The organism is Streptomyces sp. NPDC002573, from assembly GCF_042889625.1.
Taxonomy (GTDB): domain Bacteria; phylum Actinomycetota; class Actinomycetes; order Streptomycetales; family Streptomycetaceae; genus Streptomyces; species Streptomyces gibsoniae.
The window spans coordinates 1-46,103 of the sequence record NZ_JBIARC010000059.1 but is presented as its reverse complement, the minus strand read 5'-3'; the positions used below and the strand labels follow the sequence as shown (position 1 = coordinate 46,103).

The window sequence follows — 46,103 nt, the reverse complement described above, 5'->3', positions numbered from 1 at the left end:
GGGGGTTGTGGTTTTTTTTTTGTCGGCGCCCCCCCCCCCAGCGCCCGGGGGGGGGGCGCGGGGGGGGGCTTTGCCCAAACCCCGCGGCGCAGGCGGGACTTTCGCAACACGCCCCAGGCGATGCCGTGGGCGGTCAGCAGGTCCTCGACCGCCGCGCGCACGGATCCGCGTAGCGGCCGGTGAGCAGGGTGTAGTCGGCTGCCCCGGTGTGCAGCACGACGCGCTGCTCCGCGAGCACCTTCCTGGTGGGTGCATGCCATTGCATGCCTGACACCGGTCGCGGCTGGTCGTTGAACCCCTGAGCCGTGATCACACCCGCACCGGGGCCCTGGGTCGCCGGGGCCCCGCTGCGGGTTCAGCCGCGGAGCTGGCCGAACAGGCAACTGGCGCGGCGTTCGCGTTCTCACGCGGTTACGGCGAGGCAAGTCCCCTCGCCCGCCTTCTGGCGGGTGAGGGTGTCAGACTCGCACCGTCCTGAGGGCGCGGGCCCAGGACTCCAGCTGGTCGAACAGGGTGGTCGCGGCGCCGTCGTGCTGCTCGCCCGGCTTGAAGACGGAGAAGTTCTCGAAGTCGGTGAACAGCGAGAAGGACAGCTGCTGACGCACGTGCACCAGCTGCAGTTCGCTGGCCACGCCCCGCAGGTGCTCGATGGCCCGGGCGCCGCCGAGGGAACCGTAGGAGACGAAGGCGCCGGCCTTGTCGTTCCACTCGCCGTACAGGTAGTCGATCGCGTTCTTGAGTACGCCGGAGGTGGAGTGGTTGTACTCGGGGGTCACGAAGATGTACCCGTCGAACTCGGCGATCTTGGCCGCCCATGCCTGGGTGTGCTCACCCTGGTACTGGCCCATGGCCGGCGGGATGGCCTCGTCCAGGTGGGGCAGCGGGTAGTCGGCGAGGTCGACCAGCTCGTACTCGACGCCGGTGCGGGCGCCGGAGCGGTCCACCACCCAGTCCGCGACAGCCTTGCCGTTGCGACCGGGCCGGGTGCTGCCGAGGATGACGGCGATCTTCAGGTCACTCATGAGTCTTCTCCTTGATGGGCCGCCGATGCGAGGCGGCTTCATATGAACTTTCATGTCCGAGCCTGGGGCGACGACCCATGAAAATTCAAATGTGAGTCCTGACTCGTGAGCGTTCATGCCAGATAGACTCCGGGCATGCCTGAACAGCCTCGGTCGACGAACGATCAGCCCCGCTGGCTGACCCCGGCAGAACGGGAGACATGGCAGCAGTTCGCAATGATGCTGCACCGACTGCCCGCCGCCCTGGGAGCACAGCTGCAGCAGGACGCACAGCTCAGTTACATCGAGTACTACGTCCTCGCCGGACTGTCCGACCAGCCGGGACACCGCATGCGCATGGGCGCCCTGGCCGTGCTCGCCAACTCCGAGCAGTCACGCCTCTCCCACATGATCAGCAGGCTGGAACGCCGGGGTTTCGTCCGCCGCGAACCCGACCCCACCAACGGCCGGTACACCCAGGCGATCCTGACCGACGCCGGCCACGCCCATCTCACCGAAGCCGCCCCAGGACACGTGGCCGAGGTACGCGACCTCGTCTTCGACGTTCTCGACCCCGCCGAACTCATCAGCCTGCGCAACGCCGCCGAGAAGATCAGCGCGAGGATCGACGCCCGGGAGCAGCAGGCCGGCCCCCGCAAGGACACCGCCCCTCAGCCGTCACACCGGGACGCCACGCCGTGATGGGCTTCCCTTCCATGCGCGCCCACGGCAGGTTCCTCAGGACCACCCGGAGCCTCAGTGGGCAACCACCGGCACCGCCATCTCGACCTCGACGTCCTCGCCGCCCGGGCGGCGGTTGACCAGGGTCAGGACGATGAGCGTGGCGATCACCAGCATGCCGACGGCGAACCAGATGGCATTGGCGTAGCCGTGCACCACGCCCTGCAACTGGACCAGCTGCGGCTTCGTCCCGGCGTCGGCGATGTGGTCCTTGACGTACGAGGTTGTCGCGGAGGCGGCGATCGTGTTCAGCAGGGCGGTGCCGATCGCTCCGCCCACCTGCTGCGAGGTGTTGATCATCGCGGAGGCGACACCGGCGTCCCGGGGCTCGATGCCCTGGGTGGGCAGGGACATGGCGGGCGCGAAACGTCGTACCCATTCCGAGACCGATCAGTACCAGCGCCGGCAGGACGGTCGAGGCGTATGACGAGCCGACCTCCAGCCGAGCCGGCAGCAACATGCCGGCCGCGGCCACCAGGAAGCCGGGACCCATCAGGAACCGGGCCGGGACGCGGGTCACCAGACGGGTGCCGATCTGGGTCGAGCCGACCATCATGCCCGCGACCATCAGCAGGAAGGAGAGCCCGCTCTTGCCCGGCGAGTAGCCCTTCACGACTTGCAGGTAGTAGGTCAGGAACAGGAAGCTGCCGAACATCGCGATGACCGCGATACCGAGGGAGAGGTAGACCCCGCCGCGGTTGCGGTCGGTGACCACGCGCAGGGGCAGCAGCGGGGCCTTGGCCTTGGCCTCGGTGACAACGAAGGCGAGGAGCAGGACCGCCGACACGACGAACAACGAGATGGTCGTGGTGTGGGTCCAGCCGTCGGAGTCGGCACGGGTGAAGCCGTAGACCAGCGATACCAGGCCGAGGGTGGACAGGACGACGCCGGGGATGTCGAGCGGGGAGCGGTTGCGGCCGACCTCGGGCTCACGGACCACGAGTCGCCGCGACGATCGCGAACGGGACGTTGACGAAGAACGTCCAGCGCCAGTCCAAGTACTCGGTGAGCACCCCGCCGAGAATGAAGCCGACGGCGCTGCCACCACCGGCGATCGCACCGAAGATGCCGAACGCCTTGGCGCGCTCCTAGGCGTCCGTGAACATCACGGCGAGGAGGGAGAGCACGGCGGGGGCGAGCAAGGCGCCGAAGGCGCCCTGGAGGGCGCGGGCGCCGAACATCGCCGCGCCGGTGGTCGCCGCGCCGCCGAGTGCGGAGGCCGCGGCGAAGCCGACCAGGCCGATGACGAAAGCCCTCTTGCGGCCCCACAAGTCGGATACCCGGCCGCCGAACAGGAGCAGACCGCCGAAGGCCAGGGCGTAGGGTGTGCGGTTGTGCAGCGGGTGCGGAATGTCCGCCGCGCACAGTCCCTCCTGCACACCGCGTCTGATCACCTTGGTCATCGGGGTCGGCGGACCCGGCCTTCAGTCCCTGCGGTCTCTTGCTGGTGGAGGCGTTGCAGGCGGACGGCGGGGCGGTCACCGGCGCCCGATGAAAGCCGCGGGTGGCGGCCCCGGGATCACCGGAACCGCCGCCCGCCCAAGAGCCGCGCCGCGTCAGGCGGTACGGCGCTCCCTGCGGCGCAGGGTGAGGTAGGTACCGGTCGCGCCGGCGGCGAGGAGGGCGCCCGCAGCGATGCCCACCGGGACGGCCGGGAACGAGGCGTCCGTCGTCGCGGCCGTGTTCTGCATGGCCGGTCCCGGGGTGATGCTGGTGGCGACCGCCTTCACGGGGCGGATCGGACCGACCGACTTCACCGAACCGTCGGTGTTCAGCAGCACCTGCCTGTTGTTGGGGTGACGGAAGTCGAACATGCCCGCGAGCGAGCCGGCCGCAGCGTCGAACGAGTGGTCACCGACCCGCCCGGTGTGCCAGTTGTCCTCGATGAAGCGCATGATCGACGACTGGTCGGTGCGCGTGTGGTCGATCTTGTTCACCTTGCTGTACGGGGAGACCACGAGCAGCGGCTGACGGGTACCCGGACCGCAGCGGTCCGCGTAGCCGCCGGCGGCCGCCGGACCGGCCTGGCAGGCGGGGCTGTCGGTCGCCTTGCCGTTGGAGCCGGTCGAGGTGTCCTTCGAGCCGTTGCGGGGCTTGGCGTAGGCGTGGTCGTACCAGCCGTCGGAGTCGTCGTAGGCGATGACGACCGCGGTCGACTTCCACTGCGGCGACTTCTGGAGGGCGTTGATCTGCTGGACCAGGAAGTGCTGCTCGTCGATGGGGTCGGAGTAGGCGGCGTGGCCGTCCTGGTACTCCGGGGCCTTGACGAAGCTGACGGCGGGGAGCTTGCCCGCCTTGAGGGCCGCGTCGAAGTCGGTCAGGTCGTAGTTGTGGTTCGCCTGGCCGTTGTGGCCGATCTCGTCGACGTTCTTGGGCGGCAGGTGGTGCGGGTTGGACGTCGACTTGTAGTACTGGAACGGCGAGTGGTGGGGGCTGTAGTCCACCGCCGCGGCGCCGCCCACGTTGGTGTGCGTGGTGTCGCACTTGGCGTAGTCACCCTGCTTGCCGTCCCACGCGGTGGACGGCCGGAACCCGCCCTGGAACCAACCCCAGGTGATCTTCTTGGAGTTGAGTACGTCGCCGATGTTGCGGCCCTGCATCGAGGCGAGCGCGTTCTTGCTGGTGTGGTCCTTGCCGGCGCAGTCGTCGTAGGCCGGGTCGGGGTCGTTGACGAGCGTGCCGACACCCTTGGCGTCGGGCGACTGGACGGTGTAGGAGTCCGGCGTGGCGGTCTGCTTGGGGTTCTCGGTGCCGGAAGCGGGGTCCGTGGAGACGACACCGTGCGTCTGACCGGAGATCAGGTTGAGCGCGCCGGGCGTGGAGGGACCGTAGACCGAGCTGTAGGAGCGGTCGTTCATGGAATAGTGCTGGGCGTAGTTCCACAGCCCGGTGACGGTGTTGCCGTCGTAGTAGTCCATGACCAGACCCGGCTCGCCGAACAGGGTGCCGGAGCACTTGCCCGAGTCGGTGTTCTGCACGAACTGGTCGTTCCTGCCGCCGTTGTACGCGTACTGCTCGGGCCCGTAGGCGTGGTTCTGGTCGCAGGTCATGGCCTGGGACGGGGTGAGCCGCTTGGGCGCGTACTGGTTGGGGTTCTTCGTCAGAAGCCCGGCGGTGCGCAGGTTGTCGACGTCCTTCGGGGTGTTCTTGGACGCCGTGAACTTCGTGCCGTCGGAGTTCGCGGCCTTGGGGTAGGTCGCGAAGTAGTGGTCGAAGGAGACGTTCTCGTCGAAGAGGACGACCACGTGCTTGATGGGCGTGGCCGTGGAGGAGGAGCCCCAACCTCCGTCGGGCGCGGCGGCCCAGGCGGGCGCGTGTGCGCCGAGGAGCGTCAGCGCGGCGGCCCCCGCGAGCGCACCGATGCTCCGTGTCGTTGCTCGTCTTCCCCTGCTGGCCATGCTGGTTCACCTTCCGGACACGAACGTCATTGCCACATACGGTCAGGGATGATCCGCCCGGCGGACGGCAACGCGGCGGAGTGATGGTGGCGTGTACATGAACAGCAAGTCAGGGAAGCCAGAAGAAGTCTTGACCCTCTGTTGACCCTGAAATCCCGGCAGAGTGCACTCACTTGTCTGAACAGGTTCAGCTCAGGAGGGCACGTCCGTACCAGTCCGCCCCGTCGCGCACACCGGGGAGCGCGAAGAAGTAGCCGCCGCCGAAGGGCGAGATGTAGTCGGTGAGGGGCTCGCCCGCGAGGCGGCGCTGCACGGTCTCGAACTGGCGGGCGAGGTCCTGCTGGTAACAGCAGAACAGCAGGCCCATGTCGAGGTTGCCGTTGCGGTCCGTGCCGGCGTCGTAGTTGTAGGCACGGCGCAGGATCCGCTGGTCGGCCGTGGCCGCCGTGCGCGGGTTGGCCAGCCGTATATGGCTGTCCAGCGGGATGACGTCACCCTTGGGGTCGCGCGGGTAGTCGGGGATGTCGTGCTCGGCGTTCCCGTCGAGGGGCGCACCGGACTCCCGAGCCCGGCCGAACATGCGTTCCTGCTCGCTGAGCGAGACCCGGTCCCAGAACTCCACGAGCATCCGGATCAGCCGTACGACCTGGTAGCTGCCGCCGACCGCCCAGTCCGGCTCGCCCGCGCCCCGGTCCACCCACACCAGACGGTTCATCATGCGGGCGTCGGTGGCGTCGGGGTTGGCGATGCCGTCCTTGAAGCCCAGCAGGTTGCGAGGGGTGCCCGAGGGGCGCGGCGGACTGGCGAAGCCGTCGAGACGCCAGCGGACCTGCATGGCACCGCGGGTGTGCCGGGCGATGTCCCGCAGGGCGTGCAGCACGGTGTCGGAGTCGTCGGCGTGCAGTTGGAGGCTGAGGTCGCCGTGGCACCACTCGGACTTGAGGTCGTCGTCGGGGAAGGCGGGCATGGCCGTCAGCCGGCGCGGGCGGTGTGCGGCCAGGCCGAAGCGGTCGTCGAAGAGCGCGGAGCCGACGCCGACGGTCACCGCCAGTGCGCCCGGGGACAGTTGACCGCCCAGGATGCCGGAGTCGGCGGGCGGGCCGGTGATACCGAGGGGCGGAGGCGTGCCGCCGGAGGTCAGGAAGCGGGCGCGCGCGGTGAGGGTGCGCAGAAGATCGGCCAGTTCCTTGCGGCTGTCGACGGTCACGTCGAAGGAGGTGAACGCGGTGACCCGGCGCGGGGCGGCGAGCACCGACTGCTGGTGCGGGCCGTGGAAGGGGGCGACGGAGGGTGCGCCGGTGCCGGCGTCACCCGACGGGGCGGCGTCACCCGACGGGGCGGCGTCACCCGACGGGGCGGCGGCGCCGCCGGCGGCGAGACCGGCGCCCGCGAGGGCCGCCCCGCGCAGGAACCCGCGCCGCCCGACGCGGCTCGTGGGGGGCGGGGTGGTCATACCGTCCTCCGGGGATCGCAGAGCGTCGCCACCGGGGCGAGCCGCTCGACCAGGTCGCCGAGGACCGCGTCGACCTGTTCGCGCTGCGCCCGGTCCAGCCGGTCGAGCGGGGTCCAGCGGCCGTCGTGGGCGAAGCCGTCCAGGAAGCGCGCCGCGCGGTCCAACTCCTGTTCGAGAGCGGGCAGGCCGGGGTCGCGCGTGGTGAGCAGGGGGTGCAGCCGGGACAGCACGGCGCGGGTGCCGTCGATGCCGGCGCGGGCGGTGGCGAGATTGCTTCCGCTGCCGTAGTCGGTGCGTCCGGTCAGCTCGAACTGCACGGTGTTCTCCAGGATCTCGTGTGCCCGCAGACCCAACTGCGCCGGGTCCATCCGGGCCTGCGCCCAGTCGGCGCGCAGTGCGCGGACCGCCTTGAGGAGGGCGCCCGCGGGAGCGCGCAGACCGGCGGCGGACTCGCCGTGCCACAGCCCGTACTCGACGCGGTGGAAGCCCGTGAAGGACGGATCGTGGACCCTGCCGGGCAGCCCGGCGTCGGTGCCGTTGATCTGCCCGTCCGCGTCACCGAAGGCGTCGTACGCCGCGCCCAGCCGCTCGTACTCGAGGTGGGCGGGGAGCCAGGCCCTGCGGGCCGCGTCGAGGTCCCCGCGGTCGATGGCGTCCTGGAGCCCTCCGGTCAGCCGCACGACCTGGTCCAGGCCGCCGGCGACCCACTTCTGGTAGTCGATCGCGAGGGGGATGAGATCGTGCTGGGTGATGGGGGCCGCCGCGGGCCCGGGTGTCCCCCCGGCGATGCGGACGGTGGGGCCGGTGACAGCTTCGGCGTCGTCGGGCAGACAGGTGAACGTGTACGAGCCCGCGCCGAGCCGGACGGTCAACGGCCGGGTCGTGCCGGGGGCGAGTCCTTCGATCTCCCCGTAGACGGCCCGGGTGCGGGCGTCCTGGAGATACACCTCGGCGGCGCCGTCGGAGGTGTTGTGCATGTCGAAGACCTGAAGACCGTACACCGGGCGGCTCCAGCCGCGGCCGCAGGCGCTCGGCGACACCTCGACGGTGGTGTGCGGAAGCCCGTCGGCGGCGGCCCGCGCGCGATGGTCCGGGGACAGGATGCCGACCAGCGCCGCCGTTACCAGGGCCGGCACCAGGACGAGTGCGCCGACCGCCCGGAGTCGGGCCGGCCGTGATCCGAGGCCGGGCACCGGCATTTCCCAACGCCTCCCCGGGCGACGTACGAACGTGACCACGCGCCCCATTGCCACAGGGCACCGGCGCGATGGGCTCATGCTAGGCAGCACCCGGCACCCGAACAGCCCGGACGCGAGGACGGACACCAAGATTTCCCCGGCAGTTCACCGAGCGCTCCCCGCCGGCACCGAACCGGCCCCGGCGGAGCACTCCGCCGTGCCGCCCGGCCGAGCCCTTCGTAGGCTGGTGGCCTCGGGGCACGTCATGGAGAGGTCTGCGATGCCCCGGAGTATCTGGTCAGGAGCGATCAGCTTCGGCCTGGTCACGATCCCGATCAACGTGGTCCCCGCGACCGAGGACCACAGCGTCCGCTTCCACCAGTACCACCTGGAGGACATGGGCCGGGTGCGCGTACGCAAGTTCTGCGAGATCGAGGACCGTGAGATCCCGCAGGACGAGATCGGCAAGGGCTACGAGATCGCCAAGGACCAGGTCGTCGCCGTCCTCGACGAGGAACTGCGGGAACTGCCCCTGCCGACGACGCGGGCCATCGAGATCGCCGCGTTCGTGCCGGCCGAGTCCATCGACCCCCTCCGGATCGGCGAGGGCTACTACCTCCAGGCCTCGGGGACGGTCGCCACCAAGCCGTACGCGCTGCTGCGCAAGGCGCTGGAGCGATCGTCGAGAGTGGCGGTGGCCAAGTTCGCCTGGCACGGCCGGGAGCGGCTCGGCCTGCTGCGCGTGCGCAACGACGCGATCGTGCTGCACGCGATGCGCTGGCCGGACGAGATCCGCGACCCCCGTGAACTGGCCCCGCAGGAGGTGGCGCTCTCCGACGACGAGATCGCCGAGGCCGAGCACCTCATCGGGCGCATGACCCGGGACAGCCTCGAAGGCCCCGACTTCGTCGACCACTACACGGAGGCGCTCGAGCAGGTGATCGAGGCCAAGCGGGAGGGCCACGCCCCGCCCGAGGCACCGGAGCCGGAGGCCGGGACCGGCGCGGTGCTGGATCTGATGACCGCGCTCCGGGACTCCGTGGCCCGGGCGAAGGCGTCCCGGGGCGAGGAGGCGGATGCCGAGGTCCACGAGCTGCCCAAGAAGAGCGCGGCCGCAAGGACGGCCTCCGGGAAGACGGCGAAGAAGGCACCTGCGAAGAAGACGGCGGCGAGGAAGACCGCGAAGGACACCAAGAAGGAGACCACGGCCAAGAAGACCACGGCCCGCAAGACGGCCCGTCGGCCGCGCAGCGCCTAGGTCCTGTCGTCAGACTCCCGCCTGCCCCGCGACGCCATGCACGCTCCCCCACGCCGCCGCAGAGCCCGCCCTCCGGGCGGACGACGGCAGTTTGACGACAGGACCTAGTGCTGTGACCGGCGGCGTTCGCCGGGTTGCCCCGGTGATTTAAGGGAGGGCGCGGCTCCTGCCGGTCGAGGTACGGTCCCGCCATGTCCCGATCAGTCGAAACCGGCCCGTCCCCGTCCCCCGTCACCGCGGACGACCTCGCCCTTGCCGTGCGGCTCGCGGCGGCGGTGCTCCGCAAGGCGCCCCCGTCCGCATGGGACGGGAAGGCGGGTTCGCTGGAATGGGACTGCTGGGAGACCGTCGAGCACCTCAGCGACGACCTCTTCGCATACGCCGCGCAACTGGGCCCCAGAACACCGCCCTTGGACGGCGAGGTGCCTTTCGTGTGGGAGAGCCGACGGCCCGGCGGCCCCGCGAACGCCATTCACGCGGACCGCAAGGCGGGGCCCACCGGCCTGTTGCAGGTGCTGGAGGCAAGCGGCGCGCTGCTGGTCGCCATGGTGCGCACGACGCCCCCGCAGGTTCGCGCCCACCACGTCTTCGGTGCCTCCGACGCCGAGGGCTTCGCCGCGATGGGGATCGTGGAGACCCTGGTGCACACGCACGACCTGGCCCAAGGGCTCGGACTCGCCTGGAGCCCACCCGCCGATCTGTGCTCGCGGGTGCTCGCCCGGCTGTTTCCGAACGCCCCGCGGTCCACGGATCCCTGGCCCACGCTGTTGTGGGCCACCGGACGTACCGAACTGCCCGGACACCCTCTTCTGACCACTTGGCGCTGGGACGGCACGCCTCGGGCCCAGGCCCTGTCGTCAAACTCCCGCCTGCCCCGCGGCGTCAGGTACGAAGCGACCTGAACGCGGCCCGGAGCTCTTTGGTGAAGATGTCCGGCACTTCCCAGGCGGCGAAGTGGCCGCCGCGCTGCGCCTTGTTGAAATAGATGAGCTTGTGGTAGCTGCGTTCGGCCCAACTCCGTGGCGCCTGGTAGATTTCGCCGGGAAACACGGTGATGGCGGCCGGGACGGAAACCGAGACGGCGTTGAAGTTGTTGGCGTTGTTCTCCCAGTAGAGGCGAGCGGAAGAGACCGCGGTGTTGGTCACCCAGTAGAGCGTGATGTCGTCGAGCATCTCGTCCACCGTGAGCACCCGCTCCGGTTCGCCGCCACTGTCCGTCCACGCGGCGAATTTGTCGTACATCCATGCGGCCAGTCCGGCCGGCGAGTCCGTCAGCCCGTATCCCACGGTCTGTGGCCGGGTGACCATCATGGCGGAGTAACCCGAGCCCGTCTTGTAGAAGGCGGCGAGTTTTTCGTACGCGGCCCTCTCGTCGGGGGACAGTCCGGCCGGGGCCGGATCGCCGCAGGCCAGTTTCTCCGCGATGTCCGGGGGCACGGTGGCCGGGAAATTCACATGGATGCCGAGCAGTCCCGCGGGTCGCTGCATCGCCAACCTGTCGGAGATCACCGCACCCCAGTCGCCGCCCTGGGAGACGTAGTGCTCATATCCCAGACGCCCCATCAAGGTGTCCCAGGCTCGCGCAATACGGTCCGGGCCCCAACCGGTGCTCGTCGGCCGCTGCGAGAATCCGTAGCCGGGAATCGAGGGTATGACGAGGTGGAAGGCGTCGTCCGCGCGTCCCCCGTGAGCCGTGGGGTCGGTGAGCGGGTCGATCACCTTGAGGAATTCCAGGATCGAGCCCGGCCAACCGTGGGTCAGGATCATCGGCAGGGCGTGCGGATGGCGGGAGCGCACATGAAGGAAGTGAATGTCGAGCCCGTCGATCTCGGTCAGGAACTGCGGCAGGGAATTCAGCCTCGCCTCGATGTTCCGCCATTTGTAGGACGTCCCCCAGTAGTGGGCGAGCTTTTGCATCGTGGCCAACTGGACGCCCTGGGACTGATCACGGACCGTCTCACGGTCCGGCCACCGCGTCGCGATGATGCGCCGACGGAGCTCGGTGAGATCCTCTTCCGCGATCTTGACATGGAAGGGACGGATGTCCGCACCTCCGGGCGTCGCGGCCGGCGTCCTGAGAGGCGAGCCGAAGGCTCCTGTGGTTGCCGCGGTCATGGCGGCGGCCGAGGTGGAGAGAAACGTGCGCCGAGAGTGTCGCCAGGTGGTTTCGGGCATGACGGACCTCCTTGGGTGATGCGCAGGCTTTCAACAGGGGGCTCTTCCGAGAGGGAACTCTCGACGACGTCACGCCTCGGATTGCCCAGCGGCGAAGACGGAGATCCGGCAGGGAGGTCCCGCGAGCCGGGGCAGCGACATCCAGAAGGCAGCGGCAGGCATCGATGAGATGCCGAGTTCACCACGGGTGTCATGACTGAACGTAACGATATGCAGCACTGTGTGAACTCGCAACCCGGACCCCGGAGCTGCCGGGCGGCCGGCGTCGGAAGGGGCCGCGTCGGACATCCGGCCGCGCACGGGAGGCTGGAACCGATTCGTCTACGACGCCCGCCTGGGGGAAGCTGTAACCGCGACCGCCCGTCCGACCTGGGAACACACCATGGCGTTCTTTGCGATATCCGACCGGCACCCGCTGCGACTGCTGTCCGCCGCCGACCTGGCAATGGAGCACGAACGGCTCCTGGAGGAGAACGCACAGCTCCACCAGGCCGTCTCCTCGCACGCCCGTATCGATCAGGCGATGGGCGCCGTGGTCGCCATCGGGCGCATCGCGCCCGAGGAGGCCTGGCGCGTCCTGCGGGATGTCTCACAGCGTACGAACACCAAGCTGCGCGTCGTGGCGGAAGCCATCCTGAGGTACGCGCAGGACGGTGTCCTGCCGGAGCCCATCCTGATAGAGCTGGACAAGGCGCTCGAACGGTACAGGATCTGCTCCCACCCGACCGGGAACCGATCCCAACCGGCCGGAGGCCCATCTCATTCGACCGCGGCCCGACCCCCCTCGACAGGAACCCGATCCCACCCGGCCCAGTCCACAGATCGGGGGACCGCCCCGACGGCCCCCTCCCCCGCCCGTCCGTCACCGCGCAGACCGTCGCGGCCCTGAACCGGCCGTGCGGACTCCCGGAGGGCGGCGTCCAGGTCTCCGGGGGACGGATCGACACCCCCACCGGCGCCACTACTTGAACGCACGCCCTCCGTCCAACCACGCCCCCGCGACCAGGAGTTGAAAAGATTCCTGTGTCCGGGGGCTTGCCTGGTCTCCAGCATCATCAGTTAAATCAAGTCGTGAACTAAGCGGTTTCCAGGGCCCGTTCACTCTCCACCCGATCGGGGCGGCACAGGCAGCCGCGTTCCGGGCCCAGTTGCCCACCAGACACCGCCGTTCCGCGCGCCCTCGCACGCCACCGCTCGTCGTGACCACCCGTTCACCGCACCCGCAGGGAACCCCACATGAGACTCAGATCCCTGCGTGTCGCGCTGGCCGCCACGGCAGCGCTCCTCACCCTGCCCGCCATCCCTTCCCCGGCCGCCGCCTCGGCCGCGGCCGAGACCCCGCTGTCCCAGGGCAGAACGGCCACGTCGTCCTCCGACGAGAACGCCGGGACGCCCGCCGCCGACGCCGTGGACGGCGACACCGGCACCCGCTGGTCGTCCGCCGCCGGCGACACGCAGTGGCTCCAGGTCGACCTCGGCGCCACCGCCACGATCGCCAAGGTCGTCCTCAACTGGGAGACCGCCTACGGCAAGGACTACAAGATCCAGGCCTCCCAGGACGGCAGCAACTGGACCGACCTGAAGTCCGTCACCGGCGGCGACGGCGGCATCGACACCCTCGACGTGTCGGGACAGGGCCGCTACGTCAGGATGTACGGCGTCCACCGCGCCACCCAGTGGGGCTATTCCCTCTGGGAGTTCCAGGTCTTCGGCACCTCCGGCACCACCGCGCCCTCCTGCGACACTGCCGACGCCGCGAAGGGCCGGCCCGCCTCCGCCTCCTCCACGGAGAACGCGGGCACCCCCGCCTCCGCCGCCTTCGACGGCGACACCGGCACCCGCTGGTCCTCCCAGGCCTCCGATCCGCAGTGGGTGCAGGTCGACCTGGGATCGGTACAGAACCTGTGCAAGGTCGACCTGACCTGGGAGGCCGCCGACGCCAAGGAGTTCCAGATCCAGGCCTCGGACGACGGCCGGAGCTGGAGCACGCTCAAGAGCGTGACCGGCGCGAGCGGTGGCACGGCGGCGTACGACGTGAGCGGCTCGGGCCGCTATCTCCGGATCTACGGGACGGTCCGCGCGACCGGCTACGGCTACTCCCTGTGGGAGGTCGCGGTCCACACGGCCTCGTCGGGCGGCACTCCCCCCGTCCAGGGCGGTGGCGACCTCGGACCGAACGTGATCGTCGTGGATCCGTCCACGCCCGATCTCCAGCAGAAGTTCGACCAGGTCTTCGCCCAGCAGGAGTCGAGCCAGTTCGGCTCCGGCCGCTACCAGTTCCTGCTGAAGCCGGGCACCTACAACGGCATCAACGCCCAACTGGGCTTCTACACCTCGATCTCGGGACTCGGGCTGAACCCCGGCGACACCCGGATCAACGGTGACATCACCGTCGACGCGGGCTGGTTCAACGGCAACGCCACCCAGAACTTCTGGCGCTCGGCGGAGAACCTCGCCCTCAAGCCTGCCAACGGCACCGACCGGTGGGCCGTCGCACAGGCCGCGCCGTTCCGCCGCATACACGTTCAGGGCGGACTCAACCTCGCCCCGAACGGCTACGGCTGGGCCTCCGGCGGCTATATCGCCGACTCGAAGATCGACGGCACGGTGGGGCCGTACTCCCAGCAGCAGTGGTACACCCGCGACAGCTCGGTCGGCGGCTGGACCAACGGAGTGTGGAACATGACGTTCACCGGCGTCCAGGGCGCCCCGGCGACCAACTTCGACTCCGGCCCGTACACCACGCTGGACACCACCCCCGTCTCCCGCGAGAAGCCGTTCCTGTATCTGGACGGCAGCAGCTACAAGGTCTTCGTGCCCGCCAAGCGCACCAACGCCCGTGGCGTGTCCTGGCCCGCCGACGCGGGCACCTCGCTCCCGCTGGACCAGTTCTACGTGGTCAAGCCGGGCGCGACCGCCGCGACGATCAACGCCGCGCTGGCCCAGGGCCTCAACCTGCTCTTCACCCCGGGGATCTACCACCTCGACCGGACCATCGACGTGACACGGCCCGACACGGTCGTGCTCGGCCTCGGTCTGGCCACTCTCGTCCCCGACAACGGCATCGACGCCATGCACGTGGCGGACGTCGACGGAGTACGGCTCGCGGGCTTCCTCATCGACGCCGGACCCGTCAACTCCGACACGCTGCTGCAGATCGGTCAGCCCGGTTCGACGGCGGACCACTCCGCCGATCCCACCACCGTGCAGGACGTCTTCGTCCGTATCGGCGGCGCGGGCCCGGGGCTGGCCACCAACTCCGTCGTCGTCAACAGCGACGACGTCGTCATCGACCACACCTGGCTCTGGCGCGCCGACCACGGGGACGGGGTCGGCTGGGACACCAACCGGGCCGACTACGGTCTGCGCGTCAACGGCGACGACGTCCTGGCCACGGGACTCTTCGTCGAGCACTTCAACAAGTACGACGTGCTGTGGAGCGGCGAGCGGGGCCGCACGATCTTCTTCCAGAACGAGAAGGCCTACGACGCCCCGAACGCGGCCGCCGTCACCCACGACGGCATCGTCGGCTACGCGGCCTACAAGGTCGCCGACACGGTGAACGTCCATGAGGCCTGGGGCCTGGGCAGCTACTGCAACTACACGGCCGATCCGACGATCGTCCAGGCCGACGGCTTCCAGGTGCCCGAGAAACCGGGGATCAGGATGCACGACCTGCTGGTGATCTCCCTGGGCGGGAAGGGCCAGTACGCCCACGTCGTCAACGACACCGGCGCCCCCACCTCGGGAACCGACACCGTTCCGTCCAAGGTCACCCAGTTCCCCTGACGAAGGGCCCGCTGATGCCGTAGGGCATGATCGCCCGGACCACGCCTCACGATCCGGGCGGTCGGCGGCCTTGACCCGGGACGTCCGGGGGGCGAATGTGGCCGCAGGGATGGATCAGCACACGGGAGGCGCCGTGACGACTGCTTCAGAGCCCCGGGTGTCGGGCCTCGAGATCCGGTCCATCGACTATGTCCCGCTGGACGAACGGCACGGCAAGCTGTGGCATCTGGGCCCGTTGTGGTTCATGTCCAACGCGCAGATAGCCACCCTCGCGGTGGGTCTGATCAGCATCACCGAGGGCGGCAACCTCCTGTGGTCGCTCCTCGCGATCGTGGCGGGCACCGTCATCGGCACCTTCTTCATGGCCTTCCACTCGGCCCAGGGCCCCCAGCTCGGCCTGCCCCAGATGATCCAGTCGCGGCCCCAGTTCGGATATGTCGGGGCCCTTCTGGTGTGGCTGTTCGCCTATGTGCAGTACGCGGGGTTCAACGTCTTCAACACCATCCTCGCCGGCGACGCGCTGCACACCACGGTCCACGGCGGCGTCAAGCTGTGGGTGGTCGTGGTCACCCTGGTCGCCTTCGTGATCGCGCTCGTCGGCTACGACATCATCCACCGGGCCGAGCGGATCCTGACGTACACCTTCCTGGTCGTCTTCGGGATCTTCACCGTGGGGGTCCTGGTCAATCTGCACTACCCGCCGGGCTCGTTCGACCTCGGCGGCTTCCGTTGGACGCCGTTCCTCGCCCAGTTCGGTGTGGTCGCCGGCTACCAGATCAGCTGGGCCATCTACGTCTCGGACTACTCGCGCTACCTGCGGCCGGACGTGACGGTCCGCAAGACCTTCTACTGGACGTACTTCGGCTCGGCGCTCGGCGGCGTCTGGCTGATGACCCTCGGCGCCCTGCTCGCCGCCTGGGCGGGCAAGGACTTCGAGACGATCCGCTCGATCGACGCCGCGGGCGACACGGTCTTCAGCGGCTTCGGCGCCGTGGTGCTGCTGTTCGCCGCGCTGGGCCTGGTGTCCGTCACGGCACTCAACATGTACGGCGGATCACTCACGCTGATCAGCGGCATCGACTCCTTCGCGAAGGTGCGGCCGACGCTGGCTGTCCGGCTGGTCGCCCTGGGGCTCACCGCGGCGCTCTCCCTCGTCGGCGCGCTGGCCGCGTCGTCCCACTTCCTGCAGAACTTCAACAACTTCCTGCTGCTGGTGCTCTATCTGTTCATCCCGTGGACCTCGGTGAACCTCATGGACTACTACGTGGTGCGCCGCGGCCACTACGCCATCGCCGAGATCTTCAACCCCCGCGGGATCTACGGGCGCTGGGGTCCCCACGGCATCGTCGCGTACCTGGTGGGGTTCGCCGTCATGGTGCCGTTCTTCTCCGTGGGCGATCTCTTCGTCGGGCCCGCCGCCCGCGCACTCGGCGGAGCGGACATCTCCCTGTTCGTCGGGCTGCCGGTCGCCGCGCTGCTCTACTGGCTGCTGACCCGGTCGATCGACGTGGCGGCCGAACAGCGGCTGGCCGAGGCCGAGGCGACGGCGCTGGAACAGGCGGCGCACGAGCACCGCGAGCCCTGACCGGCGGTTCCGCGAAAGGGCAGGGACTGACATCTCCTGGCCAGCGGAAGACAGTTGAGGTTGCGTACCGAGGCTCATCGGAGAAGGATCGATCCCTTGTGAGCCAACACTTTGATGTTCTTGTTCTGGGAGCGGGGCCCGGTGGCTACACCGCCGCGGTCCGTAGCGCGCAACTGGGTCTGTCCACCGCGGTGGTCGAGGAGCGGTACTGGGGAGGCGTCTGCCTGAACGTGGGCTGCATCCCCTCCAAGGCCCTGTTGCACAACGCCGAGATGGTGCAGTTCGTCGCGAACGAGGCCAAGGCGTACGGGATCAGCATCGGCGGGGAGGTGGCCGTCGACTACGGGGCGGCCTTCCAGCGCAGCCGTAAGGTCGCCGATGGCCGGGTCAAGGGCGTTCACTACCTGATGAAGAAGAACGCCATCACCCAGTTCGACGGGCGCGGCACCTTCACCGACGACCACACCCTGGTGGTGACCCTGGCGGACGGGCGCACCGAGACGGTGACGTTCGGCCACTGCATCCTGGCCACCGGCGCCCGCCCGCGGCTGCTGCCCGGCACGGCCCTGTCGGAGCGGGTGGTCACCTTCGAGAACCAGATCCTCAGCGAGACCCTGCCCGGCAGCATCGTCATCGCCGGCGCGGGCGCGATCGGCGTGGAGTTCGCCTACGTCCTGCGCAGCTACGGCGTGGATGTGACCATCGTCGAGTTCCTGGACCGTATGGTCCCGCTGGAGGACGAGGAGATCTCCAAGGAACTGGCCAAGCACTACCGCAAGCTGGGGATCGAGGTCCTGACCGGGACCGCCGTCGAGAGCATCGACGACTCCGGCCCCCGGGTCCGCGTCACCGTCGACAAGGGCGGCGAGCGGCGGACGCTGGAGACGGACAAGGTCCTCCAGGCCATCGGTTTCGCACCGAACGTCCAGGGCTACGGCCTGGAGAACACCGGGGTGCGGCTGACGGAGCGCGGTGCGGTCGAGGTCGACGGGCGCTGTCGCACCAGCGTGCCGCACATCTTCGCGATCGGGGACGTCACCGCGAAGCTGATGCTCGCGCACGCCGCCGAGTCCATGGGCATCGTGGCCGCGGAGACCATTGCGGACGCGGAGACCATGGAGCTGGACTACACCATGATCCCGCGGGCCACCTACTGCCAGCCGCAGGTCGCCAGCTTCGGCTGGACCGAGGCCCAGGCGCGCGAGCGGGGCTTCGACGTCAAGGTCGTCAAGTTCCCCTTCACCGCCAACGCCAAGGCTCACGGCCTGGGACAGCCCGTCGGCTTTGTGAAGATCATCAGCGACGACACCCACGGTGAACTGCTCGGCGCCCACCTCATCGGCCCCGAGGTCACCGAGCTCCTCCCGGAACTCACCCTCGCCCAGCAGTGGGACCTCACCGTCCACGAGGTCGCCCGCAACGTCCACGCGCACCCCACCCTCGGCGAAGCGGTCAAGGAGGCCGTCCACGGCCTGGCCGGCCACATGATCAACATGTGAGGCCCGCGCCTGAGAGTCACGCCCGTGCCCGGCGGCCGCGTGCCGCCGGGCTTCGCGCTGTGGACCACCCACCGCAAGATCGAAGTTAACGTGGGTTTAGCATGTGAGCGCCGCCTAGCTCGAAAGATAAACCTGTGACTGTCAACGACGACTCGTTCACCAACTGGAAGAACCGCGAGGAGACCGCGGAGTCGATGATCCCGATCATCGGGAAGCTGCACCGTGAGCGGGACGTCACCGTCCTGCTGCACAGCCGCTCCCTGGTGAACAAGTCGGTGGTCAGCATCCTCAAGACCCACCGGTTCGCCCGGCAGATCGCCGGTGAGGAACTCTCGGTCACCGAGACGATGCCCTTCCTCCAGGCCCTCACCGCGCTCGACCTCGGCCCGTCCCAGATCGACATCGGCATGCTCGCCGCGACGTACAAGAGCGACGACCGTGGTCTGTCGGTGGCGGAGTTCACCGCCGAGGCCGTCGCCGGCGCGACGGGCGCCAACAAGATCGAGGGCGGCGCGGGGCGCGATGTCGTCCTCTACGGGTTCGGCCGCATCGGGCGCCTCGTCGCCCGCCTGCTCATCGAGAAGTCCGGCTCCGGCAACGGCCTGCGGCTGCGCGCCATCGTCGTGCGCGGGGGCGGCGGCCGGGCCGCCGAGGACCTCGTCAAGCGCGCCTCGCTGCTGCGCCGTGACTCCATCCACGGGCAGTTCCAGGGCACGATCACCGTCGACGAGGCCAACAGCGCGATCATCGCCAACGGCAACGAGATCAAGGTGATCTACGCCGACGACCCGACCTCGGTCGACTACACGGCGTACGGCATCAAGGACGCCATCCTCATCGACAACACGGGCAAGTGGCGCGACCGCGAGGGACTGTCGAAGCATCTGCGCCCCGGTATCGACAAGGTCGTCCTGACCGCGCCGGGCAAGGGCGACGTCCCCAACATCGTCCATGGCGTCAACCACGACACGCTCAAGCCCGACGAGCAAATCCTGTCCTGCGCCTCCTGCACCACCAACGCGATCGTCCCGCCGCTGAAGGCGATGGAGGACGAGTACGGCGTGCTGCGCGGCCATGTGGAGACGGTCCACTCGTTCACCAACGACCAGAACCTGCTGGACAATTACCACAAGTCCGACCGTCGTGGCCGGTCCGCGCCGCTCAACATGGTGATCACCGAGACCGGTGCCGCCTCCGCCGTCGCCAAGGCGCTGCCCGACCTCAAGGCGCGGATCACCGGCAGCTCGATCCGGGTCCCGGTGCCCGATGTGTCGATCGCGATCCTCAACCTTCAGCTCGCGCGGGAGACCACCCGCGAGGAGGTCCTCGACTACCTCCGCAACGTGTCGCTGACCTCGCCGCTGAAGCGCCAGATCGACTTCACCACCGCCCCCGACGCGGTGTCGAGCGACTTCATCGGCTCGCGCCACGCCTCGATCGTCGACGCGGGCGCGACCAAGGTCGAGGGCGACAACGCGATCCTCTACCTGTGGTACGACAACGAGTTCGGCTACTCCTGCCAGGTCATCCGCGTCGTCCAGTACGTCTCCGGGGTGGAGTACCCGACCTACCCGGCGCCGGCGGTCTGATCCCGGCCCACAGCGCGCACCGGTCCCCCGGCGGACGGGGGCCGGTGCGCGCTGCGCTTTCCCCGGCACTCCTGCCGTCTCTCACCTCGTGCGATGCTGGGAAGAGATCATGACGGGACGCGGAGAGAGCGGCGGAGGGTGCATGGCGAGCCGGTCGGTTCGGGCGAAGGTGTGGGCACGCATCGTGGCGTCGGACCCCGGGCTGCTGCGGCTCACGGCCGGGCTGCGGACTGTGTGCTCCATCGCGCTCACCCTCGCCGTCCTGGCCTTTCTGCGGGCCGACGTGTCGCATCTGGTGGCCGGGGCCATCGCGGCCATGGTCGCGACGTTCGCCATCCGTGAGAAGGAGCGGACACCACAGGCCCTCACGCTGGCCCTGGGCCTGCCCGTGGCACTGGCCGCGGTGTCGCTGAGCGCGCTGCTGCACTCCCACCGGGTGGCCGGGGACCTCGCCTTCCTCGGGCTCATCTTCGGCGCCGTCTACGGCCGCCGGTTCGGCGACCGCGGCACGGCACTGGGACTGATCGTCTTCCAGGTCTACTTCCTCTCCCTCTTCGTCGGCGCGACCGTCCCGGCGCTCCCGAGGCTCTGTGTCGCGATCGTCGTCGCCTTCGGGTGCAGCGCCTTGGCGCGCTTCGCCCTGGTGCCCGACACCCCCGCGGGCATCCTGGACCGGCTGCGCCAGGCGTTCCGGGCCCGTCTCGCGCAACTGATCTCGGCGTACCTCGACCTGTTCGACGCCGGACCGGACGACCTGCAGAAGGCGCTCGACGAGGTGCGCCGCAGGACCGCGGCACTGCACGAGACGGCCATGATGATCCAGGGACGGCTGGAGGAGGGCACCTCCGACGACGCGATGGCCCGGCTCGTACAGCGTCGTATCGCCGACGCCGAGATCGCCGCCGAACGGCTGGGACTGCTGCTGCTCACCGCGCGCAGCGCGAAGCGGGCCGACACGCTCACCCTGCATCTGCCGGGGGCCCCGCTGCCCTCGGGCGGCCCGCTTCCGGAGCGGGACGAGACGACCGCCGTACTGCGCCGCGACCTCGAGGCGCTGCATCTGCTTGTCCTGCGGCCCGCCGCACAGACCGCGGGAACGGCGGTGTCCCATGTGCGCAACCGGCTCCTCGCCTACCGCGAGGAGGAGAACCTGCCGCACGCGCCGGCCGCCGTCCAGGACGTCTTCCGCGGGATCGGCGAGCTGGGGCGCGCCGTCCTGGGACTGCGGATCGCCTTCGAAGGACCCCAGGACGAGTCCGACGACACCCCCGCCGCGGCCCGCTCGCGCGAGGAACTGGACGCGGAGGACGCCGCGATCGACGGCAGCGAGGAGGCGGCCCGCCCGGAGGCGGACGCCACCGGGCTCCGGCGCCCCACCACCCGCGCCGCCGTGCAGGTGGCCGTGGGATCGGCGCTGGCCATGGTCGGCGGCGAGTTCCTCTCCAGTCAGCGCTGGTACTGGGCCGTGCTGACCTGCTGGATCGTGTTCATCAACACGGCGTCCACCGGGGAGATCCTGGTCAAGGGCTATCGCCGGCTGGTGGGGACCGTCCTCGGGGTGGTGGCGGGCATCCTGCTGGCCGGAGTGGTCGGACACCACACATGGACGGCGTTCGGGCTCGTGCTGCTGTTCATCTTCGCGATGTTCTACACGGCACCGCTGTCGTACACGCTGATGTCCTTCTTCGTCACGGCCATGCTGGGCCTGCTCTACACGGTCCTGCACACCTACACCGCCTCCGTGCTCCTGCTGCGCATCGAGGAGACGGCGCTCGGGGTGTTCTGCGGAATCGTCGCGGCGGCGGTGGTGCTGCCGGTCCACACCGATCGCCGTACGAACGAACTCCTCGGCACCACGCTGGCCCGGCTCGCCGATGTCACCGAGGCCGCCGTCGGCCAGCTCAGCGGCGGTCCCGCGGTCAATCTGCTCGACCGGGCCCGCGATCTGGACCAGGCGCTGGCCGATCTGCGTTCCTCGACGCAGCCGCTGACCCATCCGATCACGCCGATGCGGGCCCGTCGGGACACCGCCCGCTATCTGGTGGCGATGCTGGAGACCTGCGCCTACCACGCGCGCGCCCTGGCGGCGACCGCCGAACTGCTGCCCGAGCACCCGTCGATCGCGGCGGATCCCCGGCTGCGCGGGGCGGGCCGGCGCATCGTCCACAACATCGAGGCCATCGCCACGCACGTCGGCGACGAACAGTCCGACGCCGCGATCGAGACGGGCCCCAGCATCGCGGCCATGCTCAAGCCGGGCACCCTCGGGGCCCCGCACTACGACCGCGTCACCGATCGGGTGCTGCGGCACCTTCAGCGCCTGGACGAGGCGGTGGCCGGACTGGCCCGTCCGCTGCACGTCCCCACCCAGACGCCGAAGGCCTGACCACCGCCGGGGCGCTCGTCGGCCGACCGCCCCGGCGCGCCGGTGCCGTCCTCGGTGCCTCAGTCGAAGCGCAGGTCGGACAGCTGCCGTTCGAGCGCGGTGACGTCGTCGTCCTCGGGTGTCTCCTCGGACGCACGGGCGGCCATGAGGGCGGCGAGCTCGCCGCCCGCCCGCCGGATGCGCGCGGGCAGCCCCTCGGTGAAGGCGTCGCCGCCGGACCCCCAGTCCTCGGACGCCGCGTACACCGCGGTGGGGACGACCGCCGCGCGCAGATACGCGAACAGCGGGCGCAGCGCGTGCTCCAGCACCAGGGAGTGGCGGGCCGTGCCGCCGGTCGCCGCGATCACGACCGGTTTCCCGGTCAGGGCGTCCGGGTCGATCAGGTCGAAGAAGGACTTGAAAAGCCCGCTGTAGGAGGCGGTGAACACGGGAGACACGACGATCAGCCCGGTCGCGCCAGTCACCGCGTCGATCGCGGCGGCCAGCGGCGGGGCCGGGAATCCGGTGACGAGGTTGTTCGCGACGGCGACGGCCAGTTCCCGCAGCTCGATGACCTCGGTCTCCAGCTCCTGGTCCTGACCGGCGAGTTCGCCGCGGACCGACTCGGCGAGGCGGTCCGCGAGCAGACGGGTGGAGGACGGGGTGCTCAGCCCCGCGGACACGGCGACCAGCTTCATGCTGCCGTCTCCCTCTTCCCGGACGCCGCGGCGGCGACCCGGGACGCATGCGTCGGCGCGTCCGGCACATCGGCCGGGCGGCCGCTCGCGAACTCCTTGCGCAGGACGGGCACGACCTCCTCACCGAGGATGTCGATCTGTTCCAGGACGGTTTTCAGGGGAAGGCCCGCGTGGTCCATCAGGAACAGCTGCCGCTGGTAGTCGCCGACCGTCTCACGGAAGGTCAGCGTCCGCTCGATGACCTGCTGGGGAGAGCCGACCGTGAGCGGGGTCTGCTCGGTGAACTCCTCCAGGGACGGCCCGTGCCCGTAGACGGGCGCGTTGTCGAAGTAAGGGCGGAACTCCCGTACGGCGTCCTGGGAGTTCTTCCGCATGAACACCTGGCCGCCCAGTCCGACGATGGCCTGTTCCGGCCGGCCGTGCCCGTAGTGGGCGTAGCGCCGCCGGTACAGCTGGACCATCTGCCGTGTGTGCTCGGCGGGCCAGAAGATGTTGTTGTGGAAGAAGCCGTCGCCGTAGTAGGCCGCCTGGTCGGCGATCTCCGGGGAGCGGATCGAGCCGTGCCAGACGAACGGCGGTATGCCGTCCAGCGGTCGGGGCGTGGCGGTGAAGCCCTGCAGCGGCGTGCGGAACTTGCCCTCCCAGTCGACCACGTCCTCGCGCCACAGCCGGTGCAGCAGCGCGTAGTTCTCCTTGGCGAGGTTGATGCCCTGGCGGATGTCCTGCCCGAACCAGGGGTAGACGGGACCGGTGTTGCCGCGCCCCATCATCAGGTCCACCCGGCCGTCGGCCAGGTGCTGGAGCATCGCGTAGTCCTCGGCGATCTTCACCGGGTCGTTGGTGGTGATCAGTGTCGTGGCCGTGGACAGGATCAACTTCTCGGTGCGCGCGGCGACATGGCCGAGCATGGTGGTCGGGGAGGACGGTACGAAGGGCGGGTTGTGGTGCTCGCCCATGGCGAAGACGTCCAGACCGGCCTCCTCCGTCTTGAGCGCGATGGCGACCATCGCCTTGATGCGTTCGTGCTCCGACGGCGTACGGCCCGTGGTCGGATCGGTCGTCACATCACCGACCGTGAAGATGCCGAACTGCATGGATCCCTCTTCTTCCGGCAATCGTGTGCGTGCGGAACGCTAGGCGCCGCCCGGACGGCCGGCATGCCCGAGAGCGCACGGGCAGGTGACCCCCAGCGCCCTGATCCTCCGGAGACGTTGCCCGAGCGCGGGTGTGCCGCCGAGGATGCACGGTGTCGGTGGACATGATCGGTGAGGGGGCCAGGAGTGCTGTTGCTCGATCTCGGCACGGTGGCGCCACGCGAGCGGGTGGAGGCGTTTCGGCATGCGCTGACGGACTCCATGGTGCCCAACGAGATCGTCCACGAGGAGCCCCCGACCGGCATCCACGCCCGTATGGAGCTGTGGCAGGTGGGCGACCTGAGCCTCTTCGCCACCCGCAACTCCGGCTTCGAGGTGCGGCGCAACGAGCGGCATGTACGCCACCACCGCAGCCGTCCCGTGGTCTCGGTCTCCCTTCAGCCCGCGGGCCTGCACCGCGCGGAAGTGGTGGGCCGCCGTTCGCTGTTGGGCCCCGACGACATCTGTGTGTTCCACGAGCTGTCGCCCCGTACCTACGGCTGGTCCGGCGACGCGGCCTCCCAGTCCGTCATGTTCGACATGAAGCGCCTGGACGTGCCGGTGGACCTGGTGGTCAGGGCCTCCCTGCGACTGCGTGCCAGCCCGATGTACGGCCTGGTCCTCCAGCATCTGCGCGGCCTGTGGCGCGATCCGGGCGCTCTCGAGGCCGATCCCGGCGCGCCCGCCCTGGCGAGCGCCACCACGGATCTCGTACGGGCGCTGCTGCTGTCGGCCGCGCACGTCGAGGAGACCGACACGGTGAGGTCGGCCATGGACGACACCCTGCTGACCCGGATCACCGGCTATGCGCGCCGCCATCTCGCGGACCGCGATCTGACGCCCGGGCGGATCGCGGCCGAGCACGCCATCTCGGTGCGCCGGCTGTACCTCCTGCTCAGCGAGGCGGGAATCAGCCTGGAGCAGTGGCTGATCGCCGAACGGCTCACCAAGGCACAGCAGATGCTGGCCTCGCCGCGCTACGACCGGCTCACCGTCGCGGCCGTGTCCGCGCGGTGCGGATTCAGCAGCCCGAGCCACTTCAGCCGGCGGTTCCAGGCGGCGTTCGGGCAGTCGCCGAGCGACTGGCGGCGGTACCGCGACAGCGGCCCCCTCGGGGACGACTCCGGCCGGGGCGGCGGGGCGACGGACGGACCGGTGTTCCGCGCGGGCCGGTCAGACGGCGTGTAGGGCGGCGTGCAAGGTGTCCGTCACCTGGATACGCGCCGCTCGGGACGCGTGCGTGCCGCGCAGCAGGTCGAACAGGACGAACCCGTGGATCGTGCCGTGATACCGGGCCGACACGACCGGGACGTCCGCCTCCCTCAGCCGCGCCGCGTAGGCCTCGCCCTCGTCGCGCAGCACATCGGCCTCGGCGGTGAGCACGAGCGCCGGTGGCAGGCCGCGCAACCGGCGGGTGGCCGCGCGCAGCGGGGACACGGTGTCCAGCCTCCGGGTCTCGGGGTCCGGCGCGTACTGCCGCCAGTATCCGCTCATGGCGGCCCGGCCGAGGAAGTAGCCCTCCCCGAACTGGTGGTAGGAGTGGGTGTCCATCGCCGCGTCGGTCACCGGGCAGACCAGCACCTGGTGACTGAAGGCCGGCCCGCCGCGCTCCAGCGCGACCAGGGCGAGGGCGGCCGCCTGCTGGGCGCCCGTGCTGGCGCCGACGACCGCCATCCTGGTCCCGTCCAGCCGGCACTGCGCGCCATGACGGGCGATCCACCGGGCGACGGTGTACGCCCGCTCGACGGCGCCCGGGTACCGCGCGTCCTCCGGGCCGTCGTACTCGGGGATCACCACGGCGGCATCCACGCCGAGGACCAGGTCCGCCACCAGGAGCCGGTGTGCGTGCGCGTCGGTCAGCATCCAGCCCAGCCCGTGCAGATACAGCACCACCGGCAGGAGTTCCTCGCTCCCGGCGGGCCGGAGGATCCGCACCCGGATCCGGCTGCCGTCGTCTCCCGGCAGGGCGAGCCGCTCCTCCTCCAGATCGGACTCGACACGGCCGTTGCCGTTCCACAGCACCGCCATGCGGGCCCTGGCTGCGGCCATGTCGGTGCCGTCCGGCACGAGGCACGTGTACGCCTGGACGAAGGCCCGTACCTGCCGTTCGAGGACGGGCTTCGCCCCGAGGACCGGAACGTCTTCTTCCACGGACGACTCCTGTGGGGCGCGGATCATGGGCCGTACGGGGAATCGGCTCCACACCCGCTGCCGGGCAGGGAGGCCCACCCTCGGCAACGGAGGCGGCCCGGCCCGCACGCGCGATCCAGCCTAGGGCGCCCGCTGCCGGGGAAGGGGGCGGGCCACCGTACTCACCCATGCCTCTGCGTGCACACTTCGGCAGCCGTTCGAAACCTCGAACCGGGATGCGCCGCAGTGCCGTCGGACGACCCGACGCCTCTCCCCATGGCTGTCGGAGAGTCGCGGAAAGGGGTGTGGAGAGCGGCGTCCGTCCCCCGCTCCGGCGCACCGTTCACCGAATTGCGGGGCGGCCGAGAGGAGTCCACATGAGCCCCCTGCCCAGGACGGCCGGTCGGCCGTGCACCGCGGCGTCGTCCGATGTCGGCGCCGCCGTGGCGCGCTGGCTGGCACCCGTCCACGATCATCCGTGGCACGGCGAGCCCGTGCCGGGTGCCGTGACACTGCATCACTTCGGCTATGTCCGCCTGATCGCCTGTGCGGCCGGGCCGCTACGGGTGGCCCGTGGCTCGCGCCCGTCCGCCGAGGACGCCGCGGCCGCCGGGGACGCGGTCGCCCTGGTGGTCCCCCGGGACGGGGCGGTGCGTCTGGTCCAGGACGGCCGTGGCGCCGAGGTGCGGAGCGGGCAGCTGGCGCTGCTGGACCTGCGCCGGGCCTTCTCGGTCGAACAGGTGGACGCGGCCCGTATGTTGTTCTTCCGCCTCCCCGCACACGTCCTGCACATCCCCGGGGACGTCCTGCGGACCCTCACAGCCCGCGCCCTCACGCCGTCGGGCGGAGTGGCCGCGCTGCTGGCTCCCCTCCTGCGGCGCCTGGACGACACGGCGTCCCGCATTCCCGCGGCGGTGGGCGAGCGGCTGGGCGGCATCGTGACGGAGCTGGTGGCCGCTCTGGTCGACGACGCCTACGACTCCGTGGACAGCTCTCCTCGCACCGGGCCCCAGCAGCTGATCGTCACGATCCGCCGGTACATCGACCAGCACCTCGACGATCCCGGCCTCTCGGCGGAGGGCGTCGCCCGGGCGCATCTGATCTCGGTCCGCTATCTGCACCGCCTCTTCCAGGACGAAGGAGTCACCGTGGGCAGGCTGATCCTGCGTCGGCGGGTCGAGGAGTGCGCGCGGGAACTCGCTCGGCGCGGCCGGGTGAGCCCCTCCATCTCTGTGGTGGCGACCCGCTGGGGCTTCCGCAACGCGGCGCACTTCAGCCGTGCCTTCAAGGCCGTCCACGGGCAGTCCCCGCAGCAGTGGCGCCGCCTCGTGGCCGCGTCCGCGGCGGGATCTCCCTGACGAAACAGCCCGGCCCCGGCCCCGTCCGCCGATTCCGGACCCGGGCGGCCGGCACCGGAACGCGTGCGACTGCGGCCGGTCAGCCGTTCGGGTCGCCGGTGCCGAGGGACGGCCGGGTCCGGTCTTCGCGCCAGTCGCTGGGCGACACGCCGTACCTGGCGCGGAAGCTGCGGCTGAAGTGTGTGGCGTTCGCGAACCCCCAGCGCCTCGCGACCGCGGACACCGTGGTGTCGTCCCGCCCCGGGCGGGCCAGCTCCCGGCGTGCCTCCTCCAACCGACGATGCTGGATCCAGCGGCCGACCGTGCTGTCGTGGTCCTCGAAGAGCTTGTGGAGATAGCGGATCGAGATGTGCTGGGCCGTGGCGACGCTCGCGGGGGTCAGCCCGCGGTCCCACAGGTTCGCGTCGACGTGGGCGCGCACCCGCCGGACCAGGGCATCGCGCTCCTGCCCGCCCTCCGCCTCCGCTCCGTCCCCCTCCTCGTGGTCCTGCGGTCCGGCATCGCCGTCCTCGACCGCCAGCAGGGCCACCCACTCGGCCACACTGCCGGCCAGATGGAGTGCCGTCCTGGGCGGGTACGCGTACGGCGCGCCGACGAGCTGCCGTAGAAGGGGAACCAGCAGCGGTGCCACGGCGCCGTCGGAGAACGGGGCCCGCGCGCAGAGGGCCCGTATCCCGTGGTCGGTGAGCGCGAGGACCCGCCTCGGTATCCGCACCAGATGCAGGGCGAAGTCCACCGGCTCATGAAGCGTGAACGGCTCCTCGCCGTCGCAGACGAAGAGGTCGTCCGGGCCGCAGGCCGCACCGGCTCCCCGCCGGACCAGGACCGCCCGGCCGGCGGTGTGGATGCCCAGCACCAGACACGGTTCGCGGGCGCCGTCGTCGGGCTCGTGGACGTAGGTCCGTGCCGCTCCCCCGACCGTGTCGATCCGCAGGAAACCGAGTGCGCCGTGTGCGCGGACCTCGGGGGCCTGACCCGCGCCCTGGGTGAGATGCGTACCGCCGGGGGCGGCGGATACGGACGTCAGGCCCATACGGCCCCCTTCCAAGCGTTCCACGGACTTCAGCCTGCGGTGGCTCCGGCCGGAAAAGGCGCTGGTCAGGCGGTCTGTGCGAACAAGGACATGAACGGTGCACCGTGGGGCATCGTGAGCACGGGACGGCGGTCCGCGAGCGCGCCCACCGGACCGGCCGGCCCGGTCACTCCGAGCGCTCACCCCGTCATGCGGTGCACTCGTCCCACCGTTCCCGGGGCCGGTGGGGATGGAGCGACACCCGAACGGGAAGTTATGAAACATGACAGAACGGAACTTCGGGGACATCACGCGGCATCGGCCCGCCCGGTGTCGCCGTCATGCCCTGGACGGCGGCGGGGACGGGGACGCGCCGTGATCACCCATCCGCTGTACGGGGTGGAGCCCTGGTGCGTCCGCGAGACCGGACTGGACCTGGACGTCCTGGCGCAGAGCGAATCGGTCTTCGCCCTGTCCAACGGACACGTCGGATGGCGCGGCAACCTGGAGGAGGGCGAGCCGCACGGGCTGCCCGGCTGCTATCTCAACGGCGTCCACGAAGTGCATCCGCTGCCCTATGCCGAGGCCGGATACGGCTACCCGGAGTCCGGCCAGACGGTCATCAACGTCACCGACGGCAAGCTCATCCGCCTCCTCGTCGACGACGAGCAGGCCGACCTGCGCTACGGCCACGTCCGCTCCCATGAACGGGTGCTGGATCTGCGGGACGGGGTGCTCCGCCGGGAGTGCGTGTGGGTCTCACCGGTGGGCAAGGCCGTCCGCGTACGCTCCACCCGGCTGGTCTCCCTCACCCATCGGGCCATCGCCGCGATCGTCTACGAGGTGGAGCCGCTGGAGGACGAGGTGGGCGTCGTCATCCAGTCCGAACTCGTCGCCAACGAGCCCATGCCGCAGCCCAGCGCCGACCCGCGGGTCGCGGCCGTCCTGGACTCCCCGCTGCGGCCGGAGGAGCACCACGCCGAGGGGACGCGACTGAGACTGATCCACCGCACCGAGCAGAGCGGTCTGCGGATCGCGGCCGCAGCCGACCACATCGTGCAGGGCCCGGCCGGCACCCGGACCACCGTCGAGAGCACGGACGACGTCGCCCGGCTCACCGTGATCACCGACCTCAAGCCCGGCGAGAAACTGCGACTGGAGAAACTGGTCTCCTACTGCTGGTCCGGGCTGCGCTCGCTCCCGGCCCTGCGGGACCAGGCGGAGGCCGCGCTCGCCGAGGCGGGCAGCACCGGCTGGCAGGGGCTCCTCGACGAACAGCGGGCCGTCCTGGACGACTTCTGGCTCCATGCCGATGTGGAGGTGGACGGCGACGCGGAGATCCAGCAGGCCGTCCGCTTCGCCCTCTTCCATGTGCTGCAGGCGGCCGCCCGGGCCGAGCAGCGGGCCATCCCGGCCAAGGGCCTGACCGGCTCCGGATACGACGGGCACGCCTTCTGGGACACCGAGATCTATGTCCTGCCGCTGCTCACCTTCACCCATCCGCGCAGTGTCGCCGCGGCACTGCGCTGGCGGCAGGACACCCTGCCGGCGGCGCGCGCCCGCGCCCGCCAACTCGGCCTGAAGGGCGCCGCGTTCCCCTGGCGCACCATCGACGGCGCGGAATGCTCCGGCTACTGGCCGGCCGGTTCCGCCGCGTTCCACATCAACGCAGGGGTCGCCCATGCCGTGCTGCGCTATGTCGCGGCCACCGGCGACGAGGACTTCGAGCGCGACACCGGTGTGGAACTGCTCGTGGAGACCGCCCGGCTGTGGCTCTCCCTCGGCCACCACGACTCCGGCGGCCGTTTCCACATCGACGGTGTCACCGGGCCCGACGAGTACAGCGCGGTCGCGGACGACAACACCTACACCAACCTCATGGCCCAGGACAATCTGCGGGCCGCCGCCGACGCCGCCGAGCGTCATCCCCGGCAGGCCGACGCGCTCGGCGTGACCGAGGAGGAGACCAGGGCGTGGCGGTGCGCCGCCGACGCGATGAGCGTGCCGTACAACAGCGCGCTCGGTATCCATGAGCAGGCCGCGGACTTCACCCGCCACGAGGTCTGGGACTTCTCCCGCACCCGGCCCGAGGACTATCCGCTGCTGCTGCACTTCCCGTACCTGGAGCTCTACCGGAAGCAGGTGGTCAAACAGGCGGACCTCGTGCTCGCGATGTATCTGCGCAGCGACGCCTTCGACGAGGGACAGAAGGCCCGGAACTTTGCCTACTACGAGCCGCTCACCGTTCGTGACTCCTCGCTCTCGGCCTGCGTCCAGGCCGTCATCGCCGCCGAGGTGGGCCAGTTGCGCCTGGCCTACGACTACCTGGGCGAGGCGGCCCTGATGGATCTGGACGACCTGGAGCGGAACTCCCGCAACGGACTGCACATCGCCTCACTGGCGGGCTCCTGGATCGCGCTGGTCGCCGGCTTCGGCGGTATGCGCCAACGCGCGGGAGCCCTGCACTTCTCACCCCGGCTGCCCGCGAACCTTCGCCGGCTCGCCTTCTCGGTCCAGTTCCACCGCCAGTGCCTGCGGGTGGAGATCACCGAGTCCCTGGCCACGTACACGCTCGTACACGGGGAAAGCATCCGGATCGGGCACTACGGGGAGCCGGTGACGCTGTCCCTCGGCACCCCCGAAAGTCGGCCGGTCAAGCCGCCGCCGCCCCTGCCGGCCGCCGCCCAGCCGCCCGGGCGCCGCCCGGAGCGCCCCTGCTGACCGCCCACCGAGTACGCACGGGCCGTCACCTGGGTGTATCCAGGAGGTATGCGCCTCCAGCCCCGCAGAGGTGTCGGTCGGTCGTCGCAGCCGAACCGGGGACTCGTGGCCGTCCCGGTCGTACTGATCGTGGCGATCGCGCTCGCCGACATCCTTGCGCCCCAGAGCATCCACCTCGGGCCGCTGCTCGTGGTCGCGCCGGCACTCACCGCCTCCTTCGGCGGCTCCAGGCTCACGGCCCTGATCGGAGCCCTCGCGGTCGCGGCGCTGGTGGCGATCTCCGTGATCCGCACCAGCATCTTCACCTCCAACCACGAGAGCCAGCTCATCGCGCTGATGGTGATCTGCGCCTTCACCGTGCTGTTCTGCCGTCTGCGGGAGCGGCACAGCGCGGAGCTGAGACAGGTGCGGTCGGTGGCCGAAGCCGCGCAGCAGGTCGTTTTGCACCCCCTGCCGGACCGGATGGGCTCGCTGCGCATCGCCAGCGCCTACCGGGCCGCCACGGACCAGGCCCGCATCGGTGGCGATCTGTACGCGGCCGTGCGCACCGCGACCGGGACCCGTCTGCTCCTCGGAGACGTCCGCGGCAAGGGCCTGCCCGCCATCGAGGAGTCGGCGCTCGTGCTGGGCGCGTTCCGCAGCGCGGCCCACCGCGAACCGGAGCTCCGCGCGCTGCGGACGGAGCTGGATGCCATCGTGGGCTGGAGCCGGTGCCAGCCGAGCAAGGACTGCTCGGACACGGAGGAGTCCTTCATCACCGCCGTCCTGGTCGACGTCCCGGACGACACCCCCGTCATCCATGTCCTGAACTGCGGGCACCCGCCACCGATCCGGCTGCACGACGGGCAGGCCATCGTGCTGGCACCCCGGCAGTACACGACTCCCCTCGGCATGGGGCTGCCCGAGGCCCCGCAGGGAGGTGTGGACACCTTCCCCTTCGAACTTGGCGACACCCTGGTGCTCTACACCGACGGCGTCACCGAGGCACGCGACCGGGCAGGCTGTTTCTACCCTCTCGCCGACCGCGTCACGGCCTGGCCGAACACGGCCACGCCCGAGGGGATCATCGATCACCTCCGCGTCGACCTCGCCGCGTTCTGCGGCGGAAACTTCGCGGACGACGCCGCCGCGGTCGTGGCGTGCCGCGAACCGGTCACCGGCGATTCCGCACAGCGTCCGGACAAGGCCCGCCGGTCCGCCCGCCGTCCCAGCCTCGTCCACCGGTCCCTGTAGGCACCCTCCCCCCGCCCGGCCCCCACCGGCCGCGATCGGTGTGCGCTCCCTTCGGCTGCCGGACACCGTGCGGTCACACCGAGCGGGAAGGTTTCCGCCGTCCCCCTGCCTCGCCCCTCATCCGTCCGCCGCGTACCTGGCGGATGTGACGTGGAAGGACGACGTGCGCCATGTCCCTGCTCCCGCTCGACGACCTCCCCCGGGCGCCGGCCGCCCTGGTGCGCTCCCCCTCTGTCGCGCGCCTGGCCCGCCGGACACTGACCCTGCTCCCGCTCCTGCTCCTGAGCATCTGGGCGGTCGCCGACTGGCATGCCGTACGCGACGGCGCCGCCCGACTGGCCTCCGCCGACCCCCGGTGGCTGCCGGCCGGGATCCTCCTCACCGGCCTGGGCTGGGTGAACGCCGCCTGGGTCCGCCAGGGCGCCGTACCGGAGAGGCTTCCGGCGGGACCGCTGGTGGCCTCGCAGTTCGCCGCCGGCGCCGCCAACCACGTACTCCCGGCGAGCATCGGCGCCCATGCGGTCACCCTGCGCTTTCTGCAGGCCCATGGCGTCTCCTTCGCACGGGCCACCGCCTCGCTCGCCCTGTACTCCCTGGTCAAGCCGATCGCGAAGACGCTGGTGCTCCTCGTCTTCCCGGTGTTCTTCCCGGGCGTGCTGATGCTCGGTCAACTCGTTCCGGACGACCGGACGTTGATCCTGATCGCGGCGACCGCGGGCGCGGGTGTCACCGTGGGCTGCGTCCTGATGACGGTCGTACGTCCGCTACGGCGCCCGGTGTTCGACTTCGTCCGCACCGCGCTGACCGACGCGCGGATTCTGCACACCAGGCCCAGCCGTGTGCTCGCCCTGTGGGGCGGGGCGGCCGTCAGTCCGGTCCTCCAGGCGAGCACGATCGCCGCGGTCGGGGCCTCGCTCGGCCTGCAACTGTCCTGGGCGCAGGTGGTGTTCGCGTTCCTCGCCGCCAGCACGGCCGCCGGGGCCGTTCCCGCCCCCGGCGGTATCGGCCCCGTGGACGCGGCGATGGTGTTCGCCCTGGTCGGCTACGGCGCCCCGATGGACGTGGCCACGGCCACCCTCATCGGCTATCGCGTCATGACGGTCTGGCTCCCCCTCCTGCCGGGCATGCTCGTCCTCACGGCCCTGGTCCATCGCAAGGCGCTGTGAACGCGCGGACGCAGAGCGCGATCCGACCCACCCACTTTGCTTCAGGGAATAAATCGCGGGGGTTGAGCATGCCCTGCCACGCCTCCCCGAGAGGCGGGACTCCGCCCTGCAGCCGGCCATCGTTCGACGTCGGCCGGGCGGCGGAGCAGATCCTTCTACTCATGAAATATGTCACACCGCAAACATTTAATCTTGAATTAATCCAGGAGTAACGTCGCATCTGCCCCACCACCTCGGGGCACCGCCGGGACCAACTCACCCACACGGCACCGGCGTACAGCAAGGAGAAAGATGATGAGCCACACCTTTGGACGGCGAGCCGCAACCGCGCTCCTCACCGTCACCGCCGCCGTCGGCGCCCTCTTCGCCGCCGGAGGCTTCGCGTCGGCCGCTCCGAACCCCGCAGCCGACCGCCCCGCGGCCGTCGTGTCGAACGCCCAGGGCGTCACCGAACACGGCGGCGACCGTGGCGGCAGCGGCCGCGACAGCTGGAGCGACAACCGTGGGCACGGCGGAGACGGCCGGAACGACCAGCGCTCCTACCAGGGTGACCGCAATTCCTACTGGGGCGACCGCGACTCCTACCGCGGCGACAGCAACGTCTACCGCGTCTCCTACCGGAGCGACGACAACTCCTACCGGAGTGACCGCTACGGCCGGCGCGACCACCGTGAATTCCGCGGCGAGCACCGCTGGGACGGCCACCGCTACTGGCACCACGAGGGCCGCTACTGGTACTGCGACGACGACCACGGCTGGCGCTACCGCTACGACGGTCACCACTTCTACCGCTGGGACCGGGGCGTATGGGTCATCGTGATCAGCGACACGCACGGCTCCCACTTCGACGGGGCCCTCTTCCGCTGATCCCACGGACCGCGGCGACATCGGACCGGGCAGGGTGCACACTGCCCGGGTCCGGCGCCCGGCCCCCGACGCACACCGAGCCAGCCATGATCTGTTGCGTAGACCACATGCTCGACATGGAACTCGAGACTCCCCAGGGCCTCCGGGTCACCGTGCCGACCCAGCTGCTCTACCGGGCGCAGGACCCCCTGTCGGTGGAGTTCCTCTTCCATGACATCCGCCTGGGCCCCGTGCCCTGGACCTTCGCACGCGAGCTGCTCACCACGGGGCTGCTGACCCCCAGCGGGGACGGTGACGTGCGGGTCTGGCCGACCGGGACGGGTGCAGAGGCTCTGCTCCATCTCACCCTGTCCTCTCCGCACGGGTCCGCCCATCTGACCACCGCACTGAAAGCGGTCGAACGGTGGCTGTGTCGCACATACCAGTTGGTGCCGAGCGACCGCGAGGTCGAGGCACTCGACCTGGAGACCCGCCTCACCCGGTTCCTGGAGGAGGGCGCCTGAGCCCGCGGTTCCTGGAGGAAGGCGCCTGAGCCCGCCGGGAGGAGGCTCCCGAGTCCGCCGAGCGGCCCATGAGGCCACACGGCCGGCCGGACATCACCGTACGGCCCCGTCGACAACGCCCTCCGCGTGCAGGTGCGCGCGATCCAGGTCGGCGAGGAGACGCTCCACGTCGGTCATGAGCGAGCCGTACACATGCCACGCGCCCGGCCTGGTGAGACTGCCCTCTCCGATCAGGACGGTCATCGTCTCGTGCCAGTCTAGTACGCCCGCGATCGCTTCCCGCAGCCGCTCCCGGGGCGACATCTCGGCCCCGCCGTTCGGCGCCGGCGGTTCGACGAACGCCCGTACGGCCGCGCCCGCCAGTTGCAGGGTCTCGACGTACCGGTCGAGGAACTGCTGACCCAGTCGGTGGTCGGCATGACCGTCGAAGGCGTTGTCCACCAAAGTCCGCGCAATGCCGCGCACCTGGAGCGAGACACCTCGCAACGCCAGGAAGGCCTCGCCTGAGGTCGCGTCCCCACGCCGCGCCTGGGCGACACACCGGGTGTTCCACCGCAGGCTCTCATCGGCCTGCTGCACCTGTTCCCGCGCGTGGACAAGGCGCTCCTCAAGTCTGCGCGCCCGGTGCAGCCAGCCATGGGAGGCTGTGCCCAGTCTCCGCTGAGCCAGGCCGACACCCATGTCGTGCAGCAGCGTTCCCATCGCATGGGCCAGGCTGCGCACCGCCGAGTCGGACTCCTCCAGATACAGCGGGGGCAGGACGAGGGCGTTCACCAGGATGCCCACGGCCGCGCCGACGAGCGTCTGGAGCACGGAGGACACCAGGCTGCCCATGGGGTCGGCCGCCGAGGCGGCCAGTCCGATGACCGCGATCGAGGCGATCTGCACCCGGTCGTCCGCGCTACGACGGGGACCGGCCAGGACCGCGATGACGACGATGACGGCGACGGCCGCCGAGGTCGCTCCGAGCAGCCGGGCGGTCACCAGCGCCAGGACCAGTCCGGCCACCCGCGCGCCCACGCTCTGCGCCGACTGCGTCACCGACCGGTACACCGTGGAGGCGTTGACCATGAGCAGAGCCGTGGCGACCGCGAGGTAGGGGTGCTCCTCGGGCGACCACAGACCTACGGCACCCCAGGCGAACAGGGCCGCGATCAGAGCCTTGGTCCCGTGCACCACACGGCCCCGCCGCGCGAGGCCAATCCGACCGACGAGCTGACGGACCAGTCGCGCTGCGGCGACCGCACTCCCCCTCGACGGCATGGTTGAACGTTGCACGACGTCGATGGTGGCACCTTTTGTCCGAGATGGTCGAGTGATGTCCACCACGACCTAGGCGCCGAGCGGCGTGCGTCACCAGCGCACCGCGGTGAAGTCGATCGGGCAGGGCGAGAGTTCGGCGGTGCGGGCGACCAGGTCACGCATCCGGCGGGCGAACTCGTCGGCAGACAGTTGCCTGCGGTCGCCGTGCCCGGGCAGGAGCCACTCGAAGCGCATCCGCGGTGCCGTACGGGCCAGCGATGCGGCCAGTTCGGCGACGGAGTGCCAGGTGACCGACTCGGCGACGGCGACATCACCGTCGGTCCGGGACCAGTAGAAGCTGTCCCCGCTGAAGCAGTAGGTCTCGTCGGCGAGGTAGAGCACGCTGCCCTCCGTGTGTCCGGGCAGCGGGTGCGCGGTCACGCCGTCGGCGATCTCGATCGGCTCGGCGCCCCGGAGAACACTGTCGGCATCCGGCGCGGCGGCCAGGTCTCCTTCATGGATCCACAGACGGGCCCCGAACCGGTCGGCGTAGGCGCGGCCGTGCGCGGCATGGTCGCGATGGGTGAGCAGCACGTCGGTGATCGCGCCGAGGGCCGCGCACTTCGTGGCCAGGGCGGAACTCCAGCGCGGCGTGTCGATCATCATCAGATTTCCGGCCGGCCGGCGCAGAAGGTAGGAATTCGCGCCGGCGGTGTGCGGCGAGTTGTGCCCGCACAGATACACCTGATCGGTAAGCCGCAGCGGGAAGGGATCGCGTTCCGGGCGAGGTCCGCGCGCGCCGTGCCGGATCGATCGAGTGGGACATGCGAATGCCGCGGCGTACAGCATCTTTTCCTCGGCGTCGGTGCGCGGCTGCCGAATGACGGAGGAGCGGCCGGCCACCTCGGCGACCAGTTCCGGCGCTAGTTGCCGGGCGACGTCACAGTTGGTGCATCGATGGTCGACGTGCCAAGTAGCTTCGTTCGATTGCTCGTTCATGGCATGACCCCTTCGCGCGGACTGATGAAGATGAGCGCCCAAATGGGTATCACGCGTCACGCAGGAGAATCAATCACCAAAATCAGTTGACTTTGTCGAAAATGGCCGCCCTCGGACGCCTTTTTTGCACGGTTGACAATTACAGAATTGGCGCTCCGGCCAGGTAGATCAATCGCCCGCCGCCTACAGGTGAGGCGGTTGCCATAACGCGCGAGCCCTCAATCCGTAAACACTGACGGACTTTCTGGCGGGCGGACGATTTCCGGCCTGATTGTCTCTTGATTGTCTCGACGCAACGGGAAGGCAGGGTGCGCCCGACCGGCACGCGGACGCCATCAGCCTTTCGAGTGTCGTCGTGGAGCAGCGTGGCCCCGAGGCCGACGACCTGCTCCTGGACCTGGTCGAAGTCGGGGACATCGAGGTCCAGATGAAACTGCTGCGGGTGCGCGGAGTCCGGCCACTGCGGGGCGCGGAAATCCTTCACACGCTGAAACGCGAACACGAGGCCTGAGCCGGTGTGCAGGGTCGAAAAGGCACCGTGGCATGCGTTGGAATCCCTGGTCGGGCTGATGGATCGAACCGCTCACGCCATGCGCGGATGGCCGGCTCCGCCTCCGGGATCCCGACGGCGAGGCCCGTCTGACCCGCCGCAAACCCACTCGTGCTGTCGTCAGCCATGACACGGCATGCTGCCACCTCAGACACCGAGCCCCCTCCCGATGTCCGGACGGCCCCGGGCTCAGCCCGTGGCGGCGTGGGTCGGGGACGGCGAGTGGGTGGGGCATGACTCGGGGGCCGGCTCCGGGTGGCCCGCCGGTGTCGGCTCCGGTCGGGCGGCGCCGGAGTCCAGGCGGAGCATGGCCTCCTCGTCCGGGGTGCCGGGAGCTGCCTGGTAGACCACCATGCGCTGACCACCCGTCCGGGCCAGTCGCATGACCTCGTAGGTCAGGGTCATCGGTCCCACCTTCGGATGCCGGAAGCACTTCTGCCCGCCGCCGCGCTCACAGACGTCGTACCGCTCCCACAGCCGTGCGAACTGCGGTGACTTCAGCACCAGTTCGCCGACGAGCGCGGTGAGTTCCGGATCGTCCGGATCGGCACCGGCGACCGCCCGCAGATGTGCCACCGAGAGCGCGACCGTCTCCTCCCACGGCTCGTAGAGCGTCCGGCCGAGCGGGTGGAGGAAGAGATAACGGGTCAGGTTGCGCTGGTGCTCGGGCCAGTCCCAGAGCCCGGGAAGGAGCCGCCGGCCGGGCGGGTTCCCGGCCAGTACGCGGTTGTAGCGGCTCACCACATAGGCGGGCAGCGGTCGCACCGACTCCAGCATCCGCAGGACCGAGTCACGGACGGTGTGGTCCGAGGAGGCCGGCAGCTCGGAGATGCGGCCGGAGGCCAACTCCGCGAGCTCGTGCAGACGTTCGTAGCCATCGCCGCGCAGCCGCAGGGCGCGCCCGAGGGCGTCCACGACGGCAGGAGAAGGGTTGGTCTCCCGGCCCCGCTCCAGTCGGATGTAGTAGTCGACGCTCACTCCGGCCAGCGCGGCCAGCTCCTCCCGGCGCAGTCCTGGAGTGCGTCGCAGGCCCGCGCCGACCGGAAGACCGACATCCTCCGGGCGCACCTGTGCTCTACGGGCCTTGAGATATCTGCCGAGCTCCGTGCCCCGTACGTCCGCTGCTGCCGCCATCGAACCATTGTCGCAGGCGGGCGGGGCGCGTGGGGGGCCGTGTCAGTGCCTGGAACGCGAGACCCCCGGCACGACGCGGTCTGCCGAACGGCCCTCAACGGACGCAGAGTTGAACCGGAGCGGGCGGCCCGGCCGCCGGGGACCCAGGGGGTGCACGACACCGGACCGCGGTCCCGACCGACTGCGGCCGCCCGCCCAGCCCCTATTTGACGGCCCATCAACCGCCACCACCAATCAACCAAGGGATGACCCATGCCGATCAGCCCGACCCGATTCACCGCCACCGCTCACGGACACACCTCCGCCCCGTCCGCGACCACGCTCCCGCGACGACAGCGAGCCCGGCCGGCCGATCCGCCCGCCGACGCCCCCGCCTCGCCGCGACACAGCGGCGTCGCCCTGATGGCGTCCCTCCTCGGGTTCACAGTGATCACCATCGACGTCTCAGCCGTGAACATCGCACTGCCCGCGATCCGGAACTCCCTGAGCGGCGGGATGGCGGGACTGCAATGGGTGGTGGACGCCTACACCCTGATGTTCGCGGCCTTGATGCTCTCCGCCGGCGCCCTCGCCGACCGCGCCGGCGCCCGCCGCGCCTACGTCTGGGGCGTCACGCTGTTCACCCTCGCCTCCCTCGGCTGCGCGCTCGCGCCGGGCATCAATGTGCTGGTCGCCGCGCGAGTGGCCCAGGGCGGCGCCGCCGCGGTCGTGATGCCGGCCTCGCTCGCACTGATCCGGCAGGCCTACGAGGACGCCCGGGCGCGCGCCCGCGCCATCGCGCTGTGGACGGTCGGCGGCTCGGTGGCGATGGCCGCAGGCCCGGTGCTGGGCGGGCTGCTGACCGTCTCGGCCGGCTGGCGGGCGGTCTTCCTGCTCAACCTCCCGGTGGGCACGGTGATCCTCGCCCTGCTCGTCCGGGTGCCGCGTTCCCCGCGCCGGCCCGCCGCACTGGACGGCGGCGGCCAGCTCACCGCGGTACTCGCCCTGGCCGGGCTGGCCTTCGCCGTGATCGAGGGCGGCCACCTGGGCTGGACCAGCGTCTCCGTGCTGGCGTCCGGGGCGATCGCCGTCGCAAGCGGGTACGCCTTCCGCGTCGTGGAGACCCGGCACCGCCAACCCATGGTCCCGCTCAGCATGCTGACGGACCGCGAGGTGTCCGTACCGCTGGCGGTCGGCTTCGCCATCAACGCCGCGTTCTACGGCGGCATCTTCCTCCTCGGGCTGTACTACCAGCAGCTGCGCGGGATGTCGGGGATCGCGGCCGGGCTGATGTTCGTCCCGATGTCGGCGGTGGTGACGGCGACCAACCTGGTCTCGCCGCGCCTCGCGGAGCGGATCGGACGACGGCCGGTGATCGTCGCCGGGCAACTGGTCTTCATCGTGGCGATGCTGGCCATGCTGCCGCTGGCCGCACACACCCCCGTGTGGCTGGTGCTCGTCCTGCTGCTGCCGCTCAGCATCGGCGGGGCGCTCATAGTGCCCGCGCTGACCGCGCTGCTCATGGACGCCGTGCCCAAGGAGCGTGCGGGGACCGCGTCGGGGCTGCTCAACTCCTTTCGCCAGACCGGCGGTGCGCTCGCCGTCGCACTCTTCGGCGGACTGCTCTCCGGCCCGGCAGGCGGCTTCTCCCTACCGGGTATGCGTCTCGGCCTCCTCGCCATCGCCACGCTCCTCCTGGCCACGACAGTCCTCTCCCGCGTCACCTTGCCTCGCGGCTGACGCCCGCGAATCCGCACCAGGCCTTCCGGGTTCGCAGCGATGTCGCCGGTCTCCACGAACAGTCCGTGAGGTTCGCGTACGTCAAGATCGCGACGGCATTGCCGGGGCCAAGGCGTCGGCGAGCAGCTCCAGCGCTGCATTGACCTCGCGCAGTCGCTCTGCGTCCTCGCTACCGAGAGCTGCGGCCAGTGCCTCGCGGATGTCGGAGGCGCGCACTTCGGCGACCCGCTCGGAGGTTTCGGCGGCCTGGCGGACGAGAACCCGGCGTCGGTCGGCTGGGTCCGGTGCGGTCTGCACCGAGCCGGCCTCCTTCAAGCGTGCGACAGCGGTGGAGACCTGACTCTGCGGCAGACCGGTGCGCGCGGCGATCTCCCCCACCGCGCTGTCGGGGTGCTCCGCGATGTCGCTGGCCACGACCAGCACCGTTCGCGTGCTGCCCGCGTACCGCGCTGCGCCTCCTGAGGGCTGGGGAAGGGCCTGTTCGCCGATCTTCATCAAGGCGCGCCCCAGCAGGAAGAGGTCGACTCCGTTCATACCCGCCAAGGTACATCCAGTTAGATTCATCGATCTAGATGTATCTGATTCGACGGAATGCGATGGAGACAGCTTGCGGCGGACTACCCGCCGCCACCCGAAACGAGGGGGGAACCGTCATGTCCGAGTCCACCGGCACACTCAAGGTGCCCGGCGCCGTCCTGCACTACCAGCTTCGCGGCGACGGGCCGTTGCTCCTGATCTCCGAGAGCGGCGAGGGTGACGCCGACCGCAGCACGGACCTGATCGACCACCTCGCCGACGCCTACACCGTGGTCACCTACGACCGCCGCGGCCTGTCCCGCAGTCTGCTGGACGCCCCGGAGCGGGGTGCGGCCTTGGCCGAGCACGCGGACGACGTCCACCGCCTGCTGGCCACCCTCACCGACACCCCCGCCCTCATGCTCGGCTGCAGTCTCGGCGCCGTCATCGGTCTGCATCTCGCCGTACGGCATACCGAGCAGATCTCCGCCCTGATCGCCCACGAGCCCGTAGCCCCCCGGCGGCTGCCCGCCGACGAGCGCACCCGCCACGAACACGAACTCGCCGAACTCCAGGACCTCTACCGCCGCCAGGGACTGGCCTCGACGATCCCCCGGATCGCCCACACCCTGGGCATCGACCTGACCCACCGGGACGCCGAGCCCGGCCTGACCCCTCAGCCGATGAAAGAACGGCGCACGGCCAACTTCGACTACTTCATCCGGCACGACTTCACGGCCGTGATCCACGACGACCTGGACACCGCCGCCCTCAAGGCGAGGGCCGCGCACACCCACATCGTCCCGGCCGCGGGACAGGCAACCTCGAAAACAGTCTTTGACCGCCAATGCGCGGATGCCCTGGGCACCCTCATAGGACGCCAGACACTCGAGTTCCCCGGCGGCCACAACGGCAACACCAGCCACCCGAGGGCCTACGCGGCCCGACTGCGGGAAGTCCTCGGCGGCCTGGGATGACACTCCCGGCCCCAGACACGAGGAGCTGCCACGACCGAGCCCGTCAGATGGCGGGCGTCGCGGCCTGAAGCGCGTGTTCCAGTACGGCGGAGTACACCCCCAATCTGCGTCGGCCACCCCCCTCGAACGAGTGTGCACGGTCCGTATGCTCCGCCCATGGGACTCTTCCGGCCGCGCGGCCGCAACGGCGCTGGACATATGGCGAGATCGCTCTTGGCCCGGCCCACAGGGCTCTACCGTGCCGGACGCTATGCCGAGGCGGAGGCCGAGGCCCGTGCTGTGGCTGCTGCCCGGTCCGGGCAGCACAACGACAGCTATGGACCGCTTGTGCTGACTATCGCTGCGGCCGCCGCGAGCGCCCAGGGCCGCCACGCGGAGGCCTTCGCCGAATACGACGCGCTGCTTCCCGTCTTCGGCACGATCTTCGGCGCCGAGCATTGGCAGACCCTGAGACTGCGCTCGGACCGTGCCCAGACGCTCAGCTTCCTTGGTCGGCACACTGAATGCGAAGCAGAGTGCGCGGCCGTCGCCTGGGCCGCGGCCCAGGGTGGAGAGCCGGAGACAGTGGCCGTAGAGGCGGCCGCCCGCAACGGACAGATCTACGCGCTCAACGCGCAGGGCCGTCACGCGGAGGCTGAGGCTCTTGCCCGTGAGGCCCTCGCCCCCCGTGGCGTACGGGACCGGATAACCCTGGCCCTGCGGCTTGGCCTGGCCCGCAGCCTCAACGGCCAGGCGCGCTACGAGGAGGCTCTCTCCGAGGCGAAGCAGATCGGCAGGCTGCGCCGCATCATGCCCCAGGAGCATCGCCACCCGGAGACCGGCGCCGTCGAACTCGCCGTGGCCACGGCTCTTCTGGGGCTGGGCCGCACTACCGAGGCCCGCACCGAGGCGGCGGCCGCCCACACGGCCTGCCTGGCCGCCTTCGGCCCCGGCCATCACCGCACCGCCGAGGCCCGAGCGCTGCTCGACCGCATCGACGGCGCTTGACCAGGTCGACCCGGTCGCAGGGCCCGGTTGCCCTGCACCGGGTCGCTCTCAATCGCCCATTCAAGTGCCGTCGGTCATCTGATCGGGTGTCGTCCGTGAGCCGGATCGGTTACCTGATGTGCTCGCCTCCCGGACGGCTGTCGCGGGCCGGGTCAACGTTCCTCGCGGGGTGTGCCTTCGGCGGGCCCCTGGCGTAGGGAGGACGGCGGGGTTCCGTCGTTTCTGTCCCGTGCGTGTGAACAGGAGAAGGCGGATGTTCAGGGGCGTAGGCGGCGGTGTGCGGCGTCGGTGGGGGACGGTGGCGACCGTACTGGCGACGGCCGGAATGGTCGGACTGGGGGCGGAGCCCGCCGCGGTCGCTGTCCGGCCCGGTTCCTCCGGGCGTCACCTCCAACTCGGTGCGCAGGAACGGTCCTTGTGCGCGACCCGGCCGTTCCCGACGACAGCGAGCGTCCCCGCACCGATCACCTCGGGCAGCGGCGTATGGAGCTTTGTGTCCGCTTCGGCCCTTCATCCCATGCGGGTCACGGTGACGGCGAACAGGCGAGGCACGGCCGGCGGGCACATCTTCGTCGGTCCGTACAACCTGCGCCGGCCGGTCGGCCAGACCGGATCACTGATCGTCGACAACTCCGGCAATCCCGTCTGGTTCCGGCCCTTGCGCTACGCGAACCTGCAGAACGCCGACTTCAGGGTGCAGAGGTACTACGACCGCCGGACCGGAAGGTCGCAGCCCGTGCTGACCTGGTGGCAGGGAAGCCTCGCCATTCCGCCGTGGTACACCAACCTGCCGGGCGGGGCGCCCGAACCCGGCGGGTGCTACTACATCTACGACGACCACTACCGCGTACTCGGAACGGTCTTCGCGCGGCACGGCTTCAGCGCGGACGAGCATGAGTTCCTGCTCACCCGCAGGGGAACCGCGCTGTTCATCGCGTCCAAGCCCGTACCGATGGACCTCACCCCCTACGGAGGCCCGAAGAACGGAGCCATCGAGGACAGCGAGGTTCAGGAGGTCGACCTGGCGACGGGGAGACTCGTCTTCTCCTGGGACATGCTCCAGCACGTGAACCCCGCCGACTCCGAGGTGCCCGCCTCCGACGCCTCCTCCTCCGGCGGTGTGTGGGACGCCTTCCACATGAACTCGATCGACGAAGGTCCCGATGGCCATCTGCTGATCTCCGCCCGGAACATGTGGGCCCTCTACGACATCTCGAGGAAGACCGGAAGGATCGGCTGGCAACTCGGCGGGAGGCAGAGCGATTTCACCTTCGGGCCGAACGCGCAGTTCTTCTGGCAACACCATGCCCGGTTCCGGCCGGGGCATCGGATCAGCATGTTCGACGACGGCTGCTGCAACTCGCCCAACCCGCCCGAACAGCAGTCACACGGCCTGATCCTCGAACTCGACGTCCGCACACACCGCGCGACCGCCGTACGGACCTACTATCACGCGCCCGCGCTGTACTCGGCGTCCCAGGGGGACACCCAGGGGCTCCCCAACACCGACGAGTTCATCGGATGGGGCCAGGAGTCCCACTATTCGGAGTACGGGGATGCCGGGAACTCCCAGGGGCACGGCCTGCAGAGTCTGCTCTACGACGCGCAGATGCCGGGTTCCGACATCTCGTACCGGGCCTTTCGCCACGAGTGGATCGGCACGCCGTACTACCCACCGAGTGCGGCGGCGCGTGCCCGCCGCGGGCACAGCACCGTCTTCGCCTCCTGGAACGGTTCGACGCAGACGAGGGCGTGGCAGCTGCTGGCCGGACGCAGCGCCCGTTCGCTTCGGGTGGTCGTCCGGCACGCCGGACGGACGGGATTCGAGACGGCGGTCACGACCCACAACCCGGGACCGTACTTCCAGGTGAGGGCACTCGACGCCCACGGAAAGGTCCTCGCACGCTCCCGCGTCGTGCGGCTCTCCGACTGACGACCGGGGGGCCTGTCCGGGCTCTCCGGTCAGGCTGCGGTGGGAGGGATCGCGGTGCCGGGCTCGGGGTGCAGGCGGTAGCGATCGCCGTCGGTGCGGACCGTGCCGGCGGTGGGGTAAGGGAAGTGGGTGCCCAGCAGCAGGCCGTCCGTGCCGGCCAGGCCGTCCAGGAGGCGGGCTCGGCTGCGCACCGCCTGCTGCGCGTCGATGTCAACGCAGCTGGTGAGGTGGGGGTGGGACAGTTGCACGGGGTGGTGGATGCTGTCACCGGTGACCACGGCCGTACGGTCGGTGCCGCGGAGTTCCACGGCCACCTGCCCGGGCGTGTGACCGGGGGCGGGGACCAGCCAGACACCGGCGGCCACCTCGGAGCCCTGATCGGGAACGTCGACCAGGTCGTACTGGCCGTTGTCGTGGACGGGATCGACGGAGTCGCGGAACATCTGGCGGCGGGCCTCGTCCAGCTCTGCCCCGGTCCAGTAGTCCCATTCGACGCGACTGGTGAGGTAACGGGCGCGGGGGAAGGTCGGCTGCCACTCCCCGTCCACGAGACGGGTGTTCCAGCCCACGTGGTCGGTGTGGAGATGAGTGGTGACGACAAGGTCGACCGACTCCGGAGCGAACCCGGCTGCGGTCAGGCGCTGGAGGTAGTCGGAGTGGAGGCCGTTCCAGGCGGGATTGGCGCGTGTCTTGTCGTTGCCGATCCCGGTGTCGACGAGGATGCGCAGTCCGCCGGCCTCCACGGCGAAGGTGTGACTGGCCAGTCGAATGGCGTGGGAGTCGGCGAAGTGGGGCCGCAGCCAGGACGCCTCGTCGATCACGTCGGTGGTGGCGCCGGGGAGCAGCCAAGGGCCGGTCTGCGGGGGCAGGGCGATCTCGTCGATGCGGTGCACGACGATGCCTCCGAGACTCCATGAGGGACGGCTGTGCCGAGTCGAGGCGGAGTTCACGGTCGATACCTCTGTTCTCAAGGATGCCGCTGGAGAGGGTCAGTGGTTGTGGTGATGTCTGCCGGTGGCCGAGCAATTGTCAATTCCTGTGGATCGCTGGGTTAGGGCGAGGGGTTGGCGCCTTGGATGACTTGCCATCCGGAGGCCAGGGTGCCCGAAGTGAGATGCTGGACGCCATCTCCTCGGAGAGCCACGAAAGCGGTGAGGCCAGTGTCGAGTTCTGCCACTCGATGCCCGTAGACGA

The 46,103-nt window shown here is 70.2% G+C and carries 36 protein-coding genes and 1 pseudogene; 20 read left to right on the top strand and 17 right to left on the bottom strand.

All coding sequences use genetic code 11. From position 1 onward, the window contains the following. Positions 1–133: 133 nt before the first annotated feature. A complete protein-coding gene (locus ACFYX0_RS36485; RefSeq protein ID WP_388977194.1) occupies positions 134–265 on the bottom strand; it encodes a hypothetical protein in 132 nt (43 codons plus the stop codon). Between the two features lie 193 nt (positions 266–458). Beyond that, entirely contained in the window at positions 459–1,022 is a 564-nt protein-coding gene (locus ACFYX0_RS36480; RefSeq protein WP_388977191.1) for an NADPH-dependent FMN reductase, read from the bottom strand. Between the two features lie 135 nt (positions 1,023–1,157). Between ACFYX0_RS36480 and ACFYX0_RS36475 the strand changes: the two genes are divergently transcribed. After that, positions 1,158–1,703 carry a MarR family winged helix-turn-helix transcriptional regulator gene (locus ACFYX0_RS36475; RefSeq protein ID WP_388977188.1) on the top strand — a complete coding sequence of 182 codons (546 nt, stop codon included), beginning with the start codon at positions 1,158–1,160 and terminating at the stop codon, positions 1,701–1,703. 54 nt (positions 1,704–1,757) lie between these two features. Here ACFYX0_RS36475 and ACFYX0_RS36470 read toward each other — a convergent pair. From ACFYX0_RS36470 to ACFYX0_RS36455, 4 genes and pseudogenes are all read right to left on the bottom strand, one after another. After that, positions 1,758–3,070: pseudogene (locus tag ACFYX0_RS36470) on the bottom strand (MFS transporter); the annotation flags it as partial. A gap of 228 nt (positions 3,071–3,298) precedes the next feature. Continuing rightward, the gene (locus ACFYX0_RS36465) at positions 3,299–5,140 is read right to left on the bottom strand and encodes a phospholipase C (RefSeq protein WP_388977185.1); all 1,842 of its coding nucleotides are present in this window, start codon (positions 5,138–5,140) and stop codon (positions 3,299–3,301) included. Positions 5,141–5,327: 187 nt separating this feature from the next. Further along, a complete protein-coding gene (gene efeB, locus ACFYX0_RS36460) occupies positions 5,328–6,593 on the bottom strand; it encodes an iron uptake transporter deferrochelatase/peroxidase subunit (protein ID WP_388977182.1) in 1,266 nt (421 codons plus the stop codon). Further along, positions 6,590–7,792, bottom strand: a complete 1,203-nt coding sequence (locus tag ACFYX0_RS36455) for an EfeM/EfeO family lipoprotein (protein ID WP_388977178.1) — start codon at positions 7,790–7,792, stop codon at positions 6,590–6,592. Before ACFYX0_RS36455 ends, efeB begins: the two co-directional genes overlap by 4 nt. 259 nt (positions 7,793–8,051) lie before the next feature. On the opposite strand from ACFYX0_RS36455, the gene ACFYX0_RS36450 reads away from it, so the two are divergent. After that, on the top strand, positions 8,052–9,029 hold the full coding sequence (locus ACFYX0_RS36450) for a Ku protein (RefSeq protein WP_388977175.1): 978 nt from the start codon (positions 8,052–8,054) through the stop codon (positions 9,027–9,029). Between the two features lie 191 nt (positions 9,030–9,220). Further along, a complete protein-coding gene (locus ACFYX0_RS36445; RefSeq protein WP_388977172.1) occupies positions 9,221–9,931 on the top strand; it encodes a hypothetical protein in 711 nt (236 codons plus the stop codon). On the opposite strand, the gene ACFYX0_RS36440 is transcribed toward ACFYX0_RS36445, so the two are convergent. Further along, positions 9,912–11,204, bottom strand: a complete 1,293-nt coding sequence (locus ACFYX0_RS36440) for an epoxide hydrolase family protein (RefSeq protein ID WP_388977169.1) — start codon at positions 11,202–11,204, stop codon at positions 9,912–9,914. The genes ACFYX0_RS36445 and ACFYX0_RS36440 overlap by 20 nt on opposite strands. A 382-nt stretch (positions 11,205–11,586) precedes the next feature. Between ACFYX0_RS36440 and ACFYX0_RS36435 the strand changes: the two genes are divergently transcribed. From ACFYX0_RS36435 to ACFYX0_RS36410, 6 genes are all read left to right on the top strand, one after another. After that, positions 11,587–12,093: an ANTAR domain-containing protein gene (locus ACFYX0_RS36435; protein WP_388977166.1), complete on the top strand. Its 507-nt coding sequence runs from the start codon at positions 11,587–11,589 to the stop codon at positions 12,091–12,093. Between the two features lie 347 nt (positions 12,094–12,440). Further along, positions 12,441–14,993, top strand: coding sequence for a discoidin domain-containing protein (locus ACFYX0_RS36430; protein WP_388977164.1), 2,553 nt, complete (start codon positions 12,441–12,443; stop codon positions 14,991–14,993). Between the two features lie 133 nt (positions 14,994–15,126). Beyond that, positions 15,127–16,578, top strand: a complete 1,452-nt coding sequence (locus ACFYX0_RS36425; protein ID WP_388977161.1) for a purine-cytosine permease family protein — start codon at positions 15,127–15,129, stop codon at positions 16,576–16,578. 98 nt (positions 16,579–16,676) lie between these two features. Continuing rightward, complete coding sequence (gene lpdA, locus ACFYX0_RS36420) at positions 16,677–18,077, top strand: dihydrolipoyl dehydrogenase (protein ID WP_388977159.1); 1,401 nt, start codon at positions 16,677–16,679, stop codon at positions 18,075–18,077. A gap of 134 nt (positions 18,078–18,211) precedes the next feature. Then, positions 18,212–19,666 (top strand): glyceraldehyde-3-phosphate dehydrogenase, encoded by a 1,455-nt coding sequence (locus ACFYX0_RS36415; RefSeq protein ID WP_355913172.1) that lies wholly within the window; start codon positions 18,212–18,214, stop codon positions 19,664–19,666. Positions 19,667–19,808: 142 nt separating this feature from the next. Next, entirely contained in the window at positions 19,809–22,052 is a 2,244-nt protein-coding gene (locus ACFYX0_RS36410; RefSeq protein ID WP_388977156.1) for an FUSC family protein, read from the top strand. Between the two features lie 59 nt (positions 22,053–22,111). Here the strand turns inward: ACFYX0_RS36410 and ACFYX0_RS36405 are convergent, their stop codons facing one another. Next, a complete protein-coding gene (locus tag ACFYX0_RS36405; protein WP_388977154.1) occupies positions 22,112–22,729 on the bottom strand; it encodes an FMN reductase in 618 nt (205 codons plus the stop codon). Further along, positions 22,726–23,823 carry an LLM class flavin-dependent oxidoreductase gene (locus ACFYX0_RS36400; protein WP_388977152.1) on the bottom strand — a complete coding sequence of 366 codons (1,098 nt, stop codon included), beginning with the start codon at positions 23,821–23,823 and terminating at the stop codon, positions 22,726–22,728. The genes ACFYX0_RS36405 and ACFYX0_RS36400 overlap by 4 nt, the downstream gene beginning before the upstream one ends. Positions 23,824–24,009: 186 nt before the next feature. Here ACFYX0_RS36400 and ACFYX0_RS36395 point away from each other — a divergent pair, with 186 nt between their 5' ends. Next, entirely contained in the window at positions 24,010–25,050 is a 1,041-nt protein-coding gene (locus ACFYX0_RS36395; RefSeq protein WP_388977149.1) for an AraC family transcriptional regulator, read from the top strand. Here the strand turns inward: ACFYX0_RS36395 and ACFYX0_RS36390 are convergent. After that, entirely contained in the window at positions 25,036–26,013 is a 978-nt protein-coding gene (locus ACFYX0_RS36390; protein ID WP_388977146.1) for an alpha/beta hydrolase, read from the bottom strand. The two genes, ACFYX0_RS36395 and ACFYX0_RS36390, sit on opposite strands and share 15 nt — an antisense overlap. Positions 26,014–26,369: 356 nt before the next feature. Here ACFYX0_RS36390 and ACFYX0_RS36385 point away from each other — a divergent pair, with 356 nt between their 5' ends. Continuing rightward, positions 26,370–27,350 (top strand): helix-turn-helix domain-containing protein, encoded by a 981-nt coding sequence (locus ACFYX0_RS36385; RefSeq protein ID WP_388977143.1) that lies wholly within the window; start codon positions 26,370–26,372, stop codon positions 27,348–27,350. A 79-nt stretch (positions 27,351–27,429) separates the two neighbouring features. On the opposite strand, the gene ACFYX0_RS36380 is transcribed toward ACFYX0_RS36385, so the two are convergent. Next, on the bottom strand, positions 27,430–28,407 hold the full coding sequence (locus ACFYX0_RS36380; RefSeq protein WP_388977140.1) for a helix-turn-helix domain-containing protein: 978 nt from the start codon (positions 28,405–28,407) through the stop codon (positions 27,430–27,432). A gap of 330 nt (positions 28,408–28,737) precedes the next feature. On the opposite strand from ACFYX0_RS36380, the gene ACFYX0_RS36375 reads away from it, so the two are divergent. From ACFYX0_RS36375 to ACFYX0_RS36355, 5 genes are all read left to right on the top strand, one after another. Beyond that, positions 28,738–31,083 (top strand): glycoside hydrolase family 65 protein, encoded by a 2,346-nt coding sequence (locus ACFYX0_RS36375; RefSeq protein WP_388977137.1) that lies wholly within the window; start codon positions 28,738–28,740, stop codon positions 31,081–31,083. A gap of 105 nt (positions 31,084–31,188) precedes the next feature. Then, positions 31,189–32,316, top strand: coding sequence for a PP2C family protein-serine/threonine phosphatase (locus tag ACFYX0_RS36370; protein ID WP_388977134.1), 1,128 nt, complete (start codon positions 31,189–31,191; stop codon positions 32,314–32,316). A 170-nt stretch (positions 32,317–32,486) separates the two neighbouring features. Continuing rightward, positions 32,487–33,482: a YbhN family protein gene (locus tag ACFYX0_RS36365; RefSeq protein WP_388977131.1), complete on the top strand. Its 996-nt coding sequence runs from the start codon at positions 32,487–32,489 to the stop codon at positions 33,480–33,482. Positions 33,483–33,776: 294 nt separating this feature from the next. Continuing rightward, positions 33,777–34,349 carry a hypothetical protein gene (locus ACFYX0_RS36360; protein WP_388977128.1) on the top strand — a complete coding sequence of 191 codons (573 nt, stop codon included), beginning with the start codon at positions 33,777–33,779 and terminating at the stop codon, positions 34,347–34,349. Positions 34,350–34,465: 116 nt separating this feature from the next. Continuing rightward, entirely contained in the window at positions 34,466–34,852 is a 387-nt protein-coding gene (locus tag ACFYX0_RS36355; RefSeq protein ID WP_388977125.1) for an SsgA family sporulation/cell division regulator, read from the top strand. 93 nt (positions 34,853–34,945) lie between these two features. On the opposite strand, the gene ACFYX0_RS36350 is transcribed toward ACFYX0_RS36355, so the two are convergent. The 4 genes from ACFYX0_RS36350 to ACFYX0_RS36335 all read right to left on the bottom strand — a co-directional run bounded on the left by ACFYX0_RS36350 (position 34,946) and on the right by ACFYX0_RS36335 (position 38,777). Next, on the bottom strand, positions 34,946–36,028 hold the full coding sequence (locus ACFYX0_RS36350; protein WP_388977122.1) for an aromatic acid exporter family protein: 1,083 nt from the start codon (positions 36,026–36,028) through the stop codon (positions 34,946–34,948). Between the two features lie 177 nt (positions 36,029–36,205). Further along, entirely contained in the window at positions 36,206–37,093 is an 888-nt protein-coding gene (locus ACFYX0_RS36345; RefSeq protein WP_388977119.1) for an MBL fold metallo-hydrolase, read from the bottom strand. Between the two features lie 139 nt (positions 37,094–37,232). Further along, entirely contained in the window at positions 37,233–37,577 is a 345-nt protein-coding gene (locus tag ACFYX0_RS36340) for a VOC family protein (RefSeq protein ID WP_388977203.1), read from the bottom strand. A gap of 255 nt (positions 37,578–37,832) precedes the next feature. Continuing rightward, a complete protein-coding gene (locus ACFYX0_RS36335; RefSeq protein WP_388977116.1) occupies positions 37,833–38,777 on the bottom strand; it encodes a helix-turn-helix domain-containing protein in 945 nt (314 codons plus the stop codon). Positions 38,778–39,179: 402 nt separating this feature from the next. Between ACFYX0_RS36335 and ACFYX0_RS36330 the strand changes: the two genes are divergently transcribed. Beyond that, on the top strand, positions 39,180–40,496 hold the full coding sequence (locus ACFYX0_RS36330; RefSeq protein WP_388977200.1) for an MFS transporter: 1,317 nt from the start codon (positions 39,180–39,182) through the stop codon (positions 40,494–40,496). A gap of 81 nt (positions 40,497–40,577) precedes the next feature. Here ACFYX0_RS36330 and ACFYX0_RS36325 read toward each other — a convergent pair whose 3' ends face one another. Continuing rightward, a complete protein-coding gene (locus ACFYX0_RS36325) occupies positions 40,578–41,030 on the bottom strand; it encodes a MarR family winged helix-turn-helix transcriptional regulator (protein ID WP_388977112.1) in 453 nt (150 codons plus the stop codon). Between the two features lie 119 nt (positions 41,031–41,149). Here ACFYX0_RS36325 and ACFYX0_RS36320 point away from each other — a divergent pair, with 119 nt between their 5' ends. The 3 genes from ACFYX0_RS36320 to ACFYX0_RS36310 all read left to right on the top strand — a co-directional run bounded on the left by ACFYX0_RS36320 (position 41,150) and on the right by ACFYX0_RS36310 (position 44,909). Beyond that, the gene (locus ACFYX0_RS36320; RefSeq protein ID WP_388977110.1) at positions 41,150–41,989 is read left to right on the top strand and encodes an alpha/beta fold hydrolase; all 840 of its coding nucleotides are present in this window, start codon (positions 41,150–41,152) and stop codon (positions 41,987–41,989) included. Positions 41,990–42,316: 327 nt separating this feature from the next. Beyond that, positions 42,317–42,976 carry a tetratricopeptide repeat protein gene (locus ACFYX0_RS36315; RefSeq protein WP_388977107.1) on the top strand — a complete coding sequence of 220 codons (660 nt, stop codon included), beginning with the start codon at positions 42,317–42,319 and terminating at the stop codon, positions 42,974–42,976. A gap of 253 nt (positions 42,977–43,229) precedes the next feature. After that, positions 43,230–44,909 carry an arylsulfotransferase family protein gene (locus ACFYX0_RS36310; protein ID WP_388977104.1) on the top strand — a complete coding sequence of 560 codons (1,680 nt, stop codon included), beginning with the start codon at positions 43,230–43,232 and terminating at the stop codon, positions 44,907–44,909. Between the two features lie 29 nt (positions 44,910–44,938). On the opposite strand, the gene ACFYX0_RS36305 is transcribed toward ACFYX0_RS36310, so the two are convergent. Further along, complete coding sequence (locus tag ACFYX0_RS36305; protein ID WP_388977197.1) at positions 44,939–45,808, bottom strand: MBL fold metallo-hydrolase; 870 nt, start codon at positions 45,806–45,808, stop codon at positions 44,939–44,941. Positions 45,809–46,103 lie beyond the last annotated feature (295 nt).

Coding starts and splice junctions, on each gene's coding strand:
- ACFYX0_RS36485 (WP_388977194.1), bottom strand. CDS start 265: ATGCAATGGCATGCACCCACCAGGAAGGTGCTCGCGGAGCAGCGCGTC.
- ACFYX0_RS36480 (WP_388977191.1), bottom strand. CDS start 1,022: ATGAGTGACCTGAAGATCGCCGTCATCCTCGGCAGCACCCGGCCCGGT.
- ACFYX0_RS36475 (WP_388977188.1), top strand. CDS start 1,158: ATGCCTGAACAGCCTCGGTCGACGAACGATCAGCCCCGCTGGCTGACC.
- ACFYX0_RS36465 (WP_388977185.1), bottom strand. CDS start 5,140: ATGGCCAGCAGGGGAAGACGAGCAACGACACGGAGCATCGGTGCGCTC.
- efeB (WP_388977182.1), bottom strand. CDS start 6,593: ATGACCACCCCGCCCCCCACGAGCCGCGTCGGGCGGCGCGGGTTCCTG.
- ACFYX0_RS36455 (WP_388977178.1), bottom strand. CDS start 7,792: ATGCCGGTGCCCGGCCTCGGATCACGGCCGGCCCGACTCCGGGCGGTC.
- ACFYX0_RS36450 (WP_388977175.1), top strand. CDS start 8,052: ATGCCCCGGAGTATCTGGTCAGGAGCGATCAGCTTCGGCCTGGTCACG.
- ACFYX0_RS36445 (WP_388977172.1), top strand. CDS start 9,221: ATGTCCCGATCAGTCGAAACCGGCCCGTCCCCGTCCCCCGTCACCGCG.
- ACFYX0_RS36440 (WP_388977169.1), bottom strand. CDS start 11,204: ATGCCCGAAACCACCTGGCGACACTCTCGGCGCACGTTTCTCTCCACC.
- ACFYX0_RS36435 (WP_388977166.1), top strand. CDS start 11,587: ATGGCGTTCTTTGCGATATCCGACCGGCACCCGCTGCGACTGCTGTCC.
- ACFYX0_RS36430 (WP_388977164.1), top strand. CDS start 12,441: ATGAGACTCAGATCCCTGCGTGTCGCGCTGGCCGCCACGGCAGCGCTC.
- ACFYX0_RS36410 (WP_388977156.1), top strand. CDS start 19,809: ATGGCGAGCCGGTCGGTTCGGGCGAAGGTGTGGGCACGCATCGTGGCG.
- ACFYX0_RS36405 (WP_388977154.1), bottom strand. CDS start 22,729: ATGAAGCTGGTCGCCGTGTCCGCGGGGCTGAGCACCCCGTCCTCCACC.
- ACFYX0_RS36400 (WP_388977152.1), bottom strand. CDS start 23,823: ATGCAGTTCGGCATCTTCACGGTCGGTGATGTGACGACCGATCCGACC.
- ACFYX0_RS36385 (WP_388977143.1), top strand. CDS start 26,370: ATGAGCCCCCTGCCCAGGACGGCCGGTCGGCCGTGCACCGCGGCGTCG.
- ACFYX0_RS36365 (WP_388977131.1), top strand. CDS start 32,487: ATGTCCCTGCTCCCGCTCGACGACCTCCCCCGGGCGCCGGCCGCCCTG.
- ACFYX0_RS36360 (WP_388977128.1), top strand. CDS start 33,777: ATGAGCCACACCTTTGGACGGCGAGCCGCAACCGCGCTCCTCACCGTC.
- ACFYX0_RS36355 (WP_388977125.1), top strand. CDS start 34,466: ATGGAACTCGAGACTCCCCAGGGCCTCCGGGTCACCGTGCCGACCCAG.
- ACFYX0_RS36345 (WP_388977119.1), bottom strand. CDS start 37,093: ATGAACGAGCAATCGAACGAAGCTACTTGGCACGTCGACCATCGATGC.
- ACFYX0_RS36335 (WP_388977116.1), bottom strand. CDS start 38,777: ATGGCGGCAGCAGCGGACGTACGGGGCACGGAGCTCGGCAGATATCTC.
- ACFYX0_RS36330 (WP_388977200.1), top strand. CDS start 39,180: ATGGCGTCCCTCCTCGGGTTCACAGTGATCACCATCGACGTCTCAGCC.
- ACFYX0_RS36325 (WP_388977112.1), bottom strand. CDS start 41,030: ATGAACGGAGTCGACCTCTTCCTGCTGGGGCGCGCCTTGATGAAGATC.
- ACFYX0_RS36320 (WP_388977110.1), top strand. CDS start 41,150: ATGTCCGAGTCCACCGGCACACTCAAGGTGCCCGGCGCCGTCCTGCAC.
- ACFYX0_RS36310 (WP_388977104.1), top strand. CDS start 43,230: ATGTTCAGGGGCGTAGGCGGCGGTGTGCGGCGTCGGTGGGGGACGGTG.